General features: G+C 41.5%; 58 protein-coding genes and 2 pseudogenes (2 of these 60 cut by a window edge). 19 read left to right on the top strand and 41 right to left on the bottom strand.

Translation table 11 applies throughout. From position 1 onward, the window contains the following. From CJ483_RS15550 to CJ483_RS15535, 4 genes are all read left to right on the top strand, one after another. Nucleotides 1-134: the final stretch of a polysaccharide deacetylase family protein gene (locus tag CJ483_RS15550; RefSeq protein WP_120036070.1), read on the top strand. It extends 418 nt beyond the left edge of the window; the window shows 134 of its 552 coding nt (coding positions 419-552); its start codon lies off the left edge, out of view; its stop codon occupies nucleotides 132-134. Nucleotide 135: 1 nt separating this feature from the next. Beyond that, nucleotides 136-732, top strand: coding sequence for a DedA family protein (locus CJ483_RS15545; RefSeq protein ID WP_120036069.1), 597 nt, complete (start codon nucleotides 136-138; stop codon nucleotides 730-732). 14 nt (nucleotides 733-746) lie between these two features. Next, complete coding sequence (locus tag CJ483_RS15540; protein WP_120036068.1) at nucleotides 747-1,910, top strand: MGDG synthase family glycosyltransferase; 1,164 nt, start codon at nucleotides 747-749, stop codon at nucleotides 1,908-1,910. Between the two features lie 85 nt (nucleotides 1,911-1,995). Then, a complete protein-coding gene (locus tag CJ483_RS15535; protein ID WP_120036067.1) occupies nucleotides 1,996-2,574 on the top strand; it encodes a YqaA family protein in 579 nt (192 codons plus the stop codon). A gap of 149 nt (nucleotides 2,575-2,723) precedes the next feature. Here CJ483_RS15535 and CJ483_RS24580 read toward each other — a convergent pair whose 3' ends face one another. Both CJ483_RS24580 and CJ483_RS15530 read right to left on the bottom strand, forming a co-directional pair. Continuing rightward, entirely contained in the window at nucleotides 2,724-2,867 is a 144-nt protein-coding gene (locus CJ483_RS24580) for an Lmo0850 family protein (protein ID WP_182917074.1), read from the bottom strand. A gap of 178 nt (nucleotides 2,868-3,045) precedes the next feature. Then, nucleotides 3,046-4,434 carry an L-cystine transporter gene (locus CJ483_RS15530; protein ID WP_120036066.1) on the bottom strand — a complete coding sequence of 463 codons (1,389 nt, stop codon included), beginning with the start codon at nucleotides 4,432-4,434 and terminating at the stop codon, nucleotides 3,046-3,048. Between the two features lie 156 nt (nucleotides 4,435-4,590). Between CJ483_RS15530 and cls the strand changes: the two genes are divergently transcribed. Further along, on the top strand, nucleotides 4,591-6,045 hold the full coding sequence (gene cls, locus CJ483_RS15525) for a cardiolipin synthase (RefSeq protein ID WP_259455683.1): 1,455 nt from the start codon (nucleotides 4,591-4,593) through the stop codon (nucleotides 6,043-6,045). A gap of 359 nt (nucleotides 6,046-6,404) precedes the next feature. Here cls and CJ483_RS15515 read toward each other — a convergent pair whose 3' ends face one another. Beyond that, a complete protein-coding gene (locus tag CJ483_RS15515) occupies nucleotides 6,405-7,526 on the bottom strand; it encodes an NAD(P)H-dependent flavin oxidoreductase (protein WP_259455682.1) in 1,122 nt (373 codons plus the stop codon). Between the two features lie 47 nt (nucleotides 7,527-7,573). On the opposite strand from CJ483_RS15515, the gene CJ483_RS15510 reads away from it, so the two are divergent. Beyond that, on the top strand, nucleotides 7,574-7,756 hold the full coding sequence (locus tag CJ483_RS15510; RefSeq protein WP_120036064.1) for an SE1832 family protein: 183 nt from the start codon (nucleotides 7,574-7,576) through the stop codon (nucleotides 7,754-7,756). A gap of 267 nt (nucleotides 7,757-8,023) precedes the next feature. Further along, the gene (locus CJ483_RS15505; RefSeq protein ID WP_120036063.1) at nucleotides 8,024-9,406 is read left to right on the top strand and encodes an FAD-binding oxidoreductase; all 1,383 of its coding nucleotides are present in this window, start codon (nucleotides 8,024-8,026) and stop codon (nucleotides 9,404-9,406) included. Nucleotides 9,407-9,506: 100 nt separating this feature from the next. Here CJ483_RS15505 and CJ483_RS15500 read toward each other — a convergent pair whose 3' ends face one another. After that, nucleotides 9,507-10,715 carry a CdaR family transcriptional regulator gene (locus CJ483_RS15500; protein WP_120036062.1) on the bottom strand — a complete coding sequence of 403 codons (1,209 nt, stop codon included), beginning with the start codon at nucleotides 10,713-10,715 and terminating at the stop codon, nucleotides 9,507-9,509. A 161-nt stretch (nucleotides 10,716-10,876) separates the two neighbouring features. Between CJ483_RS15500 and CJ483_RS15495 the strand changes: the two genes are divergently transcribed. From CJ483_RS15495 to CJ483_RS15485, 3 genes are read left to right on the top strand one after another with little or no spacing between them, the layout of a single operon-like run. Next, complete coding sequence (locus CJ483_RS15495) at nucleotides 10,877-12,037, top strand: NAD(P)/FAD-dependent oxidoreductase (protein ID WP_120036061.1); 1,161 nt, start codon at nucleotides 10,877-10,879, stop codon at nucleotides 12,035-12,037. A 31-nt stretch (nucleotides 12,038-12,068) separates the two neighbouring features. Then, the gene (locus CJ483_RS15490; RefSeq protein ID WP_120036060.1) at nucleotides 12,069-13,034 is read left to right on the top strand and encodes an ornithine cyclodeaminase family protein; all 966 of its coding nucleotides are present in this window, start codon (nucleotides 12,069-12,071) and stop codon (nucleotides 13,032-13,034) included. 35 nt (nucleotides 13,035-13,069) lie between these two features. Next, nucleotides 13,070-14,554, top strand: coding sequence for a sodium/proline symporter (locus CJ483_RS15485; protein ID WP_120036059.1), 1,485 nt, complete (start codon nucleotides 13,070-13,072; stop codon nucleotides 14,552-14,554). 98 nt (nucleotides 14,555-14,652) lie between these two features. On the opposite strand, the gene CJ483_RS15480 is transcribed toward CJ483_RS15485, so the two are convergent. From CJ483_RS15480 to CJ483_RS15450, 7 genes are all read right to left on the bottom strand, one after another. Beyond that, nucleotides 14,653-16,206 (bottom strand): polyamine aminopropyltransferase, encoded by a 1,554-nt coding sequence (locus CJ483_RS15480; RefSeq protein ID WP_120036058.1) that lies wholly within the window; start codon nucleotides 16,204-16,206, stop codon nucleotides 14,653-14,655. 24 nt (nucleotides 16,207-16,230) lie between these two features. Further along, nucleotides 16,231-16,626 carry a DUF350 domain-containing protein gene (locus CJ483_RS15475; protein ID WP_120036057.1) on the bottom strand — a complete coding sequence of 132 codons (396 nt, stop codon included), beginning with the start codon at nucleotides 16,624-16,626 and terminating at the stop codon, nucleotides 16,231-16,233. 27 nt (nucleotides 16,627-16,653) lie between these two features. After that, complete coding sequence (locus CJ483_RS15470; protein WP_120036056.1) at nucleotides 16,654-17,214, bottom strand: DUF4247 domain-containing protein; 561 nt, start codon at nucleotides 17,212-17,214, stop codon at nucleotides 16,654-16,656. A 30-nt stretch (nucleotides 17,215-17,244) separates the two neighbouring features. Beyond that, the gene (locus CJ483_RS15465) at nucleotides 17,245-17,916 is read right to left on the bottom strand and encodes a PspA/IM30 family protein (RefSeq protein WP_120036055.1); all 672 of its coding nucleotides are present in this window, start codon (nucleotides 17,914-17,916) and stop codon (nucleotides 17,245-17,247) included. 19 nt (nucleotides 17,917-17,935) lie between these two features. Beyond that, nucleotides 17,936-18,442, bottom strand: coding sequence for a DUF4178 domain-containing protein (locus CJ483_RS15460; protein ID WP_120036054.1), 507 nt, complete (start codon nucleotides 18,440-18,442; stop codon nucleotides 17,936-17,938). 123 nt (nucleotides 18,443-18,565) lie between these two features. Next, nucleotides 18,566-19,447: a diacylglycerol/lipid kinase family protein gene (locus CJ483_RS15455; protein ID WP_120036053.1), complete on the bottom strand. Its 882-nt coding sequence runs from the start codon at nucleotides 19,445-19,447 to the stop codon at nucleotides 18,566-18,568. Next, nucleotides 19,444-19,719, bottom strand: coding sequence for a hypothetical protein (locus CJ483_RS15450; RefSeq protein WP_120036052.1), 276 nt, complete (start codon nucleotides 19,717-19,719; stop codon nucleotides 19,444-19,446). The genes CJ483_RS15455 and CJ483_RS15450 overlap by 4 nt, the downstream gene beginning before the upstream one ends. Before the next feature lie 230 nt (nucleotides 19,720-19,949). Here CJ483_RS15450 and CJ483_RS15445 point away from each other — a divergent pair, with 230 nt between their 5' ends. The 3 genes and pseudogenes from CJ483_RS15445 to CJ483_RS15435 all read left to right on the top strand — a co-directional run bounded on the left by CJ483_RS15445 (nucleotide 19,950) and on the right by CJ483_RS15435 (nucleotide 22,095). After that, nucleotides 19,950-20,213, top strand: coding sequence for a hypothetical protein (locus CJ483_RS15445; protein ID WP_120036051.1), 264 nt, complete (start codon nucleotides 19,950-19,952; stop codon nucleotides 20,211-20,213). 553 nt (nucleotides 20,214-20,766) lie between these two features. After that, a pseudogene (locus tag CJ483_RS15440) lies at nucleotides 20,767-21,555 on the top strand (HAD family hydrolase); the annotation flags it as partial. An 84-nt stretch (nucleotides 21,556-21,639) separates the two neighbouring features. Continuing rightward, complete coding sequence (locus CJ483_RS15435) at nucleotides 21,640-22,095, top strand: hypothetical protein (RefSeq protein WP_120036050.1); 456 nt, start codon at nucleotides 21,640-21,642, stop codon at nucleotides 22,093-22,095. Nucleotides 22,096-22,316: 221 nt separating this feature from the next. Here CJ483_RS15435 and CJ483_RS15430 read toward each other — a convergent pair whose 3' ends face one another. The 6 genes from CJ483_RS15430 to CJ483_RS15405 all read right to left on the bottom strand — a co-directional run bounded on the left by CJ483_RS15430 (nucleotide 22,317) and on the right by CJ483_RS15405 (nucleotide 26,214). After that, nucleotides 22,317-22,643, bottom strand: a complete 327-nt coding sequence (locus CJ483_RS15430) for an STAS domain-containing protein (protein ID WP_120036049.1) — start codon at nucleotides 22,641-22,643, stop codon at nucleotides 22,317-22,319. A 47-nt stretch (nucleotides 22,644-22,690) separates the two neighbouring features. Beyond that, the gene (locus CJ483_RS15425; RefSeq protein ID WP_120036048.1) at nucleotides 22,691-23,077 is read right to left on the bottom strand and encodes a PAS domain-containing protein; all 387 of its coding nucleotides are present in this window, start codon (nucleotides 23,075-23,077) and stop codon (nucleotides 22,691-22,693) included. After that, nucleotides 23,064-23,714 (bottom strand): cobalamin B12-binding domain-containing protein, encoded by a 651-nt coding sequence (locus tag CJ483_RS15420; protein ID WP_120036047.1) that lies wholly within the window; start codon nucleotides 23,712-23,714, stop codon nucleotides 23,064-23,066. The genes CJ483_RS15425 and CJ483_RS15420 overlap by 14 nt, the downstream gene beginning before the upstream one ends. Nucleotides 23,715-23,756: 42 nt before the next feature. Next, nucleotides 23,757-24,104 (bottom strand): globin family protein, encoded by a 348-nt coding sequence (locus tag CJ483_RS15415; RefSeq protein WP_120036046.1) that lies wholly within the window; start codon nucleotides 24,102-24,104, stop codon nucleotides 23,757-23,759. Next, nucleotides 24,101-24,406, bottom strand: coding sequence for an antibiotic biosynthesis monooxygenase family protein (locus CJ483_RS15410; RefSeq protein ID WP_120036045.1), 306 nt, complete (start codon nucleotides 24,404-24,406; stop codon nucleotides 24,101-24,103). The genes CJ483_RS15415 and CJ483_RS15410 overlap by 4 nt, the downstream gene beginning before the upstream one ends. Before the next feature lie 143 nt (nucleotides 24,407-24,549). Next, complete coding sequence (locus tag CJ483_RS15405; protein WP_120036044.1) at nucleotides 24,550-26,214, bottom strand: thiamine pyrophosphate-dependent enzyme; 1,665 nt, start codon at nucleotides 26,212-26,214, stop codon at nucleotides 24,550-24,552. Between the two features lie 138 nt (nucleotides 26,215-26,352). On the opposite strand from CJ483_RS15405, the gene CJ483_RS15400 reads away from it, so the two are divergent. Beyond that, a complete protein-coding gene (locus CJ483_RS15400) occupies nucleotides 26,353-27,564 on the top strand; it encodes a CdaR family transcriptional regulator (protein ID WP_120036043.1) in 1,212 nt (403 codons plus the stop codon). 84 nt (nucleotides 27,565-27,648) lie between these two features. On the opposite strand, the gene CJ483_RS15395 is transcribed toward CJ483_RS15400, so the two are convergent. Both CJ483_RS15395 and CJ483_RS15390 read right to left on the bottom strand, forming a co-directional pair. Further along, nucleotides 27,649-29,175, bottom strand: coding sequence for an aldehyde dehydrogenase family protein (locus tag CJ483_RS15395; RefSeq protein ID WP_120036042.1), 1,527 nt, complete (start codon nucleotides 29,173-29,175; stop codon nucleotides 27,649-27,651). 16 nt (nucleotides 29,176-29,191) lie between these two features. Next, nucleotides 29,192-30,367 (bottom strand): LL-diaminopimelate aminotransferase, encoded by a 1,176-nt coding sequence (locus CJ483_RS15390; RefSeq protein ID WP_120036041.1) that lies wholly within the window; start codon nucleotides 30,365-30,367, stop codon nucleotides 29,192-29,194. 275 nt (nucleotides 30,368-30,642) lie between these two features. On the opposite strand from CJ483_RS15390, the gene CJ483_RS24575 reads away from it, so the two are divergent. Next, nucleotides 30,643-30,813 (top strand): hypothetical protein, encoded by a 171-nt coding sequence (locus CJ483_RS24575; protein ID WP_182917073.1) that lies wholly within the window; start codon nucleotides 30,643-30,645, stop codon nucleotides 30,811-30,813. 3 nt (nucleotides 30,814-30,816) lie between these two features. Here CJ483_RS24575 and CJ483_RS15385 read toward each other — a convergent pair whose 3' ends face one another. From CJ483_RS15385 to CJ483_RS15340, 10 genes and pseudogenes are all read right to left on the bottom strand, one after another. Then, nucleotides 30,817-31,449: a response regulator transcription factor gene (locus CJ483_RS15385; RefSeq protein WP_120036040.1), complete on the bottom strand. Its 633-nt coding sequence runs from the start codon at nucleotides 31,447-31,449 to the stop codon at nucleotides 30,817-30,819. Beyond that, a complete protein-coding gene (locus CJ483_RS15380; RefSeq protein WP_259455677.1) occupies nucleotides 31,446-32,477 on the bottom strand; it encodes a sensor histidine kinase in 1,032 nt (343 codons plus the stop codon). The genes CJ483_RS15385 and CJ483_RS15380 overlap by 4 nt, the downstream gene beginning before the upstream one ends. Before the next feature lie 46 nt (nucleotides 32,478-32,523). After that, entirely contained in the window at nucleotides 32,524-33,267 is a 744-nt protein-coding gene (gene liaF, locus CJ483_RS15375) for a cell wall-active antibiotics response protein LiaF (RefSeq protein WP_120036039.1), read from the bottom strand. A 99-nt stretch (nucleotides 33,268-33,366) separates the two neighbouring features. Beyond that, entirely contained in the window at nucleotides 33,367-34,017 is a 651-nt protein-coding gene (locus CJ483_RS15370) for a PspA/IM30 family protein (RefSeq protein WP_120036038.1), read from the bottom strand. Nucleotides 34,018-34,029: 12 nt separating this feature from the next. Continuing rightward, complete coding sequence (locus CJ483_RS15365; protein ID WP_120036037.1) at nucleotides 34,030-34,383, bottom strand: lmo0954 family membrane protein; 354 nt, start codon at nucleotides 34,381-34,383, stop codon at nucleotides 34,030-34,032. Between the two features lie 386 nt (nucleotides 34,384-34,769). Beyond that, nucleotides 34,770-35,842, bottom strand: a pseudogene (locus tag CJ483_RS15360) (ABC transporter substrate-binding protein). Continuing rightward, nucleotides 35,839-36,642 carry an ABC transporter permease gene (locus tag CJ483_RS15355; RefSeq protein WP_120036036.1) on the bottom strand — a complete coding sequence of 268 codons (804 nt, stop codon included), beginning with the start codon at nucleotides 36,640-36,642 and terminating at the stop codon, nucleotides 35,839-35,841. The pseudogene CJ483_RS15360 and the gene CJ483_RS15355 overlap by 4 nt, the downstream one beginning before the upstream one ends. A gap of 1 nt (nucleotide 36,643) precedes the next feature. Next, the gene (locus tag CJ483_RS15350) at nucleotides 36,644-37,447 is read right to left on the bottom strand and encodes an ABC transporter permease (RefSeq protein ID WP_120036035.1); all 804 of its coding nucleotides are present in this window, start codon (nucleotides 37,445-37,447) and stop codon (nucleotides 36,644-36,646) included. After that, a complete protein-coding gene (locus CJ483_RS15345; RefSeq protein WP_120036034.1) occupies nucleotides 37,440-38,543 on the bottom strand; it encodes an ABC transporter ATP-binding protein in 1,104 nt (367 codons plus the stop codon). The genes CJ483_RS15350 and CJ483_RS15345 overlap by 8 nt, the downstream gene beginning before the upstream one ends. Before the next feature lie 18 nt (nucleotides 38,544-38,561). Further along, on the bottom strand, nucleotides 38,562-39,104 hold the full coding sequence (locus tag CJ483_RS15340) for a helix-turn-helix domain-containing protein (protein WP_120036033.1): 543 nt from the start codon (nucleotides 39,102-39,104) through the stop codon (nucleotides 38,562-38,564). A gap of 207 nt (nucleotides 39,105-39,311) precedes the next feature. Here CJ483_RS15340 and CJ483_RS15335 point away from each other — a divergent pair, with 207 nt between their 5' ends. The 3 genes from CJ483_RS15335 (at nucleotide 39,312) to CJ483_RS15325 (ending at nucleotide 40,618) form a co-directional block, all read left to right on the top strand. After that, nucleotides 39,312-39,890, top strand: a complete 579-nt coding sequence (locus CJ483_RS15335) for a TetR/AcrR family transcriptional regulator (RefSeq protein WP_120036032.1) — start codon at nucleotides 39,312-39,314, stop codon at nucleotides 39,888-39,890. Between the two features lie 78 nt (nucleotides 39,891-39,968). Continuing rightward, nucleotides 39,969-40,307, top strand: coding sequence for a DMT family transporter (locus CJ483_RS15330; protein WP_120036031.1), 339 nt, complete (start codon nucleotides 39,969-39,971; stop codon nucleotides 40,305-40,307). Then, nucleotides 40,304-40,618, top strand: coding sequence for a DMT family transporter (locus CJ483_RS15325; RefSeq protein ID WP_120036030.1), 315 nt, complete (start codon nucleotides 40,304-40,306; stop codon nucleotides 40,616-40,618). Before CJ483_RS15330 ends, CJ483_RS15325 begins: the two co-directional genes overlap by 4 nt. Nucleotides 40,619-40,794: 176 nt before the next feature. Here the strand turns inward: CJ483_RS15325 and CJ483_RS15320 are convergent, their stop codons facing one another. The 4 genes from CJ483_RS15320 to CJ483_RS15305 form a co-directional block, all read right to left on the bottom strand. Continuing rightward, on the bottom strand, nucleotides 40,795-42,150 hold the full coding sequence (locus CJ483_RS15320) for an APC family permease (protein WP_120036029.1): 1,356 nt from the start codon (nucleotides 42,148-42,150) through the stop codon (nucleotides 40,795-40,797). A 63-nt stretch (nucleotides 42,151-42,213) separates the two neighbouring features. Then, nucleotides 42,214-42,858: a GNAT family N-acetyltransferase gene (locus CJ483_RS15315; RefSeq protein WP_120036028.1), complete on the bottom strand. Its 645-nt coding sequence runs from the start codon at nucleotides 42,856-42,858 to the stop codon at nucleotides 42,214-42,216. A 108-nt stretch (nucleotides 42,859-42,966) separates the two neighbouring features. Then, a complete protein-coding gene (locus tag CJ483_RS15310; RefSeq protein WP_120036027.1) occupies nucleotides 42,967-44,304 on the bottom strand; it encodes a flavin monoamine oxidase family protein in 1,338 nt (445 codons plus the stop codon). Nucleotides 44,305-44,367: 63 nt separating this feature from the next. Further along, entirely contained in the window at nucleotides 44,368-45,669 is a 1,302-nt protein-coding gene (locus CJ483_RS15305) for an ArgE/DapE family deacylase (RefSeq protein WP_120036026.1), read from the bottom strand. A 261-nt stretch (nucleotides 45,670-45,930) separates the two neighbouring features. Here CJ483_RS15305 and CJ483_RS15300 point away from each other — a divergent pair, with 261 nt between their 5' ends. Further along, nucleotides 45,931-46,869 carry a LysR family transcriptional regulator gene (locus tag CJ483_RS15300; RefSeq protein ID WP_182917072.1) on the top strand — a complete coding sequence of 313 codons (939 nt, stop codon included), beginning with the start codon at nucleotides 45,931-45,933 and terminating at the stop codon, nucleotides 46,867-46,869. A gap of 249 nt (nucleotides 46,870-47,118) precedes the next feature. Here CJ483_RS15300 and CJ483_RS15295 read toward each other — a convergent pair whose 3' ends face one another. The 8 genes from CJ483_RS15295 to CJ483_RS15260 form a co-directional block, all read right to left on the bottom strand. After that, entirely contained in the window at nucleotides 47,119-48,492 is a 1,374-nt protein-coding gene (locus CJ483_RS15295; RefSeq protein WP_120036024.1) for a putrescine aminotransferase, read from the bottom strand. A 27-nt stretch (nucleotides 48,493-48,519) separates the two neighbouring features. Further along, nucleotides 48,520-50,016 carry an aldehyde dehydrogenase family protein gene (locus CJ483_RS15290; RefSeq protein WP_259455675.1) on the bottom strand — a complete coding sequence of 499 codons (1,497 nt, stop codon included), beginning with the start codon at nucleotides 50,014-50,016 and terminating at the stop codon, nucleotides 48,520-48,522. Between the two features lie 266 nt (nucleotides 50,017-50,282). Then, a complete protein-coding gene (locus CJ483_RS15285) occupies nucleotides 50,283-52,412 on the bottom strand; it encodes a sigma 54-interacting transcriptional regulator (RefSeq protein WP_120036023.1) in 2,130 nt (709 codons plus the stop codon). A 106-nt stretch (nucleotides 52,413-52,518) separates the two neighbouring features. Next, the gene (locus tag CJ483_RS15280; protein ID WP_120036022.1) at nucleotides 52,519-52,767 is read right to left on the bottom strand and encodes a biotin/lipoyl-containing protein; all 249 of its coding nucleotides are present in this window, start codon (nucleotides 52,765-52,767) and stop codon (nucleotides 52,519-52,521) included. Nucleotides 52,768-52,985: 218 nt separating this feature from the next. Further along, nucleotides 52,986-54,281, bottom strand: coding sequence for a Glu/Leu/Phe/Val family dehydrogenase (locus CJ483_RS15275; RefSeq protein ID WP_406909140.1), 1,296 nt, complete (start codon nucleotides 54,279-54,281; stop codon nucleotides 52,986-52,988). A 256-nt stretch (nucleotides 54,282-54,537) separates the two neighbouring features. Next, entirely contained in the window at nucleotides 54,538-55,887 is a 1,350-nt protein-coding gene (locus CJ483_RS15270) for an APC family permease (RefSeq protein WP_120036021.1), read from the bottom strand. 347 nt (nucleotides 55,888-56,234) lie between these two features. Further along, on the bottom strand, nucleotides 56,235-57,176 hold the full coding sequence (gene glaH, locus CJ483_RS15265) for a glutarate dioxygenase GlaH (protein ID WP_120036020.1): 942 nt from the start codon (nucleotides 57,174-57,176) through the stop codon (nucleotides 56,235-56,237). 294 nt (nucleotides 57,177-57,470) lie between these two features. After that, nucleotides 57,471-57,671: the 3' portion of a DUF3870 domain-containing protein gene (locus tag CJ483_RS15260; protein ID WP_182917071.1), read on the bottom strand. Its footprint extends 126 nt past the window's final position; the window shows 201 of its 327 coding nt (coding positions 127-327); its start codon lies beyond the right edge, outside the window — the gene reads right to left on this strand; it ends in the stop codon at nucleotides 57,471-57,473.

The raw sequence follows: 57,671 nt of genomic DNA, 5'->3' as shown, positions 1-57,671 counted from the left end.
TTGGAGCCGATGAACATGCCCCGGCAAACACATTAAAAGCATTGGAAATCTTTCTGGCAGATAAAGATTCAGCTAACTATCGCTTTGTAAATATTCATACTATGTTACAAGCCTTCAAAGGGAGCAAGCTGTAATATGGAATCTCAAATTCTTGATTATCTGTCTCAATATGGATTAATTATTTTGTTTATTGTTGGTTTTTTCGGTATTGTGGGCATTCCGGTTCCTGAAGAAAGCTTATTCGTCTACGTAGGCATTCTGGCGAGACATCAGGGCATTCCGCTGCTCTCAGCCTGGCTGGCCATCTCTGCAGGTGCTTTTTCCGGCATGCTGACAAGCTACCTGCTTGGTCGCAAGGTGGGGAAGCCTTTGCTTGATCGGTATGGGAAGTATTTGGGTATGAGCAAAAAAAGATGGAGAAAAGTCCTTCTTCACTGGGATATGAAGAAATCCTTATTTACCGGGTTCTTTATTCCTGGAATAAGACAATTCAATCCTTATTTTGCTGGAGTAGCGAAGTTTCCCTTGCTTCTGTTTCTCCTCCTTTCTGTTTTAGGCTCACTTATATGGGTATTATCTTATATAATGATTGGGTATGTTGTTAGCTCGTATATAACAGTTAAGCCTATTTACTTAACGATCGCCGGTGCGATTTTTCTTATTGCGTTTTTGATTCAGCTGCTATATAAATGGAGAAAGTCTAAAAACAAAGCTACCAGCACCGAACGCTAAAGGAGTTTTCGCCTATGAAAATTTTATTACTGCCCCTCTTCCGCATGCCTTCTGGACACCATAAAGCGGCTGAGGCCATTATTGGACATTTATCCAATATAGAAGCGGAAATTGAAGTAAAGACGGTTGACTGTTTGAGTCATTTTCATAGCGGCATAGAGGCCATTATTTCAAACACATATTTAAAGTGGATTAGCCGCAAACCAGCGCTGTATAGTAAGTTTTATCATTCTTTTATTTATTCGCACAAGCCAAAAGATGATCTGCCCTCTGGCTCTTCTCTTTGCTTCTGGGACAGCTATCTTGCCTGGCGGATGGAGAAATTCATTGAAAAAGAACAACCAGATTTTATTATCTGCACTCACTGTTATCCCTCTAAGCTTCTGAATCATCTTAAAAAGAGAGGGAAAGTTAACGTTCCCGTCATAAATGTGTATACGGATTTCTTTATGAATGATATATGGGGAAAAAAATATATTGATTTTCATTTTGTTCCGCACCAGGAAGCAAAAGAGAAGCTCATAAAAGTATATTCGTTAAAGCAAGAGCAAATATTTGTAACTGGCATTCCTATACACCCCTTTTTCCAAAAGCCTTCACGCCCCTTGTCGGAAGGCTATGTGTTAATCGCAGGTGGCAATAGCGGGCTCGGCAACTTAACTTCATTAATTGAACAATTATCTGCCTCTGAGCTTCGATACTCTTACAAAGTGCTGTGCGGTCATAACCAAAAACTATATGAGCATATCTGCTCTCTTCACCATAAAAAAATAGAAGCTATTCCTTATACAAGCTGTCGCGAACAAATGAATCTCTATTACGAAAGAGCCTCTGCCATTGTCACGAAACCAGGCGGAGTGACAATTACGGAAGTTCTGGAAAAGTCCCTGCCTGTCTTTATTATGGACACCTTGCCAGGTCAGGAAGAAATTAACTGCCATTACTTGAGAACTCAAAAACTGGTGTATAAGCTCGATATACAGCAGCCGATTGAATCACAGATTACCGATGTTATTAACAATGAGGTAGAGATGAATAAATGGCGCAAGCGGCTTGCCTATTATCATTTAGAAAAAGATGCTGAAATAAAAAACAGCTTACTTGCCGTTTTTAAAAGCAAAGAACGAACCTATGCCTCCTCAGTAAAAGAATCAGCCTGGGATCCATATCTCGGCTGATTTTTTACTGAGCTCTTGCTCGTTCGTCTAAATGAATAATGTTATAATTTTTGTGGTTAATTTAATTAAAGGAGAATTCTTTTACATGTCTGAGTTGATTCATCATCTGGAAGAGTGGCTGCTGGAATATGGATTGTTAGGGTTAATTCTCGTTGCCTTTACGGAATCTTCTTTCTTTCCTATTCCCCCGGATGTCATCTTGCTGCCGTTGGCCCTTGCTGATCCTGACCGTGCCCTCCTTTTCGCGCTATATACAACGATTGCTTCTGTCTTAGGCGCTCTGCTTGGCTGGTTGATTGGACGTAAGCTTGGCCGTCCCATTTTATTAAAATTTGTTTCTGAGGAATTAATCTTAAAAGTAGAAGATCTATTCAAGAGGTATGGTCCTCTTGCCATTTTAATTGCCGGCTTTACACCGATTCCTTATAAGGTGTTTACAATCTTTGCCGGAGTAGCAAAGATTCGTATTAGAGTTCTTCTCATTTGGTCACTCATCGGGCGTGGGCTTCGCTTTTTCCTGGAAGGGATCATTATTTTCTGGCTTGGTGAGCAAGCTAAGCCATTTATTGAAGAAAACTTTACCATGCTAACTATTGCAGGCGGATTACTGATCGTTATTATTTTCTTTATTTACCACTTTATTCAAAAGAAAAAAACAAGCTAGCTAAGAAATGGCTAAGCAGCCCTTCACTGTTTCTTTGGAACTGTATGTGGGGACAAAAGATCTTTCAGATTGCTTATTCATAAAAACAACCCGGCTCGTTCTACACGCAGCCGGGTTGTTTTATATTTCATTATGTACTTCTTTTATTTTCAGGCCTTTACATGATCCACTAAATCTTGATATCTTTTTAAAGAGTTGAACACTTCGATGCGGGATTTGGTTTTTGACACTTTAACGCCTAATTGAGCGAGCCGGTCGATCATTTTTAACACTCTTTCATGGTCTTTCCCCAATTTACACACCTCTTTAAAAATTTTTTACTCCTTTTTCTACGAGTTCTATTAAAAATGGTTTCAAAAATTTATTAATTATTTAATTTTAACATTCCCCTTTCTCCGGCAGTTAATCCCTTAAATCTCAAATTTGTTTTACAAAAAAAGCCGGCAATGCCGGCTTTTATCTTCTTCTTTATTAACTGTAAATGGCTTCTTTTTGTTCTTCATTGTAAACAGTCGTATCTAATTCTTTGGTGATACGGCTCGTTACGACCCCTGCTGTCATACTGCCGCTGACATTCACTGCAGTACGTGCCATATCGATTAATGGCTCTACCGAAATCAGTAGACCAGCAAGCGCTACAGGAAGGTTCATTGTTGATAATACCAGGATAGCTGCGAACGTAGCTCCGCCACCAACGCCGGCTACTCCGAATGAACTGATCGCTACCACTGCGATTAATGTCAAAATAAACGTTGGAGAAAGTGGATTAATACCTACTGTTGGTGCAATCATTACAGCAAGCATAGCTGGATATACACCTGCACAGCCATTTTGACCGATTGATAGTCCGAATGAACCGGCAAAGTTTGCAATCCCTTCAGGCACACCTAGTGATGACGTTTGCGCTTTAACATTTAAAGGCAATGTACCTGCACTTGAGCGGGAAGTAAATGCGAATGACAGAACAGGCAATACTTTCTTCACATAAGTCATTGGATTTAATCCGACGAGAGTTAAAATAAGCAAGTGAATAATAAACATAACAGCCAGCGCTATATAAGAAGCCAAGACGAATTCTCCGAGCTTTGCAATGGCCGTAAAGTTGCTCGTTGCTACCGTCTTTGCCATGATAGCCAAGATTCCATAAGGTGTAATACGTAGCACAAGTGTCACAATACGCATGACAATCGAGTAAATGGCATCAATCATTTTCTTGAAAAATTCAGCTTGTTCCGGTTCTTTTCTTTTAATGCCAAGATAAGCGAATCCGACGAAGGCCGCAAAGATTACAACGGCAATGGTAGAAGTGCTCCGCTGGCCTGTAAAGTCAAGGAACGGATTAGCCGGTATGAGTTCAATAATTTTTTGCGGGAAGGACTGATCTTGAATCTCTGAATACTGTTGCTCAATTTCCATTCCCCGTGCCTGCTCAGTTTCTCCCCCCTGAATTTGGACGGCTTCAAGATGGAATCCGAGAGACGCACTGATCCCAATAGCTGCTGCGATAGCTGTCGTGCCAACAAGCAAACCGATAATCAGCCCAGCAACCTTTCCAAGATTCGTTGTGAGAGTGAGCTTTGTAAAAGCAGAAACAATCGAAATAAATACAAGCGGCATGACTACCATTTGCAATAGTTTGACATAGCCCGTGCCGATAATATTAAACCACTCCGTAGACTGGAGTAATGTTTTTGATTCCAACCCATAAATGAGCTGCAGGATAAAACCAAAGACAATTCCCATTCCTAGAGCGGTAAATACTCGCTTTGAAAACGAGATATGCTTTTTCTGCATCCCATATAAAACACCTGCCAAAACAAGCAGGGCTACTACATTTATAATGATGAAAAATAAGTTCATAGGTACTTTCCTCCTTTTCACTAACGAATAGCCTATATCATCTATTCCTATGTGTCAAGTAGGTTTTTCATTCCTCTTCCTAATTTGACTTATAGAAATATTTATCTTTCCTTGTTAACATAGATCTAAATACTATCGATAAAGCTGGTGGAAACAATGGAAGCACATATGTGGAGCTGGATTGCTTACGCTCTTTTTTTGTTGAACTTTTCTTTTTCTATTGTCGTTATCTTTATGGAAAGACGGGATGCCGCAGCTACCTGGGCGTGGCTGATGGTCTTATTGTTTATTCCTATCCTTGGTTTTATTCTTTACTTAATTTTTGGCCAAAATTTAAGCAGACGGCATTTGTTTGACTGGGATGAAAAAGTGAAAATTGGCATTGAATCAACCATCCAAACTCAAATGCGTGAGATTAAAAATCAATTGTTTCGTTTTCGCAACCCTCATACTGAAGAAAACGAGGACTTAGTCTATATGCTGCTGCGCAATAACGATGCCATTCTAACCGAGGACAACGATGTGAACATTTTCATCGACGGGAAAGATAAGTTTCATTCTCTGCTTCAAGATATCAGACGAGCAAAACACCATATTCATTTGCAGTACTACATTTTTCGTGTGGATGATCTCGGATCAGAAATTGTTCATTTGTTAACAGAAAAGGCAAAGCAAGGCGTCAAAGTAAGGGTTTTATACGATGAAATGGGATCCCGGGGTGTACACAAAAGACACTTCAAAGAATTGATAGAAGCTGGCGGCATCGTTGAAATCTTTTTCCCTTCAAAAATCCCTTTTATTAATTTGCGCCTCAACTATCGCAATCATCGTAAACTTGCGATTATTGATGGGAACATTGGCTATGTCGGCGGATTCAATATCGGCGATGAGTACTTAGGACTTAATCCAAAATTCGGCTACTGGAGGGATACCCATTTACGGATTGAAGGGACAGCTGTCCATTCAATTCAAACTCGATTTATCTTGGATTGGAACCAGGCCTCGGATCGCCATGACATCCATTACTCAGATACTTACTTTCCAAACAGCCCTTCTAATAATGATGTGTCCATGCAAATTGTGACAAGCGGGCCGGATTCAGAATGGGAACAGATAAAAAACGGATATATCAAAATGATTTCGTCAGCACGGGAGTCCGTTTACATTCAAACACCTTATTTCATTCCTGATGCAAGCCTGCTGGACGCCTTACGGATTGCTGCCCTTTCAGGTGTAGATGTTCGAATCATGATACCAAACAAGCCTGATCATTTGTTTGTGTACTGGGCTACCTATTCTTATATCGGCGAGCTAATAAAAGCCGGGGCTAGAACATACATTTATGATGCCGGCTTCATTCATGCAAAAACAATTGTTGTTGACAAAAAACTAAGTTCCGTCGGGACAGCCAATATTGATGTACGCAGCTTCCGTTTAAATTTTGAAGTGAATGCTTTTATTTACCACCATGAGACAGGACGAAAACTAGCAGAGATATTTGAAAAAGATATGGAACTTTGCTTTGAGCTCACTCCAGAGCTTTATAAAAACCGAACAACAATGATTAAATTTAAAGAATCCATTTCCAGGCTGCTATCTCCAATTTTATAAGACAAAACGAAAGAGAGCCTCTGCTCTCTTTCGTTTTGTCTTTCTTTTTGAAAAAAAGGATGCAATTCCCATACAAAAAAATAAGTCAAGGCCCAATCCAAAAAAAATGTGACAAATTAGTTAAAAAAGTTTTGAAATTTTGTGAAAATGGTTATATAATAAACCTACAAACTTTTAACGGGGTGATATATATGGATCAAGTAATCACACAAAAATTAAACAAACAAGGATTAATCTTTGTCGCTATTCATTCCCTATTCTTTTTAAATCTAGCTTTTGACTTTGTGCAATTTTATTAAATATATAAATAAAAAATCAGCCGTTTATGGGCTGATTTTTTATTTGTTTTCTTATCATGATTATTGTGGTTCTGTTAGAGAGCCTCTTCTTATATTCTGTACTGTCCGGTTAGCTGCTAATAAAGAGGCGTCCATTTCGTCTACTAGACTCTCAACCAATTCATTGACAGTCTGCTGTTTGCTCAATCTTGTCCCCTGACCTGACCAGAGAGATAAATATTCTTTGTTATTTTGTTTTCCCGCCTGTTTTCTTATAGGTTGTGTCAATGTGTTTTGCAGTGGATACGGCAAAAACACTTCTTCATGCTGCTGCATTTCCTTTATAAATCGATTGGAAATGCCGCGGGCTGTTTTCCCAGAAAAAGCTCTTGTCAATACCGCATCATTTTCCTTCGCTGATAGAATAGCCTCTTTATGGAGTGGATGGGCACCGCTTTCTGCTGTAACTAGAAACGCTGTGCCAAGCTGCACAGCTGAAGCACCAAGACAAAGGGCAGCTGCAATTCCTTTTCCATTCATGATCCCACCTGCTGCAATAACGGGAATGCGCACTTCCTGAGCAGCCTGTGGCAGCAACGCCATTAAACCAATCAAGCTCTCAGGTGACTGAAACGTCCCCCTATGTCCACCTGCTTCACTCCCCTGGATTACAACAGCATCCATCCCTTCCTTTTCGCAATCAAGGGCTTCATCCACTGTTGTCGCTGTGCCGACCGTAATGATCCCGTTTTCCTTTAATTTCTCTATTGCTCTTTTCGGCGGCAGCCCGAAAGTAAATGAACATACTTTTACCTTTTCTTGCAAAACAACAGCAAGTTGCTCATCAAAAGCAGGAGGGCTAAAGGAGATGCTGTCTACGTCTTCTGCTATACCAAGCTGCTCGCGAAACGGAGAAAGCAGCTGATGGGCTGCTGTTACTTGCTCATGGGTTGTCTTTACTTGCTCGGGCACAAACAAGTTAACACCAAAAGGAGCATTTGTCAGTCTTTTTACACGCTGGATAAATTCTTCTGTTTGCTCTCCCGATAAATAACCAGCACCAACATTGCCAAGCACACCGGCATTTGAAGCAGCTGCTGTTAACTCTGGTGTGGATACTCCTGCCATCGGCGCTTGCCACACCGGCAGTTTTAGATTTAATCCAAACATCATTATCCTCCATTCTTTAAAGTTGCCATCCATTCTTTCTCTCCCTTAATATATAAGAAAATAATAAAGGAGAAAAAAGAATGACAAAATCTGAAATTGAATCAAAAATCGCTGAACTGAAAATGGACTACATTCGGATCCAAGGAGACATTGAAAAACTTGAGTCTACAGGAAACGGTGTATCGAAAGCCGAAGAACAGCTCATACGCATAGAGAAGGAACTGCAAGAGCTTAATGAAGAGCTTGCCACTCTCTCCAAATAGACTTCTCCAGCAAATTTAATAAGCTATCTTCTGCCTTCAACCGTCCGCTGAACCGGACGGTTTTTTTGCAATGGGCAAGCTAGAAGTCCCCTTTATTGAAAATAAACCATCTCCGTACTTCTGAAGCTTCACTACGCACTGATACACTCCATACCTCTTCCTCACTGGCAATTATAGACAATCTTTAGTATACAGCAATTACCTCGTATGCTATCATTCAAATGAATGAATATTTAAAAAAATCATTTCCATGAAAGTGGTGAAAGGATGAATTTCGTTGAAAAATTAACCGGCCTACTTGGCCCGGAAAAAGTAACAGTCAATGAAACGATATTAGAGCATCACAGCAAGGATGAGTCCCATTTTGAGCCTGTCCTGCCTGATGTTGTCGTATTTCCCACCTCCACGGACGACGTACAAAAGATTATTCAGTTTGCTAAAGAATATAAGGCTCCCGTCGTTCCTTTCGGAAGCGGCTCGGGCCTTGAAGGGCATGCTATTCCTGTGCACCAAGGAATATCTGTCGACTTTACCCAAATGAACAAAATTATTGAGCTGCGGCCAGAAGATTTAATTGTCAAAGTACAGCCTGGCGTGACAAGACTGCAATTGAATCAAGAACTAAATAAACATGGCCTCTTTTTCCCGGTTGATCCCGGGGCGGATGCGACGATAGGCGGCATGGCTGCTACGAATGCAAGCGGTACTCAGGCCGTGCGCTACGGGGTGATGAGAGACCAGATTCTCGACCTCGAAGTCATTCTGGCAGACGGTCGGCTCATTCATACCGGCTCACTCGCTAAAAAATCTTCTTCCGGCTATCATTTGAACAGTTTGTTTGCTGGCTCGGAAGGAACACTCGGATTATTTACCGAGATTACATTAAAGCTTCATGGCATTCCCGAATCGATTATGGCGGCTAGAGCTTGCTTTCCTACTGTAAAACAATGTGTAGAGGCAGCGGTTTCTATACTCACTGCTGGCATTCCGATTGCCCGCATGGAGCTTGTTGATGATCGCTCTATTGCTCAAGTGAATGCTTTTAGCGGAACAGACTTTCCTGAAGAACCGTCTTTGTTTTTGGAGTTTCACGGAAACGAGGCTGGAAATGAAGCAGACACCCAATTCGTTCAGGAATTGTTAGAGGAACACCAATGTTACACATTTGTTTTTGAAAAGGACAGCTTAAAAAGAGCACAGCTTTGGAAAGCCCGGCATGACTTATCCTACGCTTTCCGTCACAGCAACCCTAAGCTGCAAACCATTAATACCGATGTATGTGTACCGATATCGAAGCTGCCGGAAATGGTCGATTATGCCCGTGCACGCATTGAAGCATACGGGATGGACGGGGCTGTTCTTGGACACATTGGTGATGGAAACTTCCATACTCTTACCTTATTTGATCCACAAGACCTTGAGCAAACTCGTAAAATTGAACGGCTAAATAGCGAAATTGTTTCGTTTGCTCTATCGCTCGGCGGAACGTGCACAGGGGAACATGGCGTCGGCCTCGGCAAGATTAAGTATCAAAGGCAAGAACATGGCGAAGCGCTTAACGTGATGACCGGTATTAAGAACCTGCTGGATCCTGATAATATCTTAAATCCTGGAAAACTGCTTCCTGCCACAACAGAAGTTACACTATAAATTTGAGACTGCTCCGCGGCCTGCGGAACAGTTTTTTTATAGTCCCACCTTTCAGTGTCTCTTTAACATTTTTTAAAACACTCTCATAAAAGCGAAGGCATTACTTCGCAGGCAAAGGCTGCCTGCTGTCTCGATCTCCATTTTTCTTCAGGGATATGTACAAAAGCATACATTGTTCAAAAGATTGTGTGTCCATAAAAAGAATTTCATTCAATTGGTTCAAGCGGTATAAGAGAGTATTGCGATGAACAAATAACTTCCTGGCCGCCCGGCTGACATTCAATCCCTGTTCACAGTAGACAAGGAACGTTTCTGCCAATATCGAAGCATTGGGATGAGATAATAACTTTTCAACATAATCACCCAAAGTTTCGGTGAAAGCCGGGTTAATTTCTTGAATGAGAGTATTCAATAAAATGTTCCAGTCATCGAACGCATACACCCCCGACAAGCTCTTTTTATATTTTTTTCCTGTTAATAATGTTTGTAAAGCCTGCTGGTAAGAGCGGCTGACCCCTGCGAAGCCCGTGTAACTCTTCCCGTAAGCAATAGATACATGTCCAGGAATGTGGTGGGCTTGAAGAAACCTTTTTAAAGCTTTTAATGCTTGCTCACACTGACGCCTTGTTTTCGAAGGCTCATAGCCATCCATATACTTTAGGACCATCCATTGCCCCCGATTAATCGGGCTAATAATATCCTCAGAGTGGTCTTCAAAATAATTGCTAATAATTTGAAATAAATCATATTCCGAGATTCTGATTGCTTTTATCTCCTCTGTTGCTGCATGCAAAGCGGCTATGTCAATAAGAATACACATGCGGGGACGGTCAAAATGGAAGCCTGACATTTCGCAGTAATTGTGAAGGGCCTCTTCGTTATCCCACTCCTTAAAGTGGATGAGATGCTGGATAAAGATTTCGGTCGTTTTCATTTGCAAATAAAATGTCTCTGTTCGAAAAGACTCTTGCAGAAGCATTTCTATATGTGTCCGGACGAATTCTACGTATCTCCCTACCTCATCCGGTTCTCCGATAATGCCAAGAACCCCAATAATTTGCTGCTGAAAGCGTATCGGCGTCGCTACGCCCGGCAATACATTTTCTCTGCCTGCTATGTTTTCCTTCGTAAAAATAACCGATCGCCCCGCCCTTGTTACCTCCTCTGTAACAACATGATGAGAACCTAGCCTTTCTAAATTACTGCAGCCAATGATTGTTCCCTTTGCGTCAGTAATACTCATCGATACTTCTAAGACAGCTGACGTTTTTTCTACAATCGATTGGGCAATTTGTTCAAAAAATTTCATGTCTTCACCTCAATAGTTAGCTATCCTCACGAAACTATTTTGAATATTCCGATTAATTTTCTCTTTTATTTTATCAAATTTTTGTATAAATTGCACATTGAATGAAAGCGCTTTCTAAATATAATGGTAAATAATTCAAACAATACACAGGAGGTTCTTAGATGAAAAAAGCAGATATTATTATCGTAGGCGGCGGGGTTATGGGATCAAGCACAGCTTATTCTTTGCGTAAAATTGGTTTTGAGGGAACGATCGTCGTGTTTGAAAAAGACCCAATTTATGAGTTTTCCTCCACTCCTCGGAGCGCAGGTGGTATCCGGCAATTATTTACAACGGCCATCAATGTAAAACTGAGCCGTTATAGCCTGCAAAAATATCAATCTTTCTCCAAAGACATGTCCATTGATGGAGAACCGGCTAAAATCGACTTCCAGCAACGAGGCTACTTATTTCTAGCAAAAAAAGAAATGGTGCCGGCGATTGAGTGCCAAAGAAAACTGCAAAACGAGCTTGGGGTGCCTTCTCAATTTCTTTCTCCTGCCGAGCTTCACTCGATTATACCTGAACTGGAAGTGAGCGACCTGGCGGGCGGACTGTATTGTTCCGAAGACGGTTACTTGGATGCCTACTCAGTCATGCAGGCATATAAGAAAAACGCACAAAAGCTTGGCGTCGACTATATTTCTAAAGAGGTAGATACTTTTTTAACGGAGAATCATCGAATAACAGGGGTCCGTTTACTGGACGGAGAAGAATTTAATGCACCTATAGTGATTAATTGTGCTGGTGCCTGGGGAGCTCTTCTTAGTGATAAAATCGGACTTTCTCTGCCTGTTGTCCCTTTAAAGAGACAAATATTCCAGTTCCATCCTTCCGTTCCACTTGAAAAGCCATTGCCATTAACAATTGACCCAACCGGTGTTTACTTCCGTCATGAAGGAGATCGTATTATCACTGGCTATTCAGAAGACGTGAAGCCGGGGATTGATTTCTCTTGGAAACGCTCCTACTTTGAAGAGCTTTGGCCAGTGTTAGCTCATCGTGTTCCCAACTTTGAAGAGGCCAAGCTTGAGTCCGGATGGGCAGGTCTGTATGACTTTAACACCGAAGATCAAAACGCCATTATTGGAGAGCATCCAACAATGAAGGGCTATTATCTCTCTCTCGGCTTTAGCGGGCACGGAATGCAGCAAGCTCCCGGGGTTGGTCTTGGATTAGCTGAACTGATTTATAAAGGAAAATACGAAACGCTCGATCTTACTCCTTTGCGCGTAGAAAGATTTGCTGAAAATGATTTGGTATTGGAACACGCTATTGTTTAATTAATCTATTTTTTATAAAGGGGGGAGTAATTTGCTAATACTGGATCAAAAAAGCATGCAACAGGCTGTTGAAATGGCAGACATAATCGAGGCAGTGGAGATCGCCTATAAGCTTTACGACAAAGAACAATTTCAGATGGATGCAAGAACGCACATTGCCTATGAAGACAATACTCTGTTGCTTATGCCCTGTTATGCCCGCCAATCATTCGGCACAAAAATCGTCAGTGTTTTTCCAGACAACCAATCCCGCCCCGTTGTCCAAGGAACGATGATGTTAATTGATGGCATGGATGGGCAAACAAAAGCTTTACTAAATGGCACTTATTTAACCGGGCTGCGTACAGGAGCCTTAGGAGGATTAGCCGCTCGCTATTTAGCTCCGGCTCATGCTGCCTCTGTCGGATTGATCGGTACCGGTGTGCAAGGCTTTTATCAATTATTAGCTATATGCTTAGAACGTAACATTCAAAACATTTACTTATTTAACCGCACACCTGAAAAAGCTGCCAACTTTTCTCGAAAAATTCAATCCTACTTGTCTCCGCGCATAACTATTCGCATCGAAAATGATCTTAGCCAAGTGATCAGCCGGTCAGATATCCTAGTGACTGCCACCACGTCCAGTACACCTGTCCTGCCGGATGAATCTTCTTTATATAACAGCAAGCTGATTATCGCTATCGGGTCTTTCCAACCACATATGCGCGAGCTTCCCGAACAGCTCTTTAAACAAGCTGATTCTCTCTTTATCGATACACTTGATGCTATCCAAGAATCAGGAGATGTGATGGATCCGTTGAGAGCAGGCTGGTTCACCCAGTCGCAAATTATCCCTTTCTCCAGCGTGGTTTCTGGTAAACACAATCTACAGTTAAATGCACCAAAACCGCTGATCTTTAAATCAACTGGCATGGCCTTATTTGATTTGATTGCTGCCTCTACCATCTATGAAAAAGCTGTCCAACAGGGAATTGGGATGGACGTAGAGTTATAAAAAGCTGTGAAAAACTCTGAAAGGGATGATAAAACATGCAAACGATCATAATGGTTGAATTCATTCTTTATTGCTTATTAATGCTTGGCGCTGGTTACCTATTCAGCCGAAGGGAAATGGATCACGCTTCCTTCCTTCTCGGCGGCAAACAGCTTCCTGGTTGGGCGCTTGCTTTCTCAGAAAGGGCAACCGGTGAATCAGCATGGCTCCTCCTCGGTTATACTGGCTTTGTCTTTTCTACCGGACTCTCTGGTATATGGGTAGCTGTCGGCATCTCTTTAGGAATTGTTTTCTCTTGGTTATTTTTAGCGAAGCGATTTATGGACGAAGCCGAAGAGCATAAAATTATGACATTACCCGGCTATTTAGCGAAACGATTCGGTAGCCAGGGAAAGATCATCCTGTGGATGTCTACTATTTTAATTATCAGCTTTATGATGTTTTATTTCGGCGCTCAAATTGCTGGTGCCGGAAAAACCTTGTTTACTGTTTTTAAAATTGATCCCACTGTAGGAGCTCTTCTTAGTCTTGTTATCGTTATTGTCCTCTCTTATCTTGGCGGGTTTACATCTGTTGTCTGGACAGATATGATTCAAAGCTTAATGATGCTTGTCACTCTCGTCGTCCTGCCAATTGTTGCCCTTTTTCATATTCATGCCGCAGACCTTTCTATTAGTGCGGCACTTGCCACCTCCGGTCCTACGATGGATTCATGGACAGGTGGAGCAGTTGGATTTGCCCTCGGCCTCCTTCTATTCAATAATTTCGCCTGGTTTTTTGGCTTTCTAGGCGGCCAGCCACAGCTCAGCGCTCGCTTTATGGCATTGAAAAATGATAAAGAAGCAAAAACAGCCAGCCGTGTCGCTATCATTTGGACCCTTCTTGCTTATGGCGGGGCCTTTATGATTGGTCTGACCGCTCTCACGTTATACCAAGGGCAAGAGTTTGCTGATGTTGAAACGATTTTACCTTTTATGGTGCTAGACTTGCTTCCAGCATGGATGGCCGGTATTTTACTTTCAGGAATTTTGGCAGCCATTATTTCTACTGCTGACTCCCAACTGCTTGTCATTACAAGCTCAGTCAGTGAAGACATCGTCAATAACGCACTAGGCAAAAAGATGACAGAAAAACAGCTGGTAACTGTATCAAGATTAACCATCATCGGAGCTGGCCTACTAGGATTGCTCATTGCATTAACATCTAAATCTCTTGTATATCTTGTCGTTAGCTGGGCCTGGGCTGGCGTTGGTTGTACCCTCTCTCCAGCTATCATTCTCACGTTCTTCTGGAAGCGTTATTCCGGTATCGGGGTCATCGCTACGATTCTTGCCGGATTTATCAGCACAGTCGTGTGGATTTCCACTCCACTTGAGGCAATCATCTCTTCCCGCTTTACTACCTTTTTCATCGCTGCCTTCTTTGGCATCATTTTCAGCCTGCTGTTCCCGGCGAAAGAAAGTGTCGGCATTATAAAAAATAAAAAAGAGAGCGATATATCAACAAAAAGCATTGGATAGCCAGACCGCGTTCTGCATCAATCCAGATAATTAAAAAGCTGTATCCAAGCCGGTTACTTATCGACTTGGATACAGCTTTTTTTGAACCATTGGTTCATTTAATAATATTTCCATGATTTTTCATATACTTCAATAAGATTCGGCCGAATTAATGTATTGGGTCTTAACTCAACTGGATGTCCGCTCTCGTCTTCAATTTTGGCATCCTCATCTTTTCCAAACCGGGCAAGCGCCGGCAAAAGCTCCGTTGTTAAATAACGGGTCTCTGCTTTTATTTGTAAATCTTTGAGAGAAATCGGATGGCGTGAAGCAAGAACAAATCCCCAGCCGCCGAAACTTGGAACATCAACATGAAGATTATTTGTTGAAAGCCCTGCTGCCTGTATCGTTCTATCAATGGTCCAGTATACTTGTGGGGCAAAAACTGGGCTTGTCGCCTGGACCATTATTGCTCCGCCGGGAGTTAAATGGTTGCGAAGCAGCGAATAAAATTCCATCGTATACAATTTGTTAAGCGATTCATTATTCGGGTCAGGCAAATCCACCAGAATAACATCATAGAAACCATCTGATTCTTCCAGAAAGCGAAAGGCATCTTGATGAACGGCTTCCACCTTTTTATTTGTAAGAGAGCGTTTATTTAACTCTGTTAATAAATGATGCGTATTAGCAAGCTCCACCATTTTAGGATCAAGGTCTACCAGAGTGATAGAGCGCGTATCTTTATATTTTAATACTTCCCTGACAGCAAGCCCATCTCCCCCGCCGAGAATCAATATACGCTGATGGCCGCCCGCTGCTGACATAGCCGGATGAACAAGTGTTTCATGGTAGCGATGTTCATCTGCTGAACTAAATTGTAGCTGTCCATCTAAATAAAGCCGCGTGTCTCCTTCTTCTCTTGTTAATACAATTTGCTGATAACTCGTTTGCTCTGAATAAACAATTGGATCTTTGTATAGCTTTTGTTCAAAGTGAAAAGCTGCTTCTTCCCCCATTAAAATGCCGATGATGATCAATAAAAGCAAAAGACCTCCTGCTCCTGCATGCAAAGAAAACCGATTCAGTTCCTTCCTGAATTTCACGGCTACCCAAAGCGCAACCGCCACATTAATCATTGCCACGATGAAGGCCGTTTTCACGAGGCCAAAATAAGGGCGCAGCAAAAACAAAAATAGCAGTCCGCCAATGAGCCCGCCTGCATAATCGGAAAACAACACTTTTGCTGTACTTTTATGCAAAGCAACACCAATGTCATTGGCTTTGCGGATTAAAACCGGCAATTCCACACCTGTTAAGGCACCAACAATAAGTGTAACTGTATATAAAAAGAGCGCATCCGTTCCATCCGGTAAATAAGCCGTTACGCCAAACAAGAGCAAAGCTGAAAATCCGCCAATGAGTCCAATGCCATATTCAATCCAAATAAAGGAGAGGACGAGCTGCTTTGTGATTTTTTCACTTATAAAGGCACCGATGCCCATGCCAGTTAAGAATAGCGAGATTGTTAGCGTGTATTGCTTTACGCCATCTCCAAGTATGTAAGAGCCAAGAGCACCAAACAGCACTTCAAAAATAATGCCACATATTGAAACAATGCCTGATGCCCAGTAAATACTACTGCTTTGTTTTAACAATTCTTTTTTATCCATTTGCGTGCCACCTGTCATGCGCTCCTATGTAATAGACGCGCCAATTACAAACGAAAGTCCAACAGAAACACAGAAAGAAACAATCCCAACAGCCGTATTACGTGCTTTCAGCTGTTCTTGTACTGAGAAGTTGCGCGTAAACAGTTCAAATAACAAATAAGCAGCCATTTGCAAAACAACTCCATATCCACCCCAGATTAACGTTTCTACAATCGTATCATTATGAAGGATAGAGAACATTAAAATAATACAGATACCGATGATTTTCCCACCGATAGACAATGCTACAGCAATGTTAGCTTCTTTAATTTCATGCCAATCTTTATATTTTCTCGTAACCATCTCAAAAATAAATAAACCAGCCAATACAATTAAAATGGCTACAGCAAAATAAAGGAAGGTTAATAAAAACGGATTCATATCATTTCTCCTCTACTGAGTAATCAATTATTTTCCTGTGCCCGGACCCCCGCCTCGAAAAGTAGAACCACGTCCGGCTGCTCCAGGATTCCATCTACCAGTCGAACCATAGCCGCCATAGCAATCGTTATTGTAAGCTGAATTGCAGCGCGAGCGCTGATCACGGTCCCAGCCTCCTCCAAACATATTGCTTAACATGTTTCCAAGGAGCATCCCTTGAAAGAAGCCCGGATGATAATGATTACGGACAAATTCCTGGTCAGACACTTCGATTAGTGTCTGGTCCGGCTCTTTAGGTGCCTCAGTTAAAATGACGAATTGATCATCATAAATAAGCACTTGTTTACCATTTACATACTTTCCAATTTCATCAGGCTCCTGCACCTGGATCAGTTCATCCGCTACCTCTTTCACTTGTTGATCTTCAGCCAAGTAAACATAAGAATCTTCTGCAGCTTGGCTGCGAACGACATCAATCAGCGAATAATTATCTGATATGTAGTCTTCTATTTGTACCGATCCGCAGCCTGCTAACAAAACGGCCGCGGAGGTAAATAAAGTAACTAACAATAATAGTTGTTTTTTCATGGAAAACACTCCAATAAAAAGAGGAAAGAATTACTCTTTCCCTAATTTTTTCTTTAGTGCAGCTAGCTCCTCATCAATTGCACTGTTCGTTTTCAACGCATCCAGTTCCTCATCAATCCCACGTGAAGAAGACCTTAAGTCATCAGATGTTTCCGCTTCCGCTTCATACTGCAATACTTTTTCTTCCATGCGCTCAAATCCCCGACGAGATTCATCCCCACCAATGGAAGACATCGCCCGGTTCATTTTAGTTCTTGTCTTCGCTGATTCAGCACGAGCCTTCAGCGAATCTTTTTTCAGTTTCATTTCCTGATATTCCCTCTTCATTTCATCAAGCTTTTCCCGTAAAACAGCCGCATCTTGCGACGCCTGTTCATAAGCTGAGCGCATTGATTCAGCCTGGCCTTCATACACTTTTTTATCTTCAAGAGCACGGCGGGCAAGATCCTCGTTTCCTGCTTCCAACGCAGTAATAGCTTGCTGCTGGCGTTTTTCTACCATGTTATTGGCTTCATCCAGCTTCTTTTTCAGCATTTTTTCATTAGCAATCTGCTTAGCCACAGCCGTTTCTGCATCGCGGATGTCCATTTCCATTTCCCGCATAAACTGGTCAAGCATTTTCACCGGATCTTCCGCTTTGTCTAAAGCTGCATTTAATTCTGATCCTACGTAGGTCTTCATTCTTTTAAAAAATTGAAACATGTTTACTCCTCCCAGTTAGTTAGCTTCCCGCTAAAATTTTTAGTTCATATTCTTCAATGGCATAACCATAGCTTACTTCTACTTCGCTGCCCCATATTTCAACAGACAAAAAATGCTCTTCGGAATCATCTTCAAAATCAAAGTACTTTAATTCTTTTCCATGCACATTCTGGCTGCGCCCTTCTCCTTTAACGTACGCCTTACCGCTCTCTATCATTCTATATTCTCGGCCATCATAGGTGATTTTTTTAGGAATTGGCTCTTCAAGCGGCAGTTTAACAGCGCGATACATTCCAAGTTCTAATTCATCATCCATTTCCACAGCGAGCCATAAAACTCCGGTTTCTCCTTGCAATTGATAAGCATCCCACATAAAGCCGCTGTCATTATAATGAAGCTTCCCCGTTACTTGGTAATCCAGCAGATCATATGTAACAATATCACCGACCTGTAGGTTTAAAACGGTTCTTTCTTCTACCTTCACCGTCTCTTTTTCTTTTTTAAACAACCGGTCAAAAAACCCCATATTTTCACCTCCATGTACTAGCGCTTCTTCATAAGAATTCTCTAATCTCTTTATGATATACGCTCTTTTCTGTATGTGGTTTCACTATTTTGTATTTTATTCATATTTTTTACTTTCAGTCATTTATGGTGTAAAAACATTTATATGTTCCTTTAACACTTGAAGAGTGACTGGAACTTTCTCCCCCGTATCACCGTCCACATTTGCTTTTAACCGTACGCTTGAAGAAATGGTTACTTGGCTGGAGCGAAAATAGAGAACATCGGGATCTTTTTTTAAATTGCCCTTCAACAGGTTGGCTATCACTCGAACAAGCTTCGGAAGAGCTGTATCTTTAATAATAAAACAGTGCAATTTGCCATCATCCGTTTTTGCTTCCGGCGCTATATTTTCAAAGCCGCCAACAGAATTCGTTAAAGCAGCAAGGAATAGCAGCGCCTCTCCCTCCCACTGTTGTTCATCAGCGATAACGGCCGCATCAAATGATGTTTTATGAACGAGTGTTTTTGCGCCTTCCAAAAAATAAGCAAATGATCCAAGCACTGTTTTTTGTCCGGCTGATACATCTGCCGTTGATTCAGCGATCTCGCCAAGAGCTACGATATTTAAAAAGTAGCGATTATTGATTTTTCCGATATCCGTTTTCTGAAGTTTACTTCCTCCAATGATAGCGATTGCCTCTTCGGGATCAAGTGGAATACCTAGTGCCCTGGCAAAATCATTTATCGTACCAAGCGGGACGATACCGAGTGCCGGTCTGTACTCTTTTTCCGCCAGACCATTTATTGTTTCACTCAGCGTCCCATCTCCTCCGATTGAAACGACTGCCTCATACTTGTTCGCACAAGCCTCTGATGCCCATGTTACCGCATCACCTTCTTTGCTCGTCAAACGGATATCCACTCTATATTCCTTGCTCTCCAATTGTCGACGGATCTTTTTTAAATAAATCTCTGCCTCTTCTTTTCCTGAAGAAGGATTGGCAATAACCATTGCTTTCTTCATTCAGCTTTCCCCCCATTTGGCTCCTCTTTCCCATCGTCTATTTGTGACTTGCGGTAACGATAAAAGAGCGCTGTTCCCATTTCTTCATTCAGCAATTTCTCCATCTGTTCCAGATCCTCTCTTGTTACCACCGGATCCTTTTCTGACCAGTTGACAATATAAATAAAATAAAATTGGTTAATCGTTCGGAAAATAACATTCGAATTAGGAAACTTATCAAAAACAGCCTTAATGTTATACCGACGGGAATAGGTCCACCTTTTCAGCTTCATAAGCAATCCACCCATTGATCAAATAATATCCTTTATATACCCTTTTCTCTGCTTTTTCAACTGAGGGTTTCAGCAAATCTTTTAAGCTCTTCTCGACAAAACTACTGATCAATCAACAAAAGTAGTGAAAGGAATTTATTTATTCCTATGGAAAGTAGTAATAACAGTCTATTGTCCCGGAATCAGCCGCTTGAGGAAGTACCACATAACTAATTAACGGAGGGATGAACATGGAGCAGGCTTATTTCAGCTCGGAAGTAGCCAAGAGCCTTGGAGTCGGTGCAAGCACACTCCGAAAGTATGCGCTAGCGTTAGAAGATGCCGGTTATCGTTTTGATAGAGGGTTAAATAATTCCCGTGTCTTTTATCAAAAGGATATTATTACTGTCCAGCGTCTGCTGAAACTTATACAGGAACAAAATATGGCCCTTGAAACAGCGATTGAGCTGGCAATGAAGGTGGAGCCGGAAAAAAAAGAAGAAGCGAAAAAATAGTCCATACCCCGGCTGAAAATGATGAATTACATGAGCGGATTGCCCGGCTTGAGCAACAGCAAGAGACACTGATCGAAGTAAACAAAGAACTTGTTAAAGAACTTGCCCAATATCAAAGATGGATGAAGGAGAAATTGGAACACCAGGAGATAGCTATTCGTGATCGCCTGTTGCTAAATGGCCTGCAGCCTCCTCCTATAAAAAGAGAGCCGCCCAAATATCGACTTCCTTCTTTGTTTTCTATTTTTAGAGGAAAGAAGAATGAAGCCACTTTTAATTAAGCGGCTTCTCAGTCTGTTGGCAAACGCTCGCATTCTTCATTACTCACCTGTCTGTAGCACTTATGGTCCTCCTGGTTCTCCATTCTTCATCAAGCTTTGCGCCTCGAAAGACAAATATTTTCGATCACATTCATGTGCATGATAAAAATTTCAGCTGCGCACGCCAAAGCCACTTTTAACAAGGTGGCTTTCATTTTATTTTGCAGGAATTCTGACATTTGTGTAGAATTAGGTTCAACATTATGTTTAAAAGGGAGCCTTTATAGAATGAAAAAGCAGTCTTTTTTGATTTAGATGACACACTTTTAAATGATCGCAAAAGTATTCAAACCGCCTTCGATGTGACATGCGGCGACTTAGAACAGAAATATGGAATTCAAAAGGATGCCATTGAATCCTCTATCAGAGAAGCAGCACGAAAGCAATACCAGAAATATTCTTTTTACCCGGTTACGCTTCATCTTGGCATTAATCCATTTGAGGGGCTTTGGGGAGATTTTGGGGACGTCCATCACTGGCAGCTGCGCCAGATGGGCAAAGATATTAGTGACTATCAATTAAACACATGGAAAAACGGCTTAGAGTCCGTCGGCATTCAAGGGGCGGAAGAATGGGCAAGAGAGCGATTTCGAGAAGTACGCCGCTACTCTCCCTTCTTATATGATGACACCATTACAGTGCTTGATAAGCTGAGAGAAAATGACTTCCGACTTTTGCTTTTAACGAATGGCGCTCCATCCCTTCAACTGGAAAAGTTAACGATGACGCCAGAGCTTGTGCCTTATTTTGAACATATCGTCATTTCAGGAAACTTTGGATTTGGAAAACCAGACCCATCTATCTTTACTCATGCATTAAAACTGATGGATGTATCACGTGAAGAGGCTATCATGATTGGCGACAACTTAGGGACGGATATTCTTGGTGCTACTCGTATTGGCATGGATTCTATCCTTATTGATCACGGTGATGATAGAAAAGTAGAAGGAGCCAAGCCAACTTATACAGTTCGCACCCTAAGTGAAGTGGCTGATACTCTCCAAAAATTAGCAAGTGTCTAATAGGTTTTCTTCTTCTCAAAAAGGGAATAGAATAGCACATCCCTTTTATACATATCAGGGGAAGAAGGAAAAGGAGAGAGAAACATGACCAGCCATTTAAAACAAAATGCGCAGGAAAACCAAATGCCTCAGGCTTCTAAATTAGAGATAAAAGTATTCGATGAGCAAGGAATTTTTCCATTTAGAGAAAAAGTCTTGTCATCGAAACGTGTATATGAAATTCATGATGAAACATTACGGACACCCCTTGAAAAAGCAGAAGTGTTCGAACAGCTTTTGAAAGTGCCTAATAAATGTGAGCTTTGGATTGTACCCGTTACAACAGAAACTTCCGCATTAACTCAATCCCTTAAGGAAGAAAGAACGAGTGCTTTATTTGATTTGCTCGCTTCTATTAAGGATAAAATGCAATTTGATCAGACATTTCTTATTGTTGACGATCAATGTGCTACAAATATCTGCAGCCAGCTAAAAGAGCTCGGTTACACATTTACAGAGAAAACAGAAGAAGAACTACAGCAAGTTCAAGTGGAATTTTAAAACAGCGACGGGCTTTTGCCCGTCGCTGTTTTTTATTAGTGGACGAAAGAAGACTGTTCTCATACTTCAAATTTCAATCTATCTTGTTTGAGCTGGCCTGACTGCTGGGTTAGTAAAACTTCATACAGAAGTGCTCCTATTGGATGCAAGGGCCACTTCTCCTCTCTCTTCCATTCATCCATACTCGAAGATCACCACACGGGTTATTGAGCGATTGATGCTTATTTATTTTTTCTTTGCAATACCTCTGCTAGTGAGGAAGAAAATGAAAAAGACCAATTATTTTGGAGGGAGTTCATTATCTGAGAATGATGCGGCTTCATTCCGACTACTTCAATCTCGGCACCACTCATATATCTTAGCATAGTGAAAAGTTCAAGCAGCTTATCCACGCCCTCCTTTTCTATTTGTCCAACCGCAGTAAAATCCACTACAATATGGCTATAATCTCCCTCATAAGCGGACTGCAATGCCTTTCCAGTAATGGCTTCCAGCTTTTCCTTCGTTATGTCACCGAAAAGAGGAATAAATGCTAAACCGGAAGACAACGCAATAAATGGACCAGACAGCTCTCTTAAACGAATTAGAGTTCTTTCTAATTCCTCTTTTTTTCAAATAGCTCGAAGTTTGTAGAAGACAAACGTTTTTGCAAAGATAAAAGACGGTCTTCCAAATGCTTATTCAGCTGGTCTTTCACGAGCAGAACCATATGCCCGTTTGATTGTTCATCCCACGATAAATGAATATCAAATAGCTGGATTGAATTTATCTTTGTCTTAAAATTTGCTTCGATTTTTTGTGGATTTTCTCGCTTAAAAATAAATGTTTTAACCTTTTCTTCACTCGCCTTATCTACCAGGGCTAAAATATTTCCCTCATTAATATGAAAAAGATTAGCGGCTGCATCTGAATAAGCTAAAATGACTCCCTCTTTATTAATTTGAAAATAGGGGAGAGGAAATGGCTGATTATAAGGAGACATTCGACTCCCCCTCTATCCTGTTATTCTTCAACCATAAATGAGCGGCCTGCAAATCCTCAAAAATTATTGTGCTTTCTGAGCAATACGGCTTTAGATCATACATGCCGGCCAATCTTCCTCCAAGAATAATAGCGGGCCGGGAAGGTAAATCAGAAAACCGCTCGATATAATCTTGTAAATGCGGAAGATGGTATACGATCGCTACTGATAAGCCAATTACATCTGGCTGCCATTTATGAGCGGTTGTCAGTGCCGATTCTAAAGGCAGGTCAGAACCGAAAAAACGAACGCTCCAGCCTGACTCCACAAATAGGCTGCTCACCATTTTTAATCCGAGGTAATGGCGTTCCCCCTGCGGACATAAAAACATGGCTTTTTTGTTGACTGAAGGTTGTTCCTTCTGCCATGGGAACAATCGCGATAAGACAAAGTCACAGGTACCGGTAGCCAAATGCTCATCAGCCACCGTAATCTTATTATTTTCCCACAGCTCTCCTACATGCCTCATTGCAGGTGTAACAAGCTGATTAAATAGTTCCAACGTGGTCAACTGCTTTCGATGTTTAATAAAATCTATGGATGCCAGCGCATCACCTTCCAGTAAATATTCGGCAAACTCACGTGCTTCCTCGCTCATCTCCCTCACCTCACTTGCCTCTCTAGCAGCGAATAAGCTATATCATTGCTGCAGAGCGAATATAGCCTCACTTAGATAGAAAAGACCTTTTTCATTTTCCTGTTCTCCATTTTCGATCAACAGTTGCTGGATAATCGTAAAGTTATCAATTAAATGCCGGGTGCTCATCCCATGCTTCGTTAAGATGCCATTCAACCAAAGAGCATAGTCGATAAAAAATTGCTCGTTATCTAAAAGCAAAGCGCTCTCCAGCTGTTTGATATGATGATTGTTATCTTCGAGACACTTTGCCTTTCCTTCTTCTCCAAACCGGGAAAGAAGAGCGGGCTCACGCTTATAAATTTCGGCCGTTGCCTTTTCCGCTAATGTCGCCTTCCAGCCCTTTTTCATGTAGCCACCACTTTAAACTGGCGGACAGTTGGAATAACGGCGGACAGCTCTTTGTCCGGATAGTTTTTTTCCAATTCGTGAATTTTTTTAAATTCTTCACTGCGCACCCACGATAAATAGGCGCCTTTTGTTTGAAAAGCCAGTTGGACCGTCAGTTCGCCTGGTTTTTTATCATTTTGCAGCAATAAGAAATGCTGAAAGCCTTCTGTCTTGTCTACCAAACGCGAACGATTCTTATAGATAGAGATTACTTCTTCTGCCTGGTGATCCCCCACAGAAAATGTCGAGTGAACAACATACACATTAAATCCCCCTTCTTCTACGGTATATGTACTACTCTATCACTTCCACTTCCTGTTAATCTATTATATTGTTTATTTTTAAAGAATGTAAAAAACGGCACTGCTCTCCAGTACCGTTTCTGCATCTTGTATTCTTGATTGAGTTAAGTAGCCCTTTGTACGTTTGAATGAATGGTTTTTGACTGGCTGGCAGACAAAAGTGCCGGGTTTGTCAGTACCTCTATCACAGCCGGGCGCCCGCTCGCTTTTGCTCTTTCCAAAGCCGGCAGAAAATCTTCATTTTTTGTCACTTGTTCCCCGTGACAGCCAAATAGTTTGGCTAGCTCGGCAAAATTAGCATTGGATAACTCTGTTGCTACGACTCTTCCCGGAAAGTGCTTTTCCTGATGGGCCCGGATCGTTCCATACATATTATTATTAATGACAATAGCGATGACTGGAACCTGGATGCGAACAGCCGTTTCAAGCTCCTGCATCGTCATCATGAAGCCTCCATCCCCGGAAAAAGAAACAACCATTTTGCCCGGCTGCGCTATCTTTGCGCCAATGGCCGCTGGCAGCCCATATCCCATCGCACCTGACGTTGGCCCAATATAAGTGTTCTGACGGTCAAAGCGGTAATAGCGTGACAGCCAGCCAAAAAAGTTGCCGGCATCGCTTGTTAGAATGGTATCTTTCGGAAATATACGCATCATATCATAAAGCATGCCATCCATATCAACGTATTGTTCTGAATAATCTTTTGGTGCCGATGAAAAAGTGAGATACGCTGCATGTAACCTTTCGACTACCCGCTCCTTCGCTTCATCCTTCGTAGGGACTGATACTTCCAAAGCTTTTTGCAAAAACTGTTTGACGTCTGCTGTAATACCAAGAACAGGCGGATATACTTTGCCAATGCTATCAGGAGAAATATCCACTTGAATCAGCTTCGTCTGTTCGCCGAGCAGCGTATAGTCCTGCGTAGTCACTTGAGAAAAACGAGTGCCTAATGCTATTACCAAATCAGCATTTTTAATGTAATCGAGCAATTCTTTGTCCGAACCAAAGCCAAGCCAGCCGGCATAATGTGAATGGCTATTTGGGAATGCATCAAACCGACGGAAGGCTGTGGCCACAGGAACATTCATTGTTTCTGCAAAGCGGACGAGCAGGTCAGCTGATTTTGTCCGGGTCACTCCTCCGCCTGCAATGATAATAGGCCGTGCAGCTTCCCGAATCTTTTCCAGAACAACGTGAACAGCTTCATCAGCAGGCTTAGGCACATATTCATCCTGCACGTGCTGCTCTATATATTCTGCGGTATCTTCAAGCATATCGTGAGGCAAAGAAACAACTACTGGTCCTGGACGGCCGGACTTCGCTATATAGAACGCCCGGTGAAGTAACTCCGGAATCCTTTCAATGGATTCAATTTCTACTGTCCATTTACACAAATGACTGAAAAATGCTGTGAATTCTACTTCCTGGAATGCTTCCTTTCCTTTGAATGGCCGTTCCACCTGTCCAATTAAAGCGACGAGCGGCGTAGAGTCCTGCATAGCCGTATGCAAACCGATGGAAAGATTCGCTGCGCCCGGCCCCCGTGTAGCCATGCAAACCCCTGTGCCTCCCGATACTTTTGCATAAGCTTCTGCCATAAAAGATGCCCCGCCCTCATGACGGGTAGAAATCAGTTGGATAGACGGGTGCTCATACAGCGCATCAATGACTCCAAGGTAACTCTCTCCAGGCACACAAAAAGCTTTTTTAACCCCCTCCTTTTCCATTACTTTTACAATCGTTTGCCCTCCGGATAATTTTGTCATTTACCTCCCTACTTTCTCTTAGAATACGCACTTGACAAATTTCTAAATAGTTCGTCTATTTAACTCGGAAATATGGTATACTCTGGTCAATATTCTATCTTTTAAGCTGGCTATTTCGGAAAACAAGGGGTGCTGTCAGTGAAAATTTTAGAGCATATTGCTCAGGACATCGCAGAAAAAACAAGCGCTGTTTTAGGTTATCCAATCAGCATTACAGATAACGAAGGATATATTATCGGATCAACTGATAAGGAAAGGCTGGGACTCTTCCACCGTCCTTCACTTGACGTTATTAGAAAAAAGGGCTTAATTAATTGTCGCAATGAAGGAATCGGACAAATCCTTCCAGGTGTTTCTGTACCAATCATGATTAATAATAAAGCCATCGGCGTGCTTGGAATCGTCGGAAAACCTGAAGAAGTTGAGAAATATGCTCAGCTTGTAAAGAATCAAGTCGAAATGATGTGCCAGGATGCCTTTCGCAAAGAAATGAAAGAGCTGGAATCGAAAATGGTTGAAGTGTTTATCCAGCAAATTATTCATTATGACACAGACGAACGAGATGAGCGGATGATCCAGTATGCTAAAACACTCGGCTACAACCAGGAAATCTATCGAACGTGCATTTTAATAGACATTCATCGCTCTTTGCCTGTGCAAACCAACTCAAATGAGGTTTATGACCCTTATTCACTTCCGTATTTTCAAAGAGATCTATTGGACTATCTTTATTTAATTTTTCATGATTCCGAAGAAGACATTCTTTCCTTCATTAATATTGAGCGATTAATTATTGTCAAACCTATCACAACAGAGCAAGCTTACACAGCTCTCGTTTCCTCTCTGGAGCAAAGGCTCCAAAAGCTAAATAATTTCTTGCAAACGAAGTATTACTTAGCCGCCTCCATCGCGATTGGCGATGTACAAAAAGGAATCAGGGGCATTGCTGAGTCGTTCCGCAATGCTGAAAAGACGATGATTTTTGGAAGAAAAGGAGATACCGGCTTAGGCATTTTTATTTATAATGAAAAACAGACAACTTTCCAACTGCTGCCGAAAGAAATCACTCCTGAACTTCAAAGAAAGCTTTTAAATATCGTTCAGCCTCTTGCTGATCTCGATAATTATGAAGTACTGTCTACGACTTTTCTTAAATATTGTGAGTACAATTTAAATTTAAGCGAGGCAGCGCGCAACATGTTTATTCACCGCAATACAATTATTTACCGATTGGAACGGATAAGCGAAGCGACCGGCATAGACACGGGAAGCTTTCAGGACTGCATGCTGCTTTACATGGCCATACGCTGCTATGAAGAAACGAAAGAGAAGTCGTTTCGTCCGGCGTAAGCGCTTCCCTGAAAAAAACAAGCAGAAATGCAATCACGCTTTTTGCGAGGCATTCCTGCTTGTTTTTATGGTTAATAGAAGGAATTAATAGTTATCAATTTGCGCTCGCTGAATTTTTCCGCTGTAGTCTACATAAACAGACTTCCATTCAGTGTATACGTCCAGTGAAGCAACGCCGGAGTCACGATGCCCGTTTCCTGTTCCTTTCGTTCCTCCGAATGGCAGATGAATTTCCGCGCCTGTTGTTCCTGCATTAATATAAACAATCCCCGTATCCAAGTCTCTCATCGCCTGGAATGCCCGGTTGATATCAGCCGTAAAAATAGAGCTGGATAATCCAAATTCAACGCTGTTATTTACTTCAATGGCTTCTTCCAGGCTTTTCACCGGAATAATAGAAACGACCGGTCCGAAAATTTCTTCCTGGGCAATTCTCATATCGGATTTGACGTCAGTGAACAAAGTCGGTGCATAGAAATTCCCTTTATCTAAACCATTTTCAGTTAGAATTTCTCCGCCTTTTAACAGTTTTGCCCCCTCGTCTTTACCGATTTTGACATATTCATGTATTCTCTCAAGCGATGAACGGTTAATGACAGGACCTACATCGATCGACTCATCCAATCCGTCGCCGATCTTCAATGTTTCCATGCGCTTCAGCAACTTCTGCTCCAGCTCTTCCTTCACAGACTCATGGACGATAATTCGGCTGCAAGCTGTACATCTTTGTCCGCTCGTGCCAAATGCACTCCATACGATTCCATCTACTGCAAGGTCAATATCCGCGTCTTCAAGCACAGTTACTGCATTTTTTCCGCCCATCTCAAGCGATGTACGTTTCAGAAGCTCACCAGCACGTCCATTAATCTCCTTGCCGACTTCATTGGAGCCTGTAAATGACACGATATCGATATCCGGATGCTCAACGATCGCATTTCCTACCTCGCCTCCAGAACCATAGACAAGGTTCAACAAACCTTTCGGCAAGCCAGCTTTTTCATAGATTTTTGCAAACTCTCCGGCTAGAAATGGGGTTTCAGAGGCCGGCTTCCAAACAACCGCATTTCCAGTTACAAGCGCCGGCAATGACTTCCAGGAAGCGATCGCAATCGGGAAGTTCCAGGGAGTAATCAACCCGGCAATGCCAACAGGAACACGGACGCTCATCGCAAATTTGTTGTGCAGCTCTGAAGGCACTGTGTCGCCAAACATGCGCCGGCCTTCTCCGGCCATGTAAAACGCCATGTCGATCGCTTCTTGTACCTCTCCTCGCGCTTCCGCAATCACTTTTCCCATTTCTGTTGTCAGAATCTGCGCTAACTCTTCTTTGCGCTCTTTTAACAAATAAGCAACTTTATATAAAACCTCCGCACGTTCTGGAGCTGGTACGTTACGCCACTTTTTTTGCGCTGCTTTTGCCGCCTGGACAGCTTTATCCACATCCGCTTTTGTCGAGGCAACTACCTCTCCCAATACTTCTCCATTGACCGGATTTGTATTTTGCGTAAATCTGCCTGATTCAGACTCTACCCATTCACCGTTAATAAAATTTAAGTATTTTTTTACCGCTGTATCTTTTTGAACTGCATCTTTTACCGTTTGATTATTCATGTCATGATCTCTCCTCTTAATTTGTAATAATAGTGAGCTCTTTTTTCATGCGGTTAATGGCTTCGGTGAGCCGGTCAGTCGGAACAGACAGCGAAAGACGAAAATACCCTTCACCGCTTTCCCCGAATGCATGACCCGGCGTGATAATGACGCCTGTTTTTTCTAGCACACGGTTTGCGAATTCAGCTGACGTGTATCCATCCGGTACCGGTGCCCAAATAAAAAATGTGCCACGCGTCGGTTTTGTATTCACGCCAATAGATGTTAAAGCAGCCGTCATTGCCTTCATTCGTTCCGCATACACGTCGTTGCTTGCCTTGATGCAATCCTGGCTGCCCGCCAAAGCATGGGCGGCTGCCTTTTGGATAGGAATAAACTGACCGGTGTCGGTATTGCTTTTGTAAATCGATAGGGCCTTAATGACCTCTTTATTGCCGACAACATAGCCAATTCTCCAGCCGGTCATGCTGTATGTCTTGGATAAGGAGCCAAACTCAACAACAGCTTCTTTCGCCCCCTCTGCCTGCAAAATACTCGGTGCCTTGTAGCCTTCAAAAGTAACCATATTGTAAGCAGCATCATGAGCGATAACGATTTCATGCTGCTTGGCAAATGACACAGCTTTGCGAAAAAAATTAACGTCCACAGTAGCTGCCGTTGGATTGCCCGGATAATTTAAAAACATCAGCTTTGCTTCTGCAGCGGCATTTTCAGGAATCTTCTGAAAATCAGGTTCAAAGTTATTCTCCTGCAGCAGCGGCATCGTATGTAACTTTCCGCCTGCAAGGGAAACCGCCATACGGTAAGGAGGATAACCCGGATCCGGCGCCAGAACAATCTCTCCGGGATCAATCATTGTGGGCACTAAATGGGCCAGCCCTTCCTTGGAACCGATCAGAGCGAGCACTTCTGTTTCCGGATCTAAATCAACGTTGAATTCCCGCTTATAAAACTCAGCTACTGCCTTTCGAAAGTCCAGGCAGCCAATGAAACTCGGATACTTAAAATTCTCCGGATAAGCCATTTCCTCTATCAGCTTATCTGTTATATGCTGCGGCGTTGGTAAATCCGGGTCCCCTATTCCTAAATCAATTACATCCACTCCAGCCTCTTGCATCATCTGTTTCTTCTTATTGAATTCGGCAAACATATACGGGGGAATTTGTGAGATTCTTTGCGATTGATAGCGCATGAAAAGTGATCACCACCCCTTCACATTCGTCTTGTTTAATTAGTAAACATTTTCATGCTTTTACTTTATCTTCTTTTACATTTATAAACTATGGTCTTTTTGTACAAAAATGCCCGGAAAATTATCGAAAAAATCCGTATACTTTTCACAAAAGAAGTATTCCAGACTGGATTGTCTGGCATCTACTTCTATCATCCGTGAAAATTTAACGGCAGCTGGAAACTTTTTGGGCTTTCATCCGTATATACAAAAAAACTGAGTAAAGGATGAAGAAGATGTCCAAGTCGTCAAATAAAAAGAAAAAAAGACGCTCTCGTGAAGGAGCGTCTGAGTTATTCGAAGCTTTATTTGAATACTTTTTGCTTGATATCATCTTATGGCCACTTCGGATGTTATGGATGTTCATCCGCTTTCTGTTCCGCTCGATTGGTGACTTGATTCCGTAGATGTTAGTGAACAAGCCGATTTTGGAAGGCATAGATAACCGCTTGTGTCCGATCGTTTACTTCCAGCTTGGACAGGATATTGCTGACGTGCGTTTTCACTGTTTTTAAAGAAATATACAGCTCGTCAGCAATCTCCTGGTTGGATTTCCCTTGAGCAATAAGCAGCAAAACTTCCAGCTCTCGCTCGGTCAGCTCTTCATGAAGCGGCATCTTTTGACCCTGGCGCATGCGCTTCATCATTTTCCCTGTTACTTCCGGTTCAAGCACTGGCTCCCCGCTATATGTTTTGCGGATTGCATCAGCAATTACGCTGGCTTTTGATGTTTTTAATATGTAACTGACAGCCCCTGCTTCAAGAGCAGGATAGACCTTCTCATCGTCAAGAAAGCTGGTTACGATGATGATTTTGGCCTCAGGCCACTTTTCTGTAATACGTTTGGTCGCTTCAATTCCATCCATCTTCGGCATGACCAGATCCATTAAAATAATATCAGGCTTTAGTTCAAGAGCAGCCGTCACCGCTTTTTCACCGTCTTCCGCTTCAGCTTCTACTTGAATATCCGGCTGGGCCATTAAATAGGCAGACACGCCAATGCGCACCATTTCATGATCATCAACGAGAAGAACTCTTATCATTCGTTCGTTTCCACCTTTTCTTCTGATTTTTCCATTTGTGTTTGATCTGAGTGCTGTTTTACAAACGGAACTTTAACCTCCAGCTTCGTCCCCTGGGAAGGCAATGAAATAATTTTTAATGTTCCGCCAATCTCAATTGCGCGTTCATGCATATTCTGCAATCCATAGGACCCCATTTTTGTCTGTTCCTGATCAAAACCAACTCCGTCATCACTAATCCGCAAAATAATGAAACCATCACGCCACACGTTCAGTACGTCCAACCGATTAGCCTTGGCATGGCGCAGCGTATTAGAAATCGATTCCTGCACAATCCGAAATAGATGGTCCTCCATTGCCCGGTCCATGCAGATTTCTTCTGTCGTCCAATGAATAGCTAACGGAACCTTTTGCGTTAATTCAACGAGGAGATCGTCAATCCCCTCTTTTAAAGACTTGCCGTTTAATGGTACAGGCCGTAAATGCAAAAGAAGCGCTCGCATTTCTAATTGCGACTGCTGAATCATTTCCTCTACCATAGCTAACTGCTTCGTTTCTATGGACGGTGCAGATTCACGATTTTCATTAATGGCCGACATCATCATGGAAGCCGCAAACAATTGCTGGGAAACCGAATCGTGCAGTTCTCTTGCAAGCCGCTGCCGCTCCTGCGAAACCATTTCCTGGATGAGCGTTTCCTGGCTCTCTGCTTTTTCTCTAGCGAGACGTCGGGCTGCTTGTTTCTGTTCAATGATGACACGCTCAAGCTGTTGAAACTTTTGCTCAATGTTCGAAAAGTCGGCTGGCAGCATGCTGTCTTTCTCCTCTTTGTCTTTACCAGAAATGAGGGAGTCAATTCTTCGATCAAGTGTTTTTAAAGATGTCCATTGTCCCCATCCGTATAATGCACCAAATAGGAAAGCTGTCCCTACTATGGCCGCCGCTATAAATACAGCAAGAGGAAGCTCAAATAGCTTCTGTTCAAAGTAAGCCCGCCATGTCGGATGCGGAAAGCTCGTTTCAAAAGCGGCAATGATCACTCCTGCCACAAAAAGAACAGCTAAAAAACTTGACGAATCTGCTTAGCAAAAATATTCACACCCGATTCACCTCCACATCGCCAATAACCGTGGAAATGAGAAGAATAATTGTTGTTTCTGCCCCTTCCTGCTCGCTGTGATGTTCATCTTCAAAATATAGCGTGTCATTCCAAAGAGGAACGGGAAAACGCTGGAACAAATGAGCATTTCCTATAACGGTTGCGAAGCGCACACGAACGGGGACTTCATAAGGTATATCTACTTTCACCTTTCCGATCATTTGCCTGATGGAAATAACCGCCGTTCCCTTTGGTAGCACTGTATTGCTTACATCAACAGTAATATCGCCGAGCACCCCTTGAATATGGATGTCCTTCCATTCATATGAATGCTCCGGTGTAGATTGAACAGAAAACAACTTATTTTTTAGAAAAGAGTGCTTAATCGATTCACCGGGCTCCATCGGCATCTCTCTCACAGTATCGGGTGATAGAGAAAAGCGTACCGGTTCTTTTTTCGATTGGAAGAAGCGGTACAGCATATAAATCAAACCAGCAAGAACAAGCATCCGTAAACTGCTCATGCTGAGAATCATCATGATTGATAAAAATACGCCAAACCAAAACAATAGCTTACCAAACCAGCTTTTGTTCCATTTTCTCCCAAAGTAAATCATTGCTGCTCCGAAGAAGAGGGAAAACACAAAATCATTATGGAAAAATGTCGCCTCAATTAAAATGATGATCAAAGCAGCAAGTAAAAACATAGTAAGCATATCTGTTCTTTTAAATGGTGACATTCTTTTTCCTCCTTCCTCGAACTAGCAACGCTGCAATGCGAAACAAACCCGCAATCACGGGTTTGTTTCACTCTCTTCAATTGTTAATCATAGCATGTTTTATGCTTGATGTGTGTTCTTTTCTTGCTGATAAAATTGTCTTTCCAGCTCTGCAAGACGGGCGTCCATTAATGTCGTTTCATACTTCTTGCTCGCCTTGCCTTCCAACTCATCAATATATTGCTCCAGCTCTTCAAACCGGCCAAACGGATGATTATTCCCTGATCCTTCATCCAACACTTTACTCATGCTGTAATGAGCTCTTGCTGCATTTTCCCGGCCCATTAATTCAAGGCGGCGCACATTCATATCTTTCAATTTATGCTTCATTTCTTCTGTCTGACGTTCAAGCTTTATGATTTGTTCGTCTGCGATAGAAACAGAGTGCTGCAAACGAGCCGCTCTCTCTTTGTATATCTCTGCTTCTCTTACAGCGAACTCTTCCAACTGCTTTTCCCCCGCTTCAGCAGCGAGTGTAGCCTGTTTCAAGCGCTTATCCTGCATACGAACAGCATCCTGCCATTCACGTTCAAATTCTTTTTTCAATAATTGTTGCCGTTCTAACAATTTCATTGCTTTTTCGGTCTCTTTCTGTGCTTCACGCAAATACTGATTTAACATAGCAATTGGATTTTTCTGCTCTTTCTTTTCTACGATGTCGAACAATTCTGCCTCTACAGTCCGTTTAATTTTCGCAAAGATTCCTGTCATCTTAATCTCTCCTTATTTATTTTTTAGTTGGCTCCATTGTTTTTCAAAATTGACGAATGGATCTTCTTCTTTTGCTGCTGCAACAAAGTCTTCATCCTCTTCCTGCCATTTTTTATACACAACATACAGGACACCTAAAGCTGCGACGCCAAGCAAAGCTGGCACATTGCCGACCGCTGCCAGGAACGCGATAATTCCCGCTGCTCCCCAAAAAATTTTGACCCCTTTGGAATGTGCTTGTCTGTACTGTTTCCATGCCACATACATAATGGCTGCACATGCTACGAGGCCAAGAACCGGACCGGCACTCGCAATGGCCACCATAGCTGCAAGCCCTCCTATACAAAACAGCATCACCTTTTTCATTATTTTTTCCTCCCTTCGATATCTTGATTTCATCTTACCTCGCTTTCCCTTTTCCTATAACGAGCTTCGGATGGAACTTTCCCTCATCCTTAAGACCGAGACAATGAAAAGCGGAGACGACTGTCCTGGGGCGACAAGCATATGGCAGGATGACGAAGTGGCGTTCTTCAGCCACACAGTCAGGCTGGCATATGACCTCGAGTCCCAAGGAGGCGGAGCTGGACAATGAAAAGCGGAAGGCGCTTGCTTGTCAGCGACAAGCACAAGACGGGCCAGCTAGAAGGTTGCTCTTGACCTTCTAGACGGACGGGCTTGTGTCCTCGAGCTGATAGCGCCTGCAGCTGGACAACAAAAAAGCGTCCGAAACAGCATTCGGACGCTTTTTATTATTTTTTATGCATTTTAAATTCAAGATACAGCTCGTTGTAGTAAGCCAGCATATCGGCTCCCAAGTTTTCGTACACTTCTAGATGCTCCGTTTGTTCCGGGCTTGGATAGAAACGTTTGTCGTTAACAACATCCTTCGGCATGTGCTGAAGAGCCTTTTGATTCGGCGTAGAATAGCCTACATATTCTGCGTTTTGCGCAGCGACTTTCGGATCAAGCATAAAGTTGATAAATTGGTGGGCTGCTTTCAGGTTTTTGGCTGTTTTTGGGATGACCATGTTATCAAACCAAAGATTGGACCCTTCCTCTGGTACCACATATTCCAGATTATCCTTTTCCCACATAATTTCCGAAGCAGTTCCCGACCAGACAACCCCAACGGCCGCTTCATCATTTTCCATCAGCAGACGGATTTCATCACCGATGATCGCTTTAATATTAGGCGTCAATTGATCAAGCTTTTTCTTCGCTTCAATTAGATGATGCTTGTTCTTATCGTTCAATGAATAATGAAGGGAATTGAGCCCCATGCCCATTACCTCACGGGCTCCATCAACAAGCAAAATATTGTTGCGCAGCTCCGGGCTCCACAGATCATTCCACGCTTTGATCTCTTTTCCTTTCAACAAATCTTTATTGTAAATGATGCCGACTGTTCCCCAAAAATAAGGGATCGAATATTTGTTGCCGTGATCAAACGGAAGATCCATAAATCGTTGATCAATATACTTTAAGTTTGGCAGTTTCGAATGATCGAGCGGAAGCAGCTGGTCTGCCTTTTTCATTTTGTCAATTGCATACTCAGAAGGTACCGCGATATCGTAAGCAGTGCCGCCCTGCTCAATTTTGGTCATCATCGCTTCGTTGGAATCAAACGTTTCATAGATTACTTTAACACCGGTTTCTTTTTCAAACTGAGTAATCAGTTTGGGGTCGATGTAATCCCCCAATTGTAGATCGTTAATGTATTGCCCGCTACCTTCTTGTCTGATCCATTCAGTGCCGAAACAGCATACATCAATAAAAAAGCGATAGCAAATATAGCTATAAATGCGCGTATTAACTTATTCATTTTCGCACCCCCGCCCCAGCCGTTCGGCTGTTTCGCTGCATAATAAAGTAATAACCGGCCACAAGTATGATCGTAAACAAGAATAATAGCGTGGACAACGCATTAATATTTAAAGAAATACCTCGACGAGCTAATGAATAAATTTCAACGGATAATGTGCTGAAGCCATTCCCGGTAACGAAAAAGGTGACAGCAAAGTCATCAAGAGAGTATGTGAGTGCCATGAAAAAACCAGCAAAAATGCCTGGTGAAATATATGGCAGAATAACCTTTGACAATACATCCCAATGCCCCGCTCCTAAATCACGCGCAGCATCAATTAAAGAGCTGCTCATCTCCTCCAGTTTAGGAAGCACCATAATGACTACGATCGGAATGGAAAAGGCAATATGCGATAACAGCACAGATGCAAAACCTAACTTAATTCCTACCATTGTAAATAGAATCAAAAATGATGCACCGATAATAACATCAGGACTAACAATGAGGACGTTATTCAGGGATAAAAGTGCTTGTTTTACCGTCCTCTGTCTCATATATACAATCGCGAGAGCCCCAATCACCCCGACTATTGTGGAAATAGCTGCAGACAAAAGAGCAATAATTATCGTATTTAACACAATAATAAGCAGTCTTTTATCACCAAAGAGCTCCTTATACCAATCCAGTGTAAATCCTTCGAAATTATTCATTGTACCGCCGCTATTAAAGGAATAAAACATTAAATAGAAAATAGGGGCGTATAAAACGATAAAGATAAAAGCCAAATAGACTCTTGGCCAAGCAGTCTTCTTTTTCATTTTACTGAATCCCCCGCTTTCTTGCTCCGGTCACAACCATAATGACGACCATCGTTATAATCAAAAATACAGCAATGGCTGATCCCATTCCCCAGTCCTGTGTGACAAGAAAATGCTGTTCAATCGCTGTGCCGAGCGTGATCACTCGGTTGCCGGCAATTAGACGGGTAATCATAAATAGGGATAGAGCCGGAATGAATACAGCCTGCACCCCTGACTTTACACCACTGAGCGTAAGCGGGAATATGACCTTCCGAAACGTTGTCCATGCAGAAGCTCCAAGATCACGCGAAGCATCTATCAAAGCAGGATTCAGCTTATCGAGCGCATTAAAAATAGGCAGCAGCATAAATGGAATGAAAATATAGACTGAGACAAATACAAAGCTAAAATCAGTAAATAAAATCTGATGTGCGCCAATGCCGATTAGCTCAAGAAAATTATTTGCAGCTCCATACGTGCTAAAGATGCCAAGAAAAGCATAAGCCTTCAGTAGCAAGTTAATCCACGACGGCAAAATGACAAGTAACAGAAGCAGTTGCTTATATTTTGTTTTCGTAATAAAGTAAGCCGCTGGATAAGCAATAATCAAACAAAACAACGTAATTAAAAATGCATACCAGAACGAGCTGGCAATCATCTTTATATAAACAAAGGTAAATAGCTTTTCATAATTGGCAAAGGTAAAGTTTCCGTGTAAATCAAAAAAAGAATAGTAGATAACGAGCAAAATAGGCGTAACGACAAACAGGCCGATCCAAAGTATATATGGCAGCAAATAAACCAGTCGCGTCTTGTTATTCATGACCGGCCTCTTGATATGATTCTAATCGCTTGTCGAATTCTTCTTCTGTTTCGCCGAGGCGCATAACATGAATAGCTTCCGGTTCAAAACTAAGTCCGATTTTGTCGCCTACCACTGCCTTCTTCGTTGAGTGAACAAGCCACTCATTCTGCGCTTCATCATAACAAAGCATTTCATAGTGAACACCACGGAACAGCTGAGAATCTACCTTGACCTGAATTTTACCTTCATTCCATGAAGTAATCTCCAAGTCTTCCGGACGGATCACTATTTCCACCGATTCATTTGGGTTCAATCCCTGATCGACACATTCAAATACTTTCCCTGCAAATTCTACTTCAAAATCTTTGATCATTTTGCCAGGCACGATATTAGACTCTCCAATAAAATCGGCTACAAAGCGATTAATCGGCTCATCATAAATATCTGTCGGTGTACCGCTTTGCTGGATTTGTCCTTCATGGAGAACAAATATTTCGTCGGACATAGCCAGGGCTTCTTCTTGATCATGCGTAACGAAAATAAAAGTGATGCCTAGACGCTGTTGCAAATCACGCAGCTCATATTGCATTTCTGTGCGCAGCTTTAAATCCAATGCAGACAGCGGCTCGTCCAGCAAAATAACCTCTGGCTCGTTTACAATGGCCCGAGCAATGGCCACCCGTTGCCGCTGCCCACCGGACATTTCTGTAATTTCTCTATTCTCATAACCGCTTAAATTGACAAAACGAAGGGCTTCTTTTACTCTGCGATCCACTTCATCTTTTTTGACTTTTTTTATACGCAGCCCGAAAGCAACATTCTCATAGACATTTAGGTGCGGAAAAAGGGCATAGTCTTGAAAAACCGTATTCACTTGCCGCTTGTTCGCAGGTACTTGATTAATCCTTTTGCCATTAAAATAAATGTCTCCTTCTGATGCTTCCGTAAAGCCGGCAATCAACCGAAGAATCGTTGTCTTTCCACAACCGGAAGGCCCGAGAAGTGTATAAAACTTCCCCCGCTCAATTTCAAAACTTACACGATCCAACACAACTGCATCGTTATCATAGCGCTTCGTTACATTATCAAAGCGAATAATGACTTCTTTTTCCATAATACCCTCCCTTTTCTGTTATAAGTAAGACTTTGTCACTGTCATAATGAGTTCAGATGGGCCATCAAAATCATTAATAATCTGATGCTCTTCGGATGAATGGAAATAAATCGCTTCTCCTGCCTCGGCCACATATTCCTGATTGCCTAGCAGCACTTTGATGCGGCCACTCATCACGTAACCAAATGTTTCGGCCAGTGATGGTTCGAATCGCTTAAATTCTCCATCTTTTTGAAGAATCAGCTTAATCGGCTCCATCTCTTTTTCATTCGATTCAGGCACCAGCCACTGGATTTCATATCCTCTTTCCTCATCAAGATACTCTGTTTGATCTTCTTCTCCATAGACAACCTTCTGTTCTCGCTTATCCTCATCAAAAAAGTCTTTCGGAGAGCATCCTAACACTTCCAGCAAGTGAAAGAGTGTTTCTATGGAAGGTGAGCTTAAATCCCGTTCCAATTGGGAAATATACCCCTTGCTCAAATCTGTTCTTTCTCCAAGTTCTTCTTGTGTCAATCCCTTTTTCAACCTTAAATTTTTAATTTTCTTCCCAATTTCCATCCTCTTAATCCTCGATTTTGTTTATATTTAGTAAACTTTCAGTAAATGAAGTTTACTTTTATAAAACTGTAAGTTTACATCTAGTTTCTCATTATAATGCATATATACGAAATCTCAAGCAAAAATTATACTTTTCAACGCCTTGACAGCAATAAGAAATTACTGTAAAATGAATGATATTCAGTCATTATTATTGGAGGATTTACTATGCGGGTAAAAAGTGATGGCAAATACAATAAAATTCTTCAGGCAGCAATCGAGGTAATTTCTGAAAAAGGGCTCGACCAAACCTCAATTACTGACATTGTTAAACGGGCAGGCGTTGCTCAGGGAACGTTTTATTTGTACTTTCCTTCAAAAAAAGATTTAATTCCTGCCATCGCAGAGGATTTGCTCAGTTTGACACTAGAGAAAATTAAGAGTGAAACAAAACGAATAAATGGCTTTTGGCAGATTATGCGAACACTTATCGATGAAACGTTTGAGTTAACGAAGTCTTACAAAGAGGTTATTATTTTGTGCTACTCTGGCCTTGCCATTGTGCATTCAATGGAAAAATGGGAAACAATCTATACTCCCTACTATGATTGGCTAGAGGAAGTTTTACAGTCAGCCGCCAGCAAGGGAGAAATCATTGCTGACATTGATATCAATTGGACGGCTCGTCTTATTATTAACTTAATTGAGAATGCTGCCGAGCGCTTTTATATCGCTGAAGAAAAAAGAGATTTAGCCGCCTGTAAAGAGGAAACCTTTTCTTTTCTACAGCGCTCCCTTTCCCGCTAAGTATCGAAACGCTTTTCCAAGCGTTTCAATTTTTAACAAAAAAATGAATGACATTCATTCATAACTGAGGTGCTTACATTGAGTTGGTTTATTGTATTAATTGCAGGTCTATTGGAAATCGTATGGGCGACAGGTTTGAAGCATGCCGATTCTCTAACGGATTGGGCAGTCATCACCGTGCTGATTGCTACTAGCTTCCTTCTGCTCATTCGTTCATATAAAACGATCCCGCTGGCCGCTGCCTACACTGTCTTTGTCGGCATTGGTACAGCAGGCACGTATTTTATGGGAATTTATTTAGGAGAACCGTTCTCCCTCATCCAGTTAATATTCGTTGTCTTGCTGCTTTCGGGAGTAGCGGGTATGAAATTATCCACATCAACACAGAAAGACCAAAGTCGAGGTGAATATCAATGAGTTGGGTCTTTTTAGTTCTAGCTGGCTTTGAAGAAGTCATTGCAACGATTGCAATGAAATATGTAAATGGCACAAAGAGAAAGTGGCCGATTGCTGTCATGGTGATTGGCTTTATCTTCTCCTTCTATTGTTTATCAAGAGCGATGACAGATCTTTCTGCAGGGGTTGCTTACGCTGTCTGGACCGGTATTGGTACAGTCGGTATTACCCTCGTCAGCATTATTTGGTTTAAAGAGAAATTGAATAAATTTCAACTTCTCTCGCTTCTATTTATTATGCTGGGTGTAGCCGGATTGAAATTTACTTCTTAAAAAAAGTGTCAGTATCAAGAATGCTTTTATGCACCTTGATACTGACACTTTTTACTTAATTTAGAGTCAAGTACAAAAAGCCTGCTGGGCAAAAGTGCCAACAATTGAACACAAATGAGAAGGGCTTGAAGTATTTTTATCCTAACTGCCTATTTCTTTATGCTTCATTAATCCCATCAGCCAGCCGCCGATTCATCAAAATTAAATTCCGGTGGAGCTTTTGTAAAGAATTTAGTCGCACTTAAAAGGTAAATAAATCCGACTGCCATCCAGAATAATCCGAGTGTCATAGCAGCGGTATCCAGTTTGTACCACAAATAAGCATTAAGTGAAAAGCCAATAAAAGGAACAGCAACATGACTAAACACAGAGCGCATAGTATGACTTTTATTTCTTTTGAAATAGTAAAAAACAACAGACAAGTTTACGAATGCAAAAGCCGTAAAAGCTCCAAAGTTAATTAACGATGTGGCTGTGTGTAAGCTGAGAAACAATGCTGAAGACGCTAAAATCCCCGTTAAAACAATATTTAAGACCGGTGTTGCCAGCTTGGGGTGGATATAAGCAAAAACTCTTTTAAATAAAATGCCGTCCCGTCCCATCGCATACAGTAAACGCGAGGCGCTCGTTTGTCCAGCCAGACCGGATGCAATACAGGCTGTAAGTGCCCCAGAAAGAAAAATAGCCTGAAAAAGACTTCCACCTATATAAAGAGCAATATTTGGAGAGGCTTCCTCTATGTCAGGAGAAATTTGCACCAATGCCCCTACACTAGGAAATAAGCTCTGCATAAAGTAGGAAACTGCCAAAAAGAAAATGCCTCCAAGAAAAGCGACCAGAAAGATGGCTCGGGGAATATCTGTTTTTGGTTTGACTGCTTCCTCTGACAATGTAGTAACAGCATCAAATCCTAGAAACGATAACATTAAAATCGATGCTCCTGCAAAGACGGTGGAGAAATTCATTGCTTCTGAATAGAAAGGATTAAACGAAAAGTACCCGATATTCCCTACAATAATAGAACGTGCTGTCAGAAAAATAAAAATAGCAGCGATTAACGCTTGGAAAATTACCATAAGTGTATTAGCAGAAACCGCGATCTTCACACCAGCAATATTCATCGTCGTAATTAAAATAACCATTCCAAGAACCCAAATCCATGAAGGAACAGTTGGAAACACAGCCGAAAGGTAGATACCGGTAAACATTGCATTGATCATAGGCAGAAAAAGATAATCAAGCAAAACCGCCCATCCTACAAGAAAACCAAGACCAGAATTTATTGTTCGTCTTGTATAAGTGTACGCCGAGCCGGAGGAAGGATATATCTTGGCCATTTTGCTATAGCTGAAAACGGTGAACAATACTGCAATCATAACAAGCACATAGGATGCAGGAACGTGGCCATTTGTCAGTTCAGAAATGATACCAAACGTATCAAAAACTGCAAAAGGTGACATGTAGGCAAGCCCAAGAACTAAAATATGCCTTAATTTAAGTGTCCTTTTCAATTTACTCTCATTCGTATTCATACTGCACTCCCCCCATACACGGAAACGTTTTCATTTCTCATGAATAATTGTTATTTGGGAAACTTAATTACGCGGAGTATAATGGTCATTTAACCATTCCATTAATATTCCATACTTTAAAGAAGCCTCGTCTTCAGGAATATAATTTTTCATGATGGTTTTTACAGTAAAGCCATTTCTCAGCTGGAATGTGAGTACAGGATCGTAAATACTTCCTTGGATCACGCATTCAACATATTTATCTACAGGCATTTTATCAGCGTATTTGTAATAGTGAGGAATTCGGCCTCCAAACATAATACTTCTTAGATTAAACTGCCGACAAATATTTCTGCGTGTTTCGTATAATCGCCTTCCAATCTTCATTTGACGGTAATCGGGGTGAACGGTAACGTCAATTCCATATAAATTTATCCCATTCGGATTATGATTTTGAATAAATCCTTCATCTGATATTTCTTTAAAGGAATGCTGCACTCCATATTCATCAAAGTTAACAATCACACTTGAACAAGAGCCTACGATTTTTTCTTTATATTTAATACAGGTTTGCCCTTCAGGGAAAATCTCCAATTGGCTTTCCAATTGCTCCCGCCTATATGCTATTCTCGGTCCAAATACTATCTGGGACAGGTTTACCACCTCATCTATATCTTCGTATCCAATATTATGAACAGTTATTTCTGATTCCAATTTAGACTTTGACATTAACCGCTACCCCTTTTCCGTTAAATTTCATTAATATGAAATAATGGAGGATTTTAAAAAAAAATAAAAGGCCTGATCTTCAGAGAAGTTTCTGCCGGTTTATCAGCTTTACAAATTGCAGGATGGACAAGCTTTGCTTGCAGCAATATATTTACTTACTCTTCTGCTTGTAGTAATGCCGCTTTCAATCGCTCCATCAATAAATCCTCCCCATCCATTTGCATAGGCTGCACCTGCTAAAAATACCCCGTTTTCCCGGCGTCTCATTTCTTCAATATAAGAGGTTAATTGGTTTGGCTTCAGCATCGACCAGGTTTCCCGGGAGAATTCGTCCGCTGCCCAATTATGGCCCGCGCTTTCAACCACTTCTATATCAGGGAGCCAGCATTGCAATGCCTTCTCTATTGCATATCGATCATTAGGATCTAAGCGATCAGCATTAGGGCCGAATCCAACTACAATGCTGTCACCTTCAACTGTATGATCCAGATGAACGGAGTTAAGAGGATACTCTGAAGGGGCATAAGCAACAAAAGGTTCCATCTCTCCTCTCACGCGTGCCCAGACTTTAACTCCTTTTGAGACTTGCTTTTCGTTTATAAAAGCTTGTTTTTCTTTCGATAGTTCCGGTCTAAATTGAATGTTATCTAATGTCGCTAATGGAGCAGTAACAATAACCGCTCTCGCCTCATAACACTGGCCATCTTCTGTATGAACTTCCACATAATCACCTGTGTGGTCTATAGAAGCAACAGCTACAGATAGCTGTATGTCTGCATCAATATCAGCTGCGATCGAATTGATAAGTGAGCGGGTTCCTGTTTTTATTTTGAATCTTGAGACCGTATCAGCAAAGACATAACGATTTCCATTGGCAAAAGCCCACCAGCGAAACATCTGGGTAAGGGCTCCCTCTTCCGGTGACCCATTAAAATCAGTTGCTAACAAGCTGCTTAAAAAGTCATATTCCTCCTGTGCTAGAGTAAAACTCTCCAGGTATTCCATCACTGATTTTCCATCTAACTCTCGCAAAGAAGAAGATTGTAAGGGACTGTGAGGAAGAGGAAGATGTTTGTTCGCTTGGCTCATCAAACGCTCAAAGCTTTCTTTTACTATAGAGTTCAACTCTTGAGGAGTTCCTGAGTGTACCTTCTCCCCCGTAATCCAATACGCTTTCTGAGCAGATGGAGCTTGGTACACTTCAAGGCCGTAACGGGTCAGCTCAGTCCATACATGAGGTTGGTACCAGTGAACGTAAGTTCCGCCCATTTCGAGATTGCTTCCTAATTGGTGATCAGTCCAAGTACGCCCTCCTAAACGATCCCGCCCTTCAAGCAAAGTGACACTGTGTCCCAGCATACTAAGCTCACGGGCTGCAACTAAACCTGTAAATCCCCCTCCAACGATAATAGCGTCATATTGTTTCGAATCAGTTTGCTGAACCATTATTTATCCCTCCGCCTCTTTGCTATCTCAATTTTCTGCATGCTTTTTAATACAAAAAACGCTCTACTTTAAAACTGGCTTTTGGTCGGCTTTTTTTAGCTGAGGGCTGCTCGTCCATTCAACAATATAATTCGCCAACACTTTAGCAACTTTAACGACACTATCCAATTCAACAAATTCATCCGGACCATGTATGTTACTCCCCCTTGGTCCAAAGCATATGCCCGGCTTGTTGTAATACTGAGTAAAACGGGCATCGTTCCCGGAGGCCCGGCCAATGATTTTCGTTGGCTTCCCTAAAATGCTAGAAGCTGTCTGGACAAATGATTGGACAAACTCATCCTCCGGGTCTTGATACCAAGGCTCTGTTGACCAGCCAAACCATTCGATTTCGGGTGGATTCTGCTGCATCCATTCATCCTCTCTCATCACTTTCTCAATCGTTTCATGTATTAGCTTTTTAATGTCTTTCCGGCTCTCACCAGGAATAAACCCAATCCGACACTCTAAGACTGCGTGTCCCGCTACATTGGAAACCCAATCGCCTGCATGAAGTGTTCCCTGATTCAAATGAACCGACTGGCCGGAGCCTTTATTAAACAGCTCAAAATGTATTTCCTTCGCTCTTTTCTGGTTAAGTGCCTCCATAGCATCATAAATTTTGTATATCTTGCCTATAGCGTTCACGCCTTCGTGGGCTAAGCCTGCATGAGCCGTCTTGCCAATGACCTTTATTCTGAAATACAAAATTCCAGCATGTGCTATCGTTACATTTAAATTGTGGGGTTCCGTTGAAATATAACCGTCTGTTATATATCCGGCCTCTAAACACGCAAGCGCTCCGCCTCCGCCTCCTGCTTCTTCTTCAATCACACTATGAAGCTGAACCGTTCCTTTTAACTGTATGTTCAAATCTATCAGTGTTTTTAAAGCGAACCAATTAGCAATCAATCCGCCCTTCATGTCCGCCGATCCACGCCCGTAAAGCTTATTTCCTTCTATCTTTCCATCCCAGGGTGGCTTCGTCCACTTTTCTAAAGGGTTGGGTGAAACAACATCTACGTGGCCGTGTAATGTAAGTGATCTTCCATCACCTGTACCATTATACAAACCGATGATATTTTTTCGTTTTTCAAACGGAATGCCAGAATCAACAAACGCTTCATGGTTTGCAAGCTTGTGATAATTAGGAGTCACTTCATGTATTTCCAATCCAATTTCTTGATAAATTCTCTTCATATATTCTTGCATTTCTTCCTCATCGCCAATGACACTCTTTATTTTCACAACATTGCGTATGTGTTCTATTAATTGTTCTTGATTTTTGTCTATATATTGCTCGATCTTTTCTCGGTAAATGTTCATATTTTGTTTGTTTCACCACCTGATTTTTCTTTATTCGGAAAGTCCTTATTTGCTCTTCCAGCCCAATCTAATTAAAAGCTTAAAAATAGATTAAATGTTATAATTATTCTGATAACTATTGATATAAATTGGCTTACTTGCAATTTTCATAAGCATATCCAGACAATGCTTATATAGATATGCTTGTGAGAGAATTCTCTTAAGCAGCGGTACGATCGCCCATTATTTATGCTATTTGGGAAAGGAGAAATAAATCTTACTATGGATATTAACCGGCTTAGATACTTTGTGGCAGTTGTGGAAGCTCAAGGAGTTTCTGCTGCTGCTCTAAAGTTAAATATTTCTCAGCCCTCTTTAAGCATTATGATTAAGAAGCTTGAGGAGGAGCTGGGTGTTTTGCTTTTTAAAAGAGAAAACAAAAGGCTGATACTCACTGATGTAGGAAATCTACTCTATAAAAGAGCCAAAAATGTTATTACCTCAGTCGACGATATGCTCGTTGAAGTAAATGAAGCTTCTAGAGGAATGCGCGGGGAAATCAAAGTAGGCTGTTCCACAGCGGCAAATTTGATTATTATCCCGAAAATAGTTGAAAATATGCAGAAGACTGCTCCTAATGTTACAGTCCATGTCATTGAAGGAAACACTAAATATATATCAGAGCAATTGCTGTCTAATCAGTTGGATGCAGCTATTGTTCGAACTACTTTTTCAGAAGAAATTTTTGAGACATATTCTATTATTACTGAACCTATAGTAGCTTGCCTTCACAGCGAACACCCTTTTGCTAGAAAAGACCGACTGCATTTAAAAGATTTTGCTGAAGAGAACTTTTTGCTAAACACTACTACTACCGGCTCTGGCTTGTCTGACTACATCATTAAGATGTGTAAACAAGTAGGATTTACCCCAAAAGTAAAGTATTGGGGAACCCAAGGGCTACCTATGGTAATTCTGGCCAGCAAAGGAGTTGGTGTAACCTTTTTACCGAATTCTTACAAATACCTTCCATTCAGCGGGGGATTACCTGTATTTAAAGATATTGAATCTCCCTCTTTAACATCCAGTTTAGAGCTTATTACTTTAAGAGGCAGATTTAGAAGTGCAACTACTGAGCATTTTCTTCAGCAAGTAGTTCAAATTTCTAAAGAACTTAATGCGAGCGTGAATCCAAACTATCTAATGAATAATTTCATATAACTATTCAGCTGGTAACAGCACTTGTCAAACTAGCATTCTCCATACGTAATAAATCAGAAGTTACTACAAGTAATGAACTCAACAAACGAGAAAGCCACCTCTCTTTATAAAAATTAATATATTTATCGTATATCGGATTTCAAATAAAGTGAAATATATATTTTTAATGACTTTGATAGATGATCATCTATATATGCTTCATTTAAGATCAAAAGAAATCCCCCGGTACAAGGACCGGGGGGTTCTTTTTTATTGTACAGCTACTTGAGCCAATACTTCTTTAAATGTATTGATTACTGTGTCTACTTCTTCATAGCTAATTGTCAATGGCGGCTCGATACGGATAGTTTTTGAGTTAACTAGTGTACCAGCTACAAGGATGCCATGGTCAAACATGCCTTTTGATACTTCATAGCCGATTTCATCTTTATGGAACTCGATACCGATCATTAAGCCTTGGCCGCGAATTTCTAACACTTTATCTCCATGCTCAGCAGCAGCTTCTTTCAAGCCTTTCAAGAAGTACTCGCCGACTTCAGCTGCTCTTTCTGGAAGATTTTCTTCGATTAGTACGCCAATTGTAGCGATCGCTGCCGCACAAGCAAGTGGGTTACCGCCGAATGTTGTTGTATGCATGAATGGGTTGTCGAATAAGTTTTTGAATACTTTTTCGTTTGCAACAACTGCTCCAGCTGGCATTACACCGCCGCCAAATGCTTTTGCAAGACAGATGATGTCAGGCGTTACTTCGTATAACTCAGCTGCGAACATTTTTCCTGTACGACCCATACCAGTTTGCACTTCATCAAAAATTAAGACAACATCATACTCGTCACACAATTCTCTTACTTGTTTCAAGTAACCGGCAGGAGGAATAATGATACCACCTTCACCTTGAATTGGTTCCAAGATTACTGCGCCTACATCTTCGCCAACAAGGGCACAAGATTCAAACGTCTTTCTCATCATGTCGATGTCACCGTATGGCACATGACGGAATCCAGGAATCAATGGAAGGAATGGCTTGCGGAATACCCCTTTAGCAGTACCGGAAAGCGATCCTAAGCTTTTTCCGTGGAAAGAGCGTGTTGTTGAAATGATCGTAGAGCGGTCGCTGTACATTTTTGCCAACTTCAATGCTGCTTCAACGCTTTCTGTTCCACTGTTTGTAAAGAAAGAATATTGCAAATCGCCAGGTGTAATGTCTGCTAAAATTTTAGCAAGCATCGCACGAAGCGGATCAAGTAAATCCTGGCTGTGAAGAGCTTGACGGTTTAATTGATCTGTTACAGCTTTAACAACTTTTGGATGGCGATGGCCAACGTTATAAATACCGAAGCCGCCAAGACAGTCAATGTACTTCTTGCCGTTGATATCAGTAAAACAAGAACCTTCGTCAGACCATTCAACTGCTGCGAATTGTCCACCTTCTGTTACTGTTTTACGATAAGCAAGGAAGCCTGGGTTGACGTGGTCACGGAAGTTATCAACTGTTTCTTTTGTTACCCATTGTGCTTCTTCTGCTGTTACCTCTTGTTTTTCGATCATATCAAGTACTTGTTTAATATAATCGTTCACTTGTGCCATTTGCTCGTTGTTTTTCAATTCTGTTTTTGTACTCATTTATATCTCCACTCCTGCAATTTTTGATTAGTTTTTAAACCAGCCTACTGGTTCTACTTCTAAGTTGATGTTGATTTGTTTAATTTCTTGGAATTCATCCAATCCGTATGTTCCTAAGCTGCGGCCGATACCACTTTGCTTATAACCGCCCCAAGGAGCTTCGTTGTAAGTTGGATGGTAGGAGTTGATCCATGTAATACCCGCACGCAATTTCTTGATCACGCGAAGTGCTTTCGCTCCATCAATAGTAAATACAGCACCTGCTAAACCATAATCCGTATCGTTGGCTAAGCGGATAGCTTCTGCTTCATCTTTGAATTTTTGAATCGCTACTACCGGCCCAAAAATTTCTTCTTGAACGATTCTCATGTCTTGTGTTGTATCAGCAAACGCCGTTGGAGCTACGAAGAAGCCTTTATCCAGTCCGTTCTCTGTTAAGCGCTCTCCGCCGAATAACAAGCGAGCTCCTTCTTCTTTACCGATTTCAATGTAGCTTAATACTTTTTCCATGTGCTGCTGGCTGACAAGCGGTCCCATTTCTGTTTCTGGGTCTGCTCCATTGCCCACTTGAATTTTTTTCGCGCGCTCTGTGAAACGCTCGATGAATTTATCATAGATGCTTTCTTCTACAAGAATTCTTGAACCGGATGAACATACTTGGCCTGATCCGGAATAAATACCGAACAATGCGTAATCTACTGCCACTTCGAAATCAGCATCAGCAAAAATGATATTTGGTGATTTTCCGCCAAGTTCCAAGGAAACTTTCTTCATCGTATCGGCAGCTGTTTTCATGATGTGTTTTCCTGTTTTTGTACCGCCAGTGAAAGACACCATGTCTACATCCTTATGAGAAGCAATTTCATTTCCAACAACAGGGCCCGCGCCGTGTACCATATTGATAACGCCTTTTGGCACGCCTACTTCTTCGATAATTTCCATTAATTTTGTCGGTGTAACCGGTGTTACTTCAGAAGGTTTATAAACAACTGTGTTTCCTGCTGCTAACGCCGGAGCGATTTTCCAAACACTCATAAGCATTGGGTAATTCCAAGGAACAATTAATCCGCATACGCCAACTGGCTCTCTCACAACCATCGCTTGCATTGGGTCCGCTACATGGTACGTTTCGCCGTCCGGTTGAGTGATCATACCGGCATAGTAACGGAAACAAGCTGCAGCATCTGCCATGTCACCTTCTGCTTCGCGAAGTGGCTTACCATTATTCATTGTTTCTAGTGCTGTCAGCTCTTCTGCTTTTTCGTCGATTTTGTCTGCAATTTTCAATAAGTATGCAGCGCGTTCAACAGTCGGAAGATCTGACCAGACACCGCTTTCAAATGCTTCCCTGGCAGCAGCAATAGCTGCTCTGGCGTCTGCGACAGTACCTTCAGCCGCATGAGCGATTACTTCACCAGTAGCTGGATTGAATACTTCACGTGTTTTATTGTCACTGGAGTTTGTCCATTCCCCATTAATGTACATTTTCAAATCAAGAGTTTTTACAGCCTGCGTTTCTAACATGCTTTTCATCCTCCTATTCTCCGTTTGCTTTATATAATGCAATTATCGTGCCAAGTTGAAATATTTAAAATATTTTTGAAAACTGCGTACTATCAAGCTTTTTATTCCATACAAAAATTAGGAGTTTTATCGCTCTTATGCAATTTAGCATAATGTATGAATTTATGAATAAATCGATGAAAATAAGCATTTTTAGACACATTTTTGCCACATATAAAAAAAGCTGTTCAAAAGCAGTGAGTCACTAGCTTTTGAACAGCTTGCAATTAATAAAGAGACGCTTCATTGTCAGATTTTCTGCTGCTCATGATCTTCTGATATTTACGGCTCACGGATGACTGACTTACTCCAAGCGCCTTAGCCGCCTTTGTCGTTGTTTTATATTGCTTCATGGCGAGTACAATCAGCTGCTCTTCCACATCTTCAAGCGCCTCCTGCAGCGGAACGACCCTTGTAATAATTGGCCGTGCCTTTTTAAAATCATAACCGAGCGACAAAAACTGGCTGACAAATTCAGCATCTATCGCCTGATCATCAGCAGAAACGACGAGCCGCTCAATAATGTTTTGCAGTTCACGCACATTTCCCGGCCACGAATAGAATTCAAGCACGTTGATGGCATCAGGTGTTAAATAAAAACTTTTATCATACTTTTCATTAAGCTGCTGGAGAAAATGAAAAGCAAGTACTGAAATATCCTCTGTTCTCTCTCTCAGAGGAGGAATATGAAGCGGGATAACATTCAGTCGGTAAAATAAGTCTTCCCGGAACGTTCCTTGTTCTACCATTTGTTCAAGCTTCTTGTTGGTGGCCGCAATAATTTGCACATCCACTTTCTCAGCGATGGTACTGCCGACTGGGATGACTTCCTGCTCCTGTAATACGCGCAGCAATTTGACCTGCAAATGAAGGGGCATTTCACCGATCTCATCGAGGAAAAGCACGCCTTGATCAGCCATTTTAAAGTATCCGTCCTTGCCTTCTTTGTCGGCGCCAGTAAAGGCTCCCTTTTTATAGCCAAACAGTTCGCTTTCAAGCAAGTTTTCCGGGATGGCCCCGCAGTTTAGCTTCAAGAATGGCTTTTCCGAGCGACGTCCAAGTTGATGAATCGCCTGGGCAATTACTTCTTTCCCGACCCCGGATTCTCCTGTTATTAATACAGTAGAAGAAAACTCGGCTATCTTCTTTACCTGGAGAATAATCTTTTCCATTTTCGGGCTGCGATACATTAGTTTTTTTAGCGTTCGATCTTGATTTTTAAACGTATCAAGCTCTTTCTTATATTTCTCAGAAATCTTTTTCATTTCTTTTAATTCATCTTTTAATCGAGAAGTTTCTGTAATATCCCGAGAAGCGATAATAATGCGATCAATCTCTCCCTTTTCATTAAAAACAGGATTGCCGACTGCCAGCACCTTTCTGCCGCTTCTTGCTTCCTGAACAATCGATACTTTTTTCTTTTTTTCCATGACTAGCCTCGTCACGGAAGGACTGAACATCCCTTTTTTCTCTAGTTCAAGAAGGCTTTTCCCAAGCATGTCTTGTAAATCTGTATCCCAAAATCCACTGATTACATTTTCACTGTAGCGGATGAGCTCACCTTTGCTGTTCACCACGAGCAGTTCATCATAAATAGTAGATAAAATAGCATTTAAATCCGTATTAAGATTTTTAATATCTTCAATTTCCATTGCCATATCTTCAATGGTAGGAATGTCCTGAACAACAATTAGCATTCCTTCAATTTTCTGATCCTGGGTTGAAATTGGACAATAGTCGAGAAGGACGCCCATTTCATCTGTCAGCTGCACCTGGTTTAAAATTGTTTTTCCGGTCGCAAACACACTTTCAATATGCTCTCGCTCAAATACAGACTCTGCAGGTTTATTCATCACCTTTTCAGCAGTCGACTTTATCATTTTTAACCCGGCATCGTTGCAGTTGATGATCTTCTTTTCTCTGTCTACTACAAACATTCCCATTGGAATAGAGGTAAGCAGCGTTTTAAATAAATTGACCCCCTGCTCCTCTTGTTTAAATAGCTCAGCCAGCAGTTCTTCCCGCTTTAAATAACCGATCGGCGACCCTTCTTCATCGTTGATGATCGTTAACGTCTCACCGATCACCTGAAAAATAACAGGCAATGAAATAATTTTGTTCACATGATAGATTTGTTCGATCGGAATGGACTGAGACAACAGCGTTTGGAAGGTCACTTCTCTTTTATGCGCCAGACGGTTACTCTTTAAATGAACGTAAGAAGTAAGCTTGCCATGTTCACTCATAAATACAAATGGTTCTTTGATTGCACTAATGTCTATGAAGCTGTTATCCGCTTGATCTTCCACCGGAATAGAAACAATCGGATTTAATTTGTTTTCATCAATCGTAAACATTTTCGATCCCCCTCTCAGCTGTCCCCTTTCTATTATTTTAGCAAACTTTTTACAGAATAATAGAAAAAGAAGATGGAAACACCATCTTCCTCTACTAGATTATTCATCAATCACAAGCACTTACTACTAATTCTTCCTTCACGTAAGCGAGTACCATGCCGGGAATGACTTTGTCCCCTTCTTGGACTTCGAGCGACTGAATTTCTCCGCTGACACCCACTTTAACTGGAAGCATTTCTCCTTTTTCGTTCTTAATTATAAATAGCGGCTCCCATTCATAGATTCTTACGTTTTCCTTCACAAGAACTTGCTGAACTACTCCGTTATACGGGCTGGTAATCAATTCTTCAAACAATGGTACTCATCTCCTTTTCCTTATATAAGTGGGACAACCGCTTTCAAAATTATTTTTACCCTCCCCGGGCCAAATCAGCTTTTATTCCGTCGTCGCTTTTCCCATTTGCTCTGCCTTTTGCCAATGATTTCCCGATCATTTTGCTTTGTATGCTTAGACGGAATCCCCTGATTTAACCACCTCATCCCTTATATTCTCTCTTTACGGCTGCCTGCTAATTAAAGCTTAATCCAGCCGCGCAATCCTGAAGCTTCAGCGATTTTGCGGATCCCTTCAACATAAGCAGCAGTTTTCATGTTAATGCCAAATTGTTCGGCAGTATTCTGAACGTTCAAGAAGCTCGCATGAATTTTCTCTTTCAATCTTTCTTCTACTAGCTCTTTTGTCCAATAGTAACCTTGGTTGTTCTGACACCATTCAAAATAAGAAACGATGACTCCGCCGGAATTGGCAAGAATATCAGGAACAACTAAAACGCCACGCTCATCAAGCATTTGAATCGCTTCTTTTGTTGTTGGTCCGTTAGCCGCTTCAACGATAAACTTACATTTCAGTCTGTCAGCGTTCTCTGTAGTGATGACTCCGCCAACTGCCGCCGGAATAAGCACGTCACATTCCTGCTCAATTAGCTCTTCATTTGTAATTATATTTTCAAACTGGCCAGTAACAATGCCAAAGGAATCACGGCGTCCAAGCAAGTCCGGAATATCAAGACCTTCAGGTTCATAAATCGCACCAAGAGCATCTGAAATTCCAACTACCTTCACTCCTAATTCATGCAGGTAGTACGCGAGGTAACCCCCAACGTTTCCAAACCCTTGTACGATTACTTTCATTCCTTCAAGCGGCATGTTCTTTAATTCACTGACCATTTGCAGTGTATATAGAACGCCTTTTGAAGTCGCTGTTTCGCGTCCTTCTGAGCCACCTAAAACAAGCGGCTTCCCAGTAATAAATCCTGGTGAATCGAATTCTCTAATATGATCATATTCATCGAGCATCCATGCCATAATCTGTGAATTTGTATACATATCAGGTGCTGGAATATCCTTTGTCGGTCCGACAAGCTGGCTCACCGCCCGTACATATCCACGGCTTAACCGCTCAAGCTCACCTGCGCTCATGCTACGTGGTTCGCAGATGATCCCGCCTTTAGCTCCCCCATAAGGAAGTCCGGTAATTCCGCATTTTAAGCTCATCCAGCCAGCCAATGCTTTTACTTCGTCTGCTGTCACGTCCGGATGAAAGCGGATGCCGCCTTTTGTCGGTCCGTTTGCATCATTATGCTGAGCACGATAGCCTTTGAAAATTTTTGTCTCGCCATTATCCATTTTTACAGGGATATTAACCTCCAAAAATCTCATCGGCTCTTTTAAAAATTCAAATACTTCCTCAGAGTAACCAAGAATTTCTACCGCTTCTTTTAGAATTAACTTAAATTCCTCTTGCGGATTATCTTTATGATGCTGTCCTGCTGTTGTCTTAGTCTCTGCTGTCTGTACATTCGTACCCAATTTATAACACCTCATTTTTATTTGTTGCTTATTATAGAAGCAATTTCCGTGCCAAAACTTCAAAAAATTTAAAATCTTGTTCCCCTTGAAGAGACGGGCTTCTAGAAGCTTCCTAATTTTCTTTTTACATTTCTGTTTTATGCTTATTTGCATAGCCTATTATTTTTCGCATAAAGAAACCTTTTAAACTAACAAAAAAAGCCGGGATCTGCTGGCAATAACATTTGCACCAGCGATTCCGGCTTCCTCTTCTAATTTACAATTCGTGTACTTCTTCCATATGCATTTGTGGAACAGGCGAACGGAACCAGTTTGTAATATACATTAAATACAGCATTCCAATAACTGACCAGATAACTCCAAGAATAAGAGAATGAATATTCAAGTTTATCCATAAGACTACTACAATGCTTGCACCGATAACTGGGAACACTAAATAGTTAATAAAGTCTTTCGGATTCTTATATCTTTTCTTTCTAATTACATAGTGAGCAATAACAGCCAAATTAACAAACGTAAAGGCGATGAGTGCCCCAAAGTTAATTAAAGAGGTGGCTGTCTCTAAATCAAGAAAAATAGCGATTAATGAAATAAAACCTACCAACACAACATTCAATGCAGGTGTCCGCCATTTTGGGTGGATGTATCCAAAAAACTTTGAAGGAATAACGTTATCCCGCCCCATTACATACAATAACCGCGACACACTCGTATGAGAAGCCAAGCCCGATGCGAGCGTTCCTGTCAGCGTCCCTGCTAGGAAAAATGCCTGAAATAGCTTGCCTCCTACGTATAAAGCAATTTCAGGTGAAGCAGCTTCCGGATCAGAGAAACGAGAAACATCAGGGAAAAACATTTGCGTGAAGTAAGAAACGGTAATAAAAAGCACGCCGCCTACAAGTGCAGTTAAAAAGATAGCTTTCGGGATTGTTTTTACAGCATCAGGTGTTTCCTCTGATAATGTGGTAACCGCATCAAACCCAAGAAAAGAAAAACATAGAACTGTGGCTCCTGCTATAAGCGGACCAACTGACATGCCCTCTTCAGCAAATGGAATAAACGAAAAGACAGTTCCTGCTCCTTCTCCATTTCCAAGCCCTTTGATAACCAGTATGACAAAAATAGCAATGACTAAGAATTGAAATAACACGAGAAAATTATTAAAATTAGCTGCCAGGTTTACACTAAATAAGTTCGCAGCCGTTACGACCACTACAAATCCAACTACCCACACCCAGCCAGGAACTTGCGGAAATAGCGCTGACAGGTAAATCTTTGTTAAAAGCGCATTCACCATCGGCAAAAACAAGTAATCAAGCAAAGCAGCCCAACCGACAAAAAAGCCGAGCTTTTTACTAATTGTTTTTTGTGTATACGTATAAGCTGAACCGGCTACCGGGTAAACTCTAACCATTTTTCCGTAGCTGGCAGCTGTAAATAGCATTCCAACTAGAGCAATCACGTAGGAAGCCGGCACATGTCCGCCCGTTTCCTCTGATACAATTCCAAATGTATCAAACGCTACCATAGGCGTCATATAACCGACACCTAACATAACTATTGCCCATAGACCTAATGATCTCTTTAATTGAACCTTTTCCTGCATATATCATTCCTCCTGTTGTAACCGCTTAAAATGTTAATTATTAAAATATTTATACAATTTTCATGCCAAAAGTACAAAAAACAACAAAAAATATTATATTTTTTTGAAAACTAAAAGAAAGCGGATAACAGAGGTGTTAACAGTTCATTTAATACAAATCATCAATGTAAATAAATGTATTATTATGAAATAACAGTAAAATAAAAACTCGTTTTATTTCTCAAATTACAATCACCCTATTCAAAAATGCATAAATCATTCCGTTTTACATACCAATACTTTTTCTAAATAATAAAAAGAGAAGGCAGCCTAATAGCCGCCTCCTCTTTCTCTTCAATAAGAGTTAATTAAATTTCTGCAAATCTACCACGTTGACGAAGAAGTTCGCGATTTAATTCCGGATTTACTTCGAATGCTGCACGGCCATGTAGCCAGAACAAGTTATTCAGCATAACAAGGTCACCAACTGGAAGTTTTAGCTCAATAACACTTTCATCACTTTCCATGGAATCAGAAAGCTCTTTTAAATACTTCGCTTCATCAATTGTTTCTGGATAAGCAAATTGGTCGATAAAGCAAATGCAAGGCTTGTTGTTATCATTGAAGAACGTAGCGCGCTGTACTTCCTGGCTGACGTTTTTGCTGCTTGGCGCTTTGTATGTGAATTTATAAGTAGCAAGTGGATGAGTTGAGAATTTCTCAAGCTCTTTCCAGTCGTCAAGGTGCAGTAAACGAGACTCGCCTCCTACTGCATTTTCTTCCTTCATTTTCATCATTAACAACCAGTCAGTTGGCTCATCAACGAATGTTCCATCCGTATGCAATGTGAACAGACGGTAGGCTTGACGAAGGTAAGAATCACTGTTGTCTGTATGAGCTACAGTAAATCTGGCATAATATTTACCTGTCATGGAGTCGAAATTCGGTGTTCCAACAATATGAGTCATCGCTGTAGAGAAAATTACATAATCATCTGTATCAAGCGTTTCTCCTTGCAGACCAATTGTGAAACCACCTGTTTCGCGGTCATGAACAATCCCTCTCAAAATGTCTTGAAACTCTTTTCCTGTCAATTGAAGCAAGTAATCAGCAACGATAAGTCGTGCGTAAGGAGTATACTCCAAATGCTGAACAGACACTTCCTCTTCTTTTACTTTTGCCAAAAATTCTCTGATCACTTTAGGTTCAAGCTCAATGTGGTATAAACGATCGCTTTGCGGATGAGATTTCACCTCATAAGCTGCTGTTTTCTGAATGAATTTCTTGCCTTGTTTTTCTAAAGTACTCATTAATAATTCCTCCTATTTGTCGAAAAATAATGTTTTTGTCTGGGTAGGAAATAAAAAAAGCCAGTTTACACCCTTTGCGTCCAAGGATAGTAAACTGGCTAATAATTACTTCATTGCTCCATGGAATTGGAGTCACAGTAAATATTTCAGTTTGGTATTTTATTTTCCACTCAAACATCGTTCTATAGTAATATTCGCGTTTTTTTGAAAAGGCTATTTTCAAAAGGCAAATATTTAATTCTAGTTAACATCATTGTATGTGACCGACACATAATTGTCAATATATTTAATTATTTATTTCGAATTTTTCGCTATTTGCTGATAATGAAGGTGTAAATCATTCAAGGCAGCAGCGAGTGCATTAGCAGCTTTGCCTTTATAATATTGCTGAAGCTGCTTTAGCGGCTCCTCGATCCCGTCTTTCAGACTGACTCCCTTCAACAGTTGCCCGATAAATTCCCTGCCATGTTCCGTTGCCAGCGTACAGGAAGCTTC

Origin of the sequence: Bacillus sp. PK3_68, assembly GCF_003600835.1 — a bacterium.
Lineage (GTDB): Bacteria > Bacillota > Bacilli > Bacillales > Domibacillaceae > Pseudobacillus.
Note: the sequence above shows the minus strand (reverse complement) of the source record. Positions and strands in the feature narration are given on the sequence as shown.

Bases quoted from the DNA above. Each gene is read 5' to 3' on its own strand.
- CJ483_RS15545 (WP_120036069.1), top strand. From the start codon at position 136: ATGGAATCTCAAATTCTTGATTATCTGTCTCAATATGGATTAATTATT.
- CJ483_RS15540 (WP_120036068.1), top strand. From the start codon at position 747: ATGAAAATTTTATTACTGCCCCTCTTCCGCATGCCTTCTGGACACCAT.
- CJ483_RS15535 (WP_120036067.1), top strand. From the start codon at position 1,996: ATGTCTGAGTTGATTCATCATCTGGAAGAGTGGCTGCTGGAATATGGA.
- CJ483_RS15530 (WP_120036066.1), bottom strand. From the start codon at position 4,434: ATGAACTTATTTTTCATCATTATAAATGTAGTAGCCCTGCTTGTTTTG.
- cls (WP_259455683.1), top strand. From the start codon at position 4,591: ATGGAAGCACATATGTGGAGCTGGATTGCTTACGCTCTTTTTTTGTTG.
- CJ483_RS15515 (WP_259455682.1), bottom strand. From the start codon at position 7,526: ATGGATGGCAACTTTAAAGAATGGAGGATAATGATGTTTGGATTAAAT.
- CJ483_RS15510 (WP_120036064.1), top strand. From the start codon at position 7,574: ATGACAAAATCTGAAATTGAATCAAAAATCGCTGAACTGAAAATGGAC.
- CJ483_RS15505 (WP_120036063.1), top strand. From the start codon at position 8,024: ATGAATTTCGTTGAAAAATTAACCGGCCTACTTGGCCCGGAAAAAGTA.
- CJ483_RS15500 (WP_120036062.1), bottom strand. From the start codon at position 10,715: ATGAAATTTTTTGAACAAATTGCCCAATCGATTGTAGAAAAAACGTCA.
- CJ483_RS15495 (WP_120036061.1), top strand. From the start codon at position 10,877: ATGAAAAAAGCAGATATTATTATCGTAGGCGGCGGGGTTATGGGATCA.
- CJ483_RS15485 (WP_120036059.1), top strand. From the start codon at position 13,070: ATGCAAACGATCATAATGGTTGAATTCATTCTTTATTGCTTATTAATG.
- CJ483_RS15480 (WP_120036058.1), bottom strand. From the start codon at position 16,206: ATGGATAAAAAAGAATTGTTAAAACAAAGCAGTAGTATTTACTGGGCA.
- CJ483_RS15475 (WP_120036057.1), bottom strand. From the start codon at position 16,626: ATGAATCCGTTTTTATTAACCTTCCTTTATTTTGCTGTAGCCATTTTA.
- CJ483_RS15470 (WP_120036056.1), bottom strand. From the start codon at position 17,214: ATGAAAAAACAACTATTATTGTTAGTTACTTTATTTACCTCCGCGGCC.
- CJ483_RS15465 (WP_120036055.1), bottom strand. From the start codon at position 17,916: ATGTTTCAATTTTTTAAAAGAATGAAGACCTACGTAGGATCAGAATTA.
- CJ483_RS15460 (WP_120036054.1), bottom strand. From the start codon at position 18,442: ATGGGGTTTTTTGACCGGTTGTTTAAAAAAGAAAAAGAGACGGTGAAG.
- CJ483_RS15455 (WP_120036053.1), bottom strand. From the start codon at position 19,447: ATGAAGAAAGCAATGGTTATTGCCAATCCTTCTTCAGGAAAAGAAGAG.
- CJ483_RS15450 (WP_120036052.1), bottom strand. From the start codon at position 19,719: ATGAAGCTGAAAAGGTGGACCTATTCCCGTCGGTATAACATTAAGGCT.
- CJ483_RS15445 (WP_120036051.1), top strand. From the start codon at position 19,950: ATGGAGCAGGCTTATTTCAGCTCGGAAGTAGCCAAGAGCCTTGGAGTC.
- CJ483_RS15435 (WP_120036050.1), top strand. From the start codon at position 21,640: ATGACCAGCCATTTAAAACAAAATGCGCAGGAAAACCAAATGCCTCAG.
- CJ483_RS15425 (WP_120036048.1), bottom strand. From the start codon at position 23,077: ATGTCTCCTTATAATCAGCCATTTCCTCTCCCCTATTTTCAAATTAAT.
- CJ483_RS15420 (WP_120036047.1), bottom strand. From the start codon at position 23,714: ATGAGCGAGGAAGCACGTGAGTTTGCCGAATATTTACTGGAAGGTGAT.
- CJ483_RS15415 (WP_120036046.1), bottom strand. From the start codon at position 24,104: ATGAAAAAGGGCTGGAAGGCGACATTAGCGGAAAAGGCAACGGCCGAA.
- CJ483_RS15405 (WP_120036044.1), bottom strand. From the start codon at position 26,214: ATGACAAAATTATCCGGAGGGCAAACGATTGTAAAAGTAATGGAAAAG.
- CJ483_RS15395 (WP_120036042.1), bottom strand. From the start codon at position 29,175: ATGAATAATCAAACGGTAAAAGATGCAGTTCAAAAAGATACAGCGGTA.
- CJ483_RS15390 (WP_120036041.1), bottom strand. From the start codon at position 30,367: ATGCGCTATCAATCGCAAAGAATCTCACAAATTCCCCCGTATATGTTT.
- CJ483_RS24575 (WP_182917073.1), top strand. From the start codon at position 30,643: ATGTCCAAGTCGTCAAATAAAAAGAAAAAAAGACGCTCTCGTGAAGGA.
- CJ483_RS15385 (WP_120036040.1), bottom strand. From the start codon at position 31,449: ATGATAAGAGTTCTTCTCGTTGATGATCATGAAATGGTGCGCATTGGC.
- liaF (WP_120036039.1), bottom strand. From the start codon at position 33,267: ATGTCACCATTTAAAAGAACAGATATGCTTACTATGTTTTTACTTGCT.
- CJ483_RS15370 (WP_120036038.1), bottom strand. From the start codon at position 34,017: ATGACAGGAATCTTTGCGAAAATTAAACGGACTGTAGAGGCAGAATTG.
- CJ483_RS15365 (WP_120036037.1), bottom strand. From the start codon at position 34,383: ATGAAAAAGGTGATGCTGTTTTGTATAGGAGGGCTTGCAGCTATGGTG.
- CJ483_RS15355 (WP_120036036.1), bottom strand. From the start codon at position 36,642: ATGAAAAAGAAGACTGCTTGGCCAAGAGTCTATTTGGCTTTTATCTTT.
- CJ483_RS15350 (WP_120036035.1), bottom strand. From the start codon at position 37,447: ATGAATAACAAGACGCGACTGGTTTATTTGCTGCCATATATACTTTGG.
- CJ483_RS15345 (WP_120036034.1), bottom strand. From the start codon at position 38,543: ATGGAAAAAGAAGTCATTATTCGCTTTGATAATGTAACGAAGCGCTAT.
- CJ483_RS15340 (WP_120036033.1), bottom strand. From the start codon at position 39,104: ATGGAAATTGGGAAGAAAATTAAAAATTTAAGGTTGAAAAAGGGATTG.
- CJ483_RS15335 (WP_120036032.1), top strand. From the start codon at position 39,312: ATGCGGGTAAAAAGTGATGGCAAATACAATAAAATTCTTCAGGCAGCA.
- CJ483_RS15325 (WP_120036030.1), top strand. From the start codon at position 40,304: ATGAGTTGGGTCTTTTTAGTTCTAGCTGGCTTTGAAGAAGTCATTGCA.
- CJ483_RS15320 (WP_120036029.1), bottom strand. From the start codon at position 42,150: ATGAATACGAATGAGAGTAAATTGAAAAGGACACTTAAATTAAGGCAT.
- CJ483_RS15315 (WP_120036028.1), bottom strand. From the start codon at position 42,858: ATGTCAAAGTCTAAATTGGAATCAGAAATAACTGTTCATAATATTGGA.
- CJ483_RS15310 (WP_120036027.1), bottom strand. From the start codon at position 44,304: ATGGTTCAGCAAACTGATTCGAAACAATATGACGCTATTATCGTTGGA.
- CJ483_RS15305 (WP_120036026.1), bottom strand. From the start codon at position 45,669: ATGAACATTTACCGAGAAAAGATCGAGCAATATATAGACAAAAATCAA.
- CJ483_RS15300 (WP_182917072.1), top strand. From the start codon at position 45,931: ATGGATATTAACCGGCTTAGATACTTTGTGGCAGTTGTGGAAGCTCAA.
- CJ483_RS15295 (WP_120036024.1), bottom strand. From the start codon at position 48,492: ATGAGTACAAAAACAGAATTGAAAAACAACGAGCAAATGGCACAAGTG.
- CJ483_RS15290 (WP_259455675.1), bottom strand. From the start codon at position 50,016: ATGTTAGAAACGCAGGCTGTAAAAACTCTTGATTTGAAAATGTACATT.
- CJ483_RS15285 (WP_120036023.1), bottom strand. From the start codon at position 52,412: ATGTTTACGATTGATGAAAACAAATTAAATCCGATTGTTTCTATTCCG.
- CJ483_RS15270 (WP_120036021.1), bottom strand. From the start codon at position 55,887: ATGCAGGAAAAGGTTCAATTAAAGAGATCATTAGGTCTATGGGCAATA.
- glaH (WP_120036020.1), bottom strand. From the start codon at position 57,176: ATGAGTACTTTAGAAAAACAAGGCAAGAAATTCATTCAGAAAACAGCA.